Annotated in this window: 51 protein-coding genes and 1 pseudogene (2 of these 52 only partly in view); 16 read left to right on the top strand and 36 right to left on the bottom strand. The window is 66.3% G+C overall.

Annotated features, from left to right (window positions below; genetic code table 11):
- Positions 1-211: the 5' portion of a phosphogluconate dehydrogenase (NAD(+)-dependent, decarboxylating) gene (gene gnd / locus RTI28_RS15955; RefSeq protein ID WP_316921340.1), read on the bottom strand. The gene continues 770 nt to the left of window position 1, outside the view; only the first 211 of its 981 coding nucleotides appear in the window; its start codon is at positions 209-211; the stop codon falls past the left edge of the window.
- 196 nt (positions 212-407) lie between these two features.
- On the opposite strand from gnd, the gene RTI28_RS15950 reads away from it, so the two are divergent.
- A complete protein-coding gene (locus tag RTI28_RS15950; protein WP_167335892.1) occupies positions 408-575 on the top strand; it encodes a DUF6026 family protein in 168 nt (55 codons plus the stop codon).
- A 19-nt stretch (positions 576-594) separates the two neighbouring features.
- On the opposite strand, the gene RTI28_RS15945 is transcribed toward RTI28_RS15950, so the two are convergent.
- A complete protein-coding gene (locus tag RTI28_RS15945) occupies positions 595-1,203 on the bottom strand; it encodes a LysE family translocator (RefSeq protein WP_316921339.1) in 609 nt (202 codons plus the stop codon).
- Between the two features lie 113 nt (positions 1,204-1,316).
- Between RTI28_RS15945 and RTI28_RS15940 the strand changes: the two genes are divergently transcribed.
- Together RTI28_RS15940 and alkB are read left to right on the top strand one after the other, a co-directional pair.
- Positions 1,317-2,216, top strand: a complete 900-nt coding sequence (locus tag RTI28_RS15940; protein WP_316921338.1) for a LysR substrate-binding domain-containing protein — start codon at positions 1,317-1,319, stop codon at positions 2,214-2,216.
- Positions 2,217-2,749: 533 nt separating this feature from the next.
- Positions 2,750-3,388: a DNA oxidative demethylase AlkB gene (gene alkB / locus RTI28_RS15935; RefSeq protein ID WP_316921337.1), complete on the top strand. Its 639-nt coding sequence runs from the start codon at positions 2,750-2,752 to the stop codon at positions 3,386-3,388.
- Positions 3,389-3,391: 3 nt separating this feature from the next.
- On the opposite strand, the gene RTI28_RS15930 is transcribed toward alkB, so the two are convergent.
- The 3 genes from RTI28_RS15930 to RTI28_RS15920 are packed head-to-tail and all read right to left on the bottom strand — an operon-like array spanning position 3,392 to position 8,147.
- Positions 3,392-4,924 carry an amidase gene (locus RTI28_RS15930; RefSeq protein WP_316921336.1) on the bottom strand — a complete coding sequence of 511 codons (1,533 nt, stop codon included), beginning with the start codon at positions 4,922-4,924 and terminating at the stop codon, positions 3,392-3,394.
- A gap of 19 nt (positions 4,925-4,943) precedes the next feature.
- Positions 4,944-6,656, bottom strand: a complete 1,713-nt coding sequence (locus RTI28_RS15925) for a methyl-accepting chemotaxis protein (protein WP_316921335.1) — start codon at positions 6,654-6,656, stop codon at positions 4,944-4,946.
- 18 nt (positions 6,657-6,674) lie between these two features.
- Positions 6,675-8,147, bottom strand: a complete 1,473-nt coding sequence (locus tag RTI28_RS15920) for a coniferyl aldehyde dehydrogenase (RefSeq protein ID WP_316921352.1) — start codon at positions 8,145-8,147, stop codon at positions 6,675-6,677.
- A gap of 149 nt (positions 8,148-8,296) precedes the next feature.
- Between RTI28_RS15920 and RTI28_RS15915 the strand changes: the two genes are divergently transcribed.
- Positions 8,297-9,277: a flavin reductase family protein gene (locus tag RTI28_RS15915; RefSeq protein WP_316921334.1), complete on the top strand. Its 981-nt coding sequence runs from the start codon at positions 8,297-8,299 to the stop codon at positions 9,275-9,277.
- On the top strand, positions 9,274-10,581 hold the full coding sequence (locus RTI28_RS15910; RefSeq protein WP_316921333.1) for an MFS transporter: 1,308 nt from the start codon (positions 9,274-9,276) through the stop codon (positions 10,579-10,581). The genes RTI28_RS15915 and RTI28_RS15910 overlap by 4 nt, the downstream gene beginning before the upstream one ends.
- A gap of 77 nt (positions 10,582-10,658) precedes the next feature.
- Here RTI28_RS15910 and RTI28_RS15905 read toward each other — a convergent pair.
- The 3 genes and pseudogenes from RTI28_RS15905 to RTI28_RS15895 all read right to left on the bottom strand — a co-directional run.
- Positions 10,659-10,811, bottom strand: a pseudogene (locus RTI28_RS15905) (type II toxin-antitoxin system RelE/ParE family toxin); the annotation flags it as partial.
- On the bottom strand, positions 10,805-11,080 hold the full coding sequence (locus RTI28_RS15900; protein WP_316921332.1) for a ribbon-helix-helix domain-containing protein: 276 nt from the start codon (positions 11,078-11,080) through the stop codon (positions 10,805-10,807). The pseudogene RTI28_RS15905 and the gene RTI28_RS15900, both read right to left, overlap by 7 nt.
- 255 nt (positions 11,081-11,335) lie before the next feature.
- Positions 11,336-12,067, bottom strand: coding sequence for an enoyl-CoA hydratase (locus RTI28_RS15895; protein WP_316921331.1), 732 nt, complete (start codon positions 12,065-12,067; stop codon positions 11,336-11,338).
- 425 nt (positions 12,068-12,492) lie between these two features.
- On the opposite strand from RTI28_RS15895, the gene RTI28_RS15890 reads away from it, so the two are divergent.
- Both RTI28_RS15890 and RTI28_RS15885 read left to right on the top strand, forming a co-directional pair.
- Positions 12,493-12,744, top strand: coding sequence for a hypothetical protein (locus tag RTI28_RS15890; protein ID WP_316921330.1), 252 nt, complete (start codon positions 12,493-12,495; stop codon positions 12,742-12,744).
- Positions 12,726-13,949 (top strand): MFS transporter, encoded by a 1,224-nt coding sequence (locus RTI28_RS15885; protein WP_316921329.1) that lies wholly within the window; start codon positions 12,726-12,728, stop codon positions 13,947-13,949. The genes RTI28_RS15890 and RTI28_RS15885 overlap by 19 nt, the downstream gene beginning before the upstream one ends.
- A 28-nt stretch (positions 13,950-13,977) precedes the next feature.
- Here RTI28_RS15885 and RTI28_RS15880 read toward each other — a convergent pair whose 3' ends face one another.
- On the bottom strand, positions 13,978-14,727 hold the full coding sequence (locus RTI28_RS15880; protein WP_316921328.1) for a phytanoyl-CoA dioxygenase family protein: 750 nt from the start codon (positions 14,725-14,727) through the stop codon (positions 13,978-13,980).
- Positions 14,728-14,946 carry a hypothetical protein gene (locus tag RTI28_RS15875; RefSeq protein ID WP_316921327.1) on the bottom strand — a complete coding sequence of 73 codons (219 nt, stop codon included), beginning with the start codon at positions 14,944-14,946 and terminating at the stop codon, positions 14,728-14,730. It lies immediately after the preceding gene.
- Between the two features lie 118 nt (positions 14,947-15,064).
- Here RTI28_RS15875 and RTI28_RS15870 point away from each other — a divergent pair, with 118 nt between their 5' ends.
- On the top strand, positions 15,065-15,568 hold the full coding sequence (locus tag RTI28_RS15870) for a GNAT family N-acetyltransferase (protein ID WP_316921326.1): 504 nt from the start codon (positions 15,065-15,067) through the stop codon (positions 15,566-15,568).
- A 3-nt stretch (positions 15,569-15,571) separates the two neighbouring features.
- Here the strand turns inward: RTI28_RS15870 and RTI28_RS15865 are convergent, their stop codons facing one another.
- Entirely contained in the window at positions 15,572-16,549 is a 978-nt protein-coding gene (locus RTI28_RS15865; protein ID WP_316921325.1) for a DNA-binding protein, read from the bottom strand.
- A 288-nt stretch (positions 16,550-16,837) separates the two neighbouring features.
- Between RTI28_RS15865 and RTI28_RS15860 the strand changes: the two genes are divergently transcribed.
- Positions 16,838-17,200: a hypothetical protein gene (locus RTI28_RS15860; protein WP_316921324.1), complete on the top strand. Its 363-nt coding sequence runs from the start codon at positions 16,838-16,840 to the stop codon at positions 17,198-17,200.
- A gap of 7 nt (positions 17,201-17,207) precedes the next feature.
- Here RTI28_RS15860 and RTI28_RS15855 read toward each other — a convergent pair whose 3' ends face one another.
- The 5 genes from RTI28_RS15855 to RTI28_RS15835 all read right to left on the bottom strand — a co-directional run bounded on the left by RTI28_RS15855 (position 17,208) and on the right by RTI28_RS15835 (position 25,589).
- Positions 17,208-18,635 (bottom strand): sigma-54 dependent transcriptional regulator, encoded by a 1,428-nt coding sequence (locus tag RTI28_RS15855; protein WP_316921323.1) that lies wholly within the window; start codon positions 18,633-18,635, stop codon positions 17,208-17,210.
- The gene (locus RTI28_RS15850; RefSeq protein WP_316921322.1) at positions 18,604-20,088 is read right to left on the bottom strand and encodes a sensor histidine kinase; all 1,485 of its coding nucleotides are present in this window, start codon (positions 20,086-20,088) and stop codon (positions 18,604-18,606) included. Before RTI28_RS15850 ends, RTI28_RS15855 begins: the two co-directional genes overlap by 32 nt.
- Before the next feature lie 69 nt (positions 20,089-20,157).
- Positions 20,158-21,153, bottom strand: a complete 996-nt coding sequence (locus RTI28_RS15845; protein WP_316921321.1) for an SCO family protein — start codon at positions 21,151-21,153, stop codon at positions 20,158-20,160.
- Positions 21,150-23,957: a multicopper oxidase domain-containing protein gene (locus tag RTI28_RS15840; protein WP_316921320.1), complete on the bottom strand. Its 2,808-nt coding sequence runs from the start codon at positions 23,955-23,957 to the stop codon at positions 21,150-21,152. The genes RTI28_RS15845 and RTI28_RS15840 overlap by 4 nt, the downstream gene beginning before the upstream one ends.
- Positions 23,958-24,128: 171 nt before the next feature.
- Positions 24,129-25,589, bottom strand: coding sequence for a HAMP domain-containing sensor histidine kinase (locus RTI28_RS15835; RefSeq protein WP_316921319.1), 1,461 nt, complete (start codon positions 25,587-25,589; stop codon positions 24,129-24,131).
- Positions 25,590-25,870: 281 nt separating this feature from the next.
- Between RTI28_RS15835 and RTI28_RS15830 the strand changes: the two genes are divergently transcribed.
- Genes RTI28_RS15830 through RTI28_RS15815 form a run of 4 tightly spaced genes read left to right on the top strand, consistent with a single transcriptional unit; the run spans position 25,871 to position 31,494 of the window.
- Positions 25,871-27,217, top strand: coding sequence for a hypothetical protein (locus tag RTI28_RS15830; RefSeq protein ID WP_316921318.1), 1,347 nt, complete (start codon positions 25,871-25,873; stop codon positions 27,215-27,217).
- Between the two features lie 35 nt (positions 27,218-27,252).
- Positions 27,253-29,502 (top strand): Ig-like domain-containing protein, encoded by a 2,250-nt coding sequence (locus RTI28_RS15825; protein WP_316921317.1) that lies wholly within the window; start codon positions 27,253-27,255, stop codon positions 29,500-29,502.
- 54 nt (positions 29,503-29,556) lie between these two features.
- The gene (locus RTI28_RS15820; protein WP_316921316.1) at positions 29,557-30,018 is read left to right on the top strand and encodes a curlin; all 462 of its coding nucleotides are present in this window, start codon (positions 29,557-29,559) and stop codon (positions 30,016-30,018) included.
- 27 nt (positions 30,019-30,045) lie between these two features.
- Positions 30,046-31,494, top strand: coding sequence for a curlin (locus tag RTI28_RS15815; protein ID WP_316921315.1), 1,449 nt, complete (start codon positions 30,046-30,048; stop codon positions 31,492-31,494).
- Between the two features lie 540 nt (positions 31,495-32,034).
- On the opposite strand, the gene RTI28_RS15810 is transcribed toward RTI28_RS15815, so the two are convergent.
- From RTI28_RS15810 to RTI28_RS15715, 20 genes are all read right to left on the bottom strand, one after another.
- Complete coding sequence (locus tag RTI28_RS15810; RefSeq protein WP_316921314.1) at positions 32,035-32,895, bottom strand: CsgG/HfaB family protein; 861 nt, start codon at positions 32,893-32,895, stop codon at positions 32,035-32,037.
- Positions 32,896-32,925: 30 nt separating this feature from the next.
- A complete protein-coding gene (locus tag RTI28_RS15805) occupies positions 32,926-33,345 on the bottom strand; it encodes a curli assembly protein CsgF (RefSeq protein ID WP_316921313.1) in 420 nt (139 codons plus the stop codon).
- Positions 33,342-33,734 (bottom strand): curli production assembly/transport protein CsgE, encoded by a 393-nt coding sequence (gene csgE / locus RTI28_RS15800; RefSeq protein WP_316921312.1) that lies wholly within the window; start codon positions 33,732-33,734, stop codon positions 33,342-33,344. The genes RTI28_RS15805 and csgE overlap by 4 nt, the downstream gene beginning before the upstream one ends.
- Positions 33,731-34,273 (bottom strand): type II secretion system protein, encoded by a 543-nt coding sequence (locus RTI28_RS15795; RefSeq protein WP_316921311.1) that lies wholly within the window; start codon positions 34,271-34,273, stop codon positions 33,731-33,733. Before RTI28_RS15795 ends, csgE begins: the two co-directional genes overlap by 4 nt.
- Entirely contained in the window at positions 34,248-34,622 is a 375-nt protein-coding gene (locus tag RTI28_RS15790; RefSeq protein ID WP_316921310.1) for a type II secretion system protein, read from the bottom strand. The genes RTI28_RS15795 and RTI28_RS15790 overlap by 26 nt, the downstream gene beginning before the upstream one ends.
- A 4-nt stretch (positions 34,623-34,626) precedes the next feature.
- Complete coding sequence (locus tag RTI28_RS15785) at positions 34,627-35,100, bottom strand: type II secretion system protein (protein ID WP_316921309.1); 474 nt, start codon at positions 35,098-35,100, stop codon at positions 34,627-34,629.
- A gap of 2 nt (positions 35,101-35,102) precedes the next feature.
- Positions 35,103-36,926: a type II secretion system protein GspD gene (locus RTI28_RS15780; protein ID WP_316921308.1), complete on the bottom strand. Its 1,824-nt coding sequence runs from the start codon at positions 36,924-36,926 to the stop codon at positions 35,103-35,105.
- Entirely contained in the window at positions 36,923-37,441 is a 519-nt protein-coding gene (locus tag RTI28_RS15775; RefSeq protein WP_316921307.1) for a hypothetical protein, read from the bottom strand. The genes RTI28_RS15780 and RTI28_RS15775 overlap by 4 nt, the downstream gene beginning before the upstream one ends.
- On the bottom strand, positions 37,441-37,989 hold the full coding sequence (locus tag RTI28_RS15770) for a GspMb/PilO family protein (protein ID WP_316921306.1): 549 nt from the start codon (positions 37,987-37,989) through the stop codon (positions 37,441-37,443). Before RTI28_RS15770 ends, RTI28_RS15775 begins: the two co-directional genes overlap by 1 nt.
- Positions 37,976-38,521: a pilus assembly protein gene (locus RTI28_RS15765; protein WP_316921305.1), complete on the bottom strand. Its 546-nt coding sequence runs from the start codon at positions 38,519-38,521 to the stop codon at positions 37,976-37,978. The genes RTI28_RS15770 and RTI28_RS15765 overlap by 14 nt, the downstream gene beginning before the upstream one ends.
- Before the next feature lies 1 nt (position 38,522).
- The gene (locus tag RTI28_RS15760; RefSeq protein ID WP_316921304.1) at positions 38,523-39,326 is read right to left on the bottom strand and encodes a hypothetical protein; all 804 of its coding nucleotides are present in this window, start codon (positions 39,324-39,326) and stop codon (positions 38,523-38,525) included.
- A complete protein-coding gene (locus RTI28_RS15755; RefSeq protein ID WP_316921303.1) occupies positions 39,307-41,013 on the bottom strand; it encodes a GspE/PulE family protein in 1,707 nt (568 codons plus the stop codon). The genes RTI28_RS15760 and RTI28_RS15755 overlap by 20 nt, the downstream gene beginning before the upstream one ends.
- Before the next feature lie 84 nt (positions 41,014-41,097).
- A complete protein-coding gene (locus RTI28_RS15750) occupies positions 41,098-41,628 on the bottom strand; it encodes a response regulator (RefSeq protein WP_316921302.1) in 531 nt (176 codons plus the stop codon).
- Between the two features lie 206 nt (positions 41,629-41,834).
- Positions 41,835-42,806 (bottom strand): peptidylprolyl isomerase, encoded by a 972-nt coding sequence (locus RTI28_RS15745; protein ID WP_316921301.1) that lies wholly within the window; start codon positions 42,804-42,806, stop codon positions 41,835-41,837.
- Positions 42,807-42,819: 13 nt separating this feature from the next.
- Positions 42,820-44,370 carry an ABC transporter substrate-binding protein gene (locus RTI28_RS15740; RefSeq protein ID WP_316921300.1) on the bottom strand — a complete coding sequence of 517 codons (1,551 nt, stop codon included), beginning with the start codon at positions 44,368-44,370 and terminating at the stop codon, positions 42,820-42,822.
- 9 nt (positions 44,371-44,379) lie between these two features.
- Positions 44,380-45,012, bottom strand: a complete 633-nt coding sequence (locus RTI28_RS15735; protein WP_316921299.1) for an SCO family protein — start codon at positions 45,010-45,012, stop codon at positions 44,380-44,382.
- The gene (locus tag RTI28_RS15730) at positions 45,009-45,653 is read right to left on the bottom strand and encodes an SCO family protein (protein WP_316921298.1); all 645 of its coding nucleotides are present in this window, start codon (positions 45,651-45,653) and stop codon (positions 45,009-45,011) included. The genes RTI28_RS15735 and RTI28_RS15730 overlap by 4 nt, the downstream gene beginning before the upstream one ends.
- A 13-nt stretch (positions 45,654-45,666) precedes the next feature.
- On the bottom strand, positions 45,667-47,571 hold the full coding sequence (locus tag RTI28_RS15725; RefSeq protein WP_316921297.1) for a YncE family protein: 1,905 nt from the start codon (positions 47,569-47,571) through the stop codon (positions 45,667-45,669).
- Positions 47,572-47,602: 31 nt separating this feature from the next.
- The gene (mnxG, locus tag RTI28_RS15720) at positions 47,603-53,419 is read right to left on the bottom strand and encodes a manganese-oxidizing multicopper oxidase MnxG (protein WP_316921296.1); all 5,817 of its coding nucleotides are present in this window, start codon (positions 53,417-53,419) and stop codon (positions 47,603-47,605) included.
- A 659-nt stretch (positions 53,420-54,078) separates the two neighbouring features.
- Entirely contained in the window at positions 54,079-54,690 is a 612-nt protein-coding gene (locus RTI28_RS15715) for a lytic transglycosylase domain-containing protein (RefSeq protein WP_316921295.1), read from the bottom strand.
- A 194-nt stretch (positions 54,691-54,884) separates the two neighbouring features.
- Here RTI28_RS15715 and gspG point away from each other — a divergent pair, with 194 nt between their 5' ends.
- The 3 genes from gspG to RTI28_RS15700 all read left to right on the top strand — a co-directional run.
- Entirely contained in the window at positions 54,885-55,319 is a 435-nt protein-coding gene (gene gspG, locus RTI28_RS15710) for a type II secretion system major pseudopilin GspG (RefSeq protein ID WP_316921294.1), read from the top strand.
- 14 nt (positions 55,320-55,333) lie between these two features.
- Positions 55,334-56,521: a type II secretion system F family protein gene (locus RTI28_RS15705; RefSeq protein ID WP_316921293.1), complete on the top strand. Its 1,188-nt coding sequence runs from the start codon at positions 55,334-55,336 to the stop codon at positions 56,519-56,521.
- A gap of 113 nt (positions 56,522-56,634) precedes the next feature.
- Positions 56,635-56,772 carry the 5' end (the start) of a sterol desaturase family protein gene (locus RTI28_RS15700; RefSeq protein ID WP_316921292.1) on the top strand. 762 nt of this gene lie beyond the right edge of the window, so 138 of the gene's 900 nt are visible here — the first part of the coding sequence; the start codon lies at positions 56,635-56,637; its stop codon lies off the right edge, out of view.

Here is a 56,772-nt window from a genome sequence, read left to right as displayed (position 1 = left end):
CGCCGGCCGGGAGCATCACCCATACCGCCCGCGGTTTGCTCAATTGCCGCACCAGCGCCGGCAGGTCCGCCGCCCCCTGCGCGCCCTCCGCCACCAGCCCGTCGATGGCCGCCTGATTGCGGTCGTTCACCACCATCTGGTGACCGTTGCGCATCAGGCGCCGCGCTATGTTGCCGCCCATGCGGCCCAGCCCCACGATTCCCAGTTGCATGCCGATGCTCCGTTCGAAGGATGAAATGTCGCGTCAGGTCCACAAGGTTAGTCCAGCGGTGATGACGATGGTTTCACGACGAACGGCGAGACAACGGCGAATAAAAAAGTTCCACCGGACGGAAAAAGAATTCAGAATCGCGCCCCGTCAAGCGTCTACGCTTCAGTTGTGTGACAAGTCCTTAGTGAGGTGCACGATGCAAACCCTGATCTCGGCAAGCCCGCCCCAGACGCTCTACGTCTCGATTCGCCGTGACGAACTGCAACGCCTGAAGCAGGAACGCGACGAGCTCCAGGAGCAGGTCGCGCGTCTCAATCTGCTGCTGCAACAGGCCCAGCCCCAGCGTCACCCCGCCACGCGCTGAATCCCCTCGCGCTGCTGGTTCAGGCCAGCAGCAGGCGACACCAGTACACCACCCCCACCGCCGCCAGCAGCAACAGCAGCCACGCCGATGCCCGCGCGATGCCTGCCTTGTAGCGTTGCGCCAGGGCGTGACGCATCAGGCCGATGTACAGCGCCAGGATCCCCAGGTCGACCAGCAGCCAGAGCAGCGCCAGCAGGCCGATGCTGGTGCTGAACGACGCCGTCACCGGGATGAACTGCGGAAACAGGGCGACGAAGAACAGGATGTCCTTGGGATTGGCGATGCCGATCAGAAAGCCCTGCCACCAGCCGTTGGCCCTGGCGGTCGCGACCTGTTCCCCGCCACCGGCGTCACGCAGCCCGCTGAAACCCAGCCAGCCGATGAACAGGCAGCCCAGCAGCGCGCCCCATTGCAGGACCTGCGGGCTCAGCGCCAGGGTGCCGGCGAGGATCGCTGCGGCCGCGGCCACCAGGAGCAGCGAAGCGGCATTGGCCCCCAGCGCGGTGCGGATGGCGCTGCCGGTGCCCGAGCGGCTGGCGGCGTCGAGCACCAGCAGGACCACCGGTCCGGGGGTGGCGATCAGCAGGATGACAGTGCCCAGGTAGGCGATCAGCAGCGGTGTATTCATGTTCGGTTCTCGACACGTTGACTGCGCGCATTCTGTGGCGCAGCGGGTGCCTTGAAAAACGCAAAATGCGCTGGCCTACTATGACTCCGACTCATGATGAGATTGCCCATCCCATGGCCGACCGCCTGCCCCCGCTCTACGCCCTGCGCGCCTTCGAGGTCGCCGCCCGCTCCTGCTCCTTCACCCGCGCAGGCGAGGAGCTGGCGCTGACCCAGAGCGCCATCAGCCGGCATATCCGCAGCCTGGAAGACCAGCTCGGCTGCCGCCTGTTCGAACGCAATGGCCCGCGCCTGCGCCTGACCGATGCCGGACAGCGTCTGGCCAGGCAACTGAGCGCCGGCTTCAGCCTGATCGAGCAGGCCTGCCAGCCGTTTCGCGGGGCGGCGCGGCACCTGCGCCTGAAGGCCCCCTCGACCCTGACCATGCACTGGCTGCTGGGCTGCCTGGAGCGTTTTCGCGAGGAACAGGACAGGACCCTGGTGCAGTTGTCCAGCGTGTGGATGGACCAGGACAGCGTGGACTTCGCCAGCGAGCCCTACGACTGCGCGGTGTTGCTCGGCAACGGCCAGTTCGGCGAACGGGTGAAGTGCTGCAAGCTGTTCGAGGAGTGGCTGATTCCGATCTGCGCGCCGTCGCTGCTGGGTGACGGGCCATGGGATGCGGCCTGGCTGGCGCGCATGGCGTTGGTGCATCCGTCCGCCGACCGTCGCGACTGGACGCGCTGGCTGCAAGGCAGCGGGCTCGCCGGGCCGGTCGAGCTGAATCGCGGCGCCTGTTTCGACACCCTGGACCAGGGCATGGCCGCGGCGATGGCCGGGCATGGGGTGTCGGTGGGCGACCTGGCCCTGGTCGGCGCGCATCTGCGCGATGGGCGGCTGGCCTTGCCGTTTCGCCAGGCGGTGGCCACCGGGGATGGCTATTACCTGGTGTGGCCGCAGGGCAGTGCCTGGGAGCAGGCGATTCTGGGGTTGGGGGAGTTTCTGCTGGGGCAGAAGCCGGAGCCGGTGCTTTAGGTTTTCGCTGGTTTCGAGGGTTGGGCAGGGAACCGCGTCAGGGCTGACTGGTGCTCGCCTCAACATATTCAGAGCCCTCGAGATCGAGCGCCGCCCGCGCGGCGCATCGCTGTGCTTGTCGATGCTTTTCTGGCGCCCTCAAGATCCAGCGCCGCCCGCGTGGCGCATCGCGGATGAATCCGCTCCCACATTGGTTGCAACGTGCCATGGCCTGTTGGATCTGGGTTGTCAGCCTTTGTTTTTCCGGCGATGCAGGGTGGGGAAGCAGTTGGGGTCGACTCGATATCGTGTCGAACACACAAGGCGGTCAACTATGGCCTGTCAGACATAGGTACGTTGCAACAAATGTGGGAGCGGATTCATCCGCGATGCGCCGCGTGGGCGGTGCTCGATCTCCAGAGCGCTGCAAGACTCAAGACAGGCACCTGGCAGCCTCAATACGGTTTCCCGCCAGACCATCAAATAGCTGCCGCAATGCCCCCCGAACGCACAACACCTTTTTCAGCCAGGGACACCCGCTGTAACATCCCCCCATGCAAACCGAACTCTTCACCTCCAGCGATCCCCACTGGCTCGGCAAGCAGGTCGTGGTCCTGCCCGGCTTTGCCCTGGAGCGCTTCGAGCGTCTGCTGCCGGCGCTGCGCCAGATCGTCCTGGCCGCGCCCTTTCGCAACATGACCACCCCCGGCGGGCGGACCATTGCCGTGCGGGTGACCAACTGCGGCGAGCTAGGCTGGATCAGCGACCTGCACGGCTACCGCTACAGCCCCGTCGACCCGCTCAGCGGCCAGCCCTGGCCGGCGCTGCCCGAAGTGTTCCTGGAACTGGCCCGCAGCGCGGCGCACAGCGCCGGCTTCGCCGACTTCACCCCGGACGCCTGCCTGATCAACAGCTACCTGCCCGGCAACCGCCTGACCCTGCACCAGGACCGCAATGAGCGCGACTTCAGCCAACCCATCGTCTCGGTCTCCCTCGGCCTGCCCGCCACCTTCCTGCTCGGCGGGCACGCGCGGGCCGAGCGCACGCAACGGGTGGCACTGCAGCACGGCGACGTGATGGTCTGGGGCGGCGAGGATCGCCTGCGCTTCCACGGCGTCCTCCCACTCCAGGACGGTCGCCATCCCGTGCTGGGCGCGCGGCGCATCAATTTCACCCTGCGCAAGGCTGGCTGAGTCTCAGACCCGCGCCCGGCGCCCGGCCCATGGCGTGTCCTGTTCCAGCTGGTTGGCCAGGCTGATCAGGCTGCCCTCGCCGCCCAGCCGCGCAGTGAACATCATCCCCACCGGCAGACCGTTTTCGCTCATCCCCAGCGGCAGGGAAATCGCCGGCTGGCCGCTGACATTGGCCAGCACGGTGAAACTGGCGCTGCCCATGGCGTGGCGGGCATAGGTCTCCCAGTCCTGGTCGAGGCTGAGCAGGCCCAGTTGCGGGGTCAGGTTGGCGGTCACCGGAGAGAGGATCAGGTCGAAGCGTTCGAAATGCTTTTCCATGCTCGCGCCGATGCTTTCGAAGGACTGCCGCGCGCGATACAGGTCTTCGCCCTTTGCACCCTGGGCGCGCTCCAGCACCACGCGGGTGATGCGTTCCAGGTCTTCGCCGCCGGCAGCATGGCCGAGCGCCTGTTCGCGGTCGTGGACCAGGCTGAGCAAGGCGGTGCCGATGACCATGCCGTGGGCACCGAACAGCTGGCGTGGATCGACGCCCAGGGTCAGTTCCTCCAGTTCGTGGCCCAGGCCGGACAGTTGCTTGATGGTGGTTTCCAGGGTCGCGGCAATCGCCGGCTCCAGCGGCGCCCCGGTCAGGGACTGGCGGACCACGGCGATGCGCAGCTTGCCCGGATCGCGCTTGAGTTCCTCGACGTAGGCGCGCTCCGGCGCCGCGGTCCAGTAGGCGCTGCCCGGCTCATGGCCGTGGCCGGCGTCGAGGAACAGCGCGGTGTCGCGCAGGCTGCGCGAGACCACGTTGCCCACGCTGGCACCGAACCAGCCCTCGAAATGCGCCGGGCCGCTGGGGGTGCGATAGCGGCTGGGCTTGAGCCCGACCAGGCCGCAATAGGACGCCGGGATGCGGATCGAGCCGCCGCCATCGGTGGCATGCGCCACCGGCACGATCCCGGCCGCCACCGCAGCGGCCGCGCCGCCGGAAGAACCGCCGGCACTGTGGCCGATATTCCACGGGTTGCGGGTCTGGCCCCAGGCCAGGGATTCGGTGGTGGTGGTCAGGCCGAATTCCGGGCAGGTGGTCTTGCCGAACGGCACCGCGCCGGCCCGCTCGTAGCGGGCGATCAGGGTGCTGGTGTGGCTGGCGGGCGGGGCGTTCCTGAACAGGCGACTGCCGTTGCTGGTGGACGTGCCCTGCAGGTAGGTATTGAGGTCCTTGAGCAGCAGCGGTACTCCGGCCAGGGCGCCCTGGGCCTGATGGCCGGCGGCGCGGCGCTGGGCCAGCAGGTTGCGCGCGTAGTCCTCGTGGAGCATGTTCACCGCGCGCACCTGCGGATCGACCAGGGCGTTGCGCGCCAGAGCCGCGTTCAGCAGGGCCTCGGCCGTCAGGTCGCCACGGCGCACGGCGTCGGCCATGGCCCAGGCATCGAGGGACTGGTAGTCGGCGGCGGACAGCTCGCCAGCCTGGGCGAAACGGCCGAACAGGCTGACGCCGGCGGCGATGGCAGTGGCCTTGAGCACGGTGCGGCGGGGGATTTCGGTGGTCATCTGAGGTTGAGCCTTCTCGTTATGGGTAATTGGAAACGACGCGAATCCCTATCGCGTGGTCCGCCATCGCGGATAAATCCGCTCCTACATTGAACCGTGCCGACAAGCGATCCAGCGCCTGCGCCAGTTGTTCCAGGTCCGCCGCCGCCAGCGCACTGCGCCCGGCGCTGGCCGACAGCGCACCGGTGCCCGCCGAGACGTTCTCGACCCGCAGCACCATCTCGCGGGTCACCCGCACCTGCTCGTCGATCACCGTGGCGATGGTATCGACACTGCGGATCACGTCATCGGTGCCGCTGCGGATCTGCGCCACGGAATCGCCGGCCTCGTGGGCCAGGTTGACCCCTTCGCGCACCCGCAGCACCACCCGGCCCATGCCGTCGACGACGGCGCGAGTCCCTTCCTGGATGCGCTGCACGGTCAGGTCGATCTCGCCGATGGAGCGCCCGGTGCGCTGGGCCAGCAGACGCACCTCATCGGCCACCACGGCGAAACCGCGGCCCTGCTCCCCTGCCCTGGCCGCCTCGATGGCGGCGTTCAGGGCCAGCAGGTTGGTCTGCTCGGCGATATTGCGAATCACGTTGAGCACGTCGCTGATCTCGTCGGAAAACCCTTCCAGCTGGTGAATATGCACGGCGGTGTCGCTGATCACATCGCTGATACGGTTCATCTCCTGGGCCATGTCGCGGATGAAGCCCTCGCTCTTGCCCGAGCGCCCTGCCGAATGCTGGGTGATGTCGCGGGACACGCCGACATGGGTTTCCACTTCGCCGATCGAACCGGACAGATGCTCGACCGCGCTGGAGATCCCGCGTACCGCCTCCGCCTGTTGCTGGGTGGCCTGGGCGGCCAGTTCCGCCGACTCCGCCAGGTGCGCAGCCTCGCGGCTGACCCGCTGGACCAGTTCGCGCATCTGCGAGATCAGCCCGTGCAGGCTGTCGCGCATGGCGACGATATCGCCGAGCATGCGGCCGAACTCGTCGTTGCCCTGGACCACGATCTGCCGCGACAGGTCGCCGGCGGCGATCGCCTGCATGCTGCTGGCGGCCTGGCGGAAGGCGCGGCGCAGGCGCGTGAGGGTGGTGAGCGCGGTGGCGCTGCCAGCCACCACGCCGAGCACGCCCAGCAGCAGGTAGGCCAGCACGGTGCGGCGATAGCGCTGCTGCGCCGCTTCATAGGCTTGCTCCGCCGCGCTCTGCTGCAGGGCCTGCAATTTGCCCAGCTCGGTCCCGGCGGCGCTGCCGGCGGGCTCGGCCACACGCAGGAAGGAAATGATCCCCGGCAGGCGGAAGTCGCCGGCGCGCAGCGATTCCATGAGAATGCCCAGTTCTTCGCGCCAGGTGCCGTAGTGCTCGTCGAACGCGCTGGCCACAGCCTGTTCCTCGGCACTCAGCGGGCGCTGCCGGTAAGCGTCCCAGAGCCGCGACAGCTCGCGGTTGTTGGCGTCGATGCTGCCCAGGGTGAACTCCACCGAGCGATCGAAGGCCGCCATCAGCGGACCTTCCGGGTCGTGCAGCACGGCGAGCAGGGCCAGGCGCCGGCTTTCGTCGAGACGGTGCTGGATCTCGCCGAAGTTCAGCAGGGTCGCCAGGTTGTCTTCGTTGATGGTGCGCAGGCTGTCGCGGGCCTGTTGCAGGCCGTAGACGCCAAAGCCCACCGCGGCAACGAACAGCGCGGTGGCCAGCAGCGCCCACAGCCACAGGCGCTGGGCAATGGTGATGGACTTGAACACAGTGATTCCTCGCCGGGCTCAGTCGGACGTCAGCATGGCCAGCATGGCCGCCTGGAAATGCTCGCCATAGGGCGGCAGCAGCCCCCATTCGCGCCGCGGGTCATGGCTCGGCGCCTTGAACACGGTGCGCATGTGGCTGAATTCGAGGAAGCCTTCACGACCGTGGTAATGCCCCATCCCGGAGGCTCCGACACCGCCGAACGGCGCATCGTGCATGGCCGCGTGCAGCATCACGTCGTTGAGGGTGACGCCGCCGGACAGGGTGTGGTCGAGCACGCGCCGCTGTTCGTCGGGATCCTGGCCGAAGTAGTAGAGGGCAAGCGGCCTGGGTCGGGCATTGATCTCGTCGATCACCGCGCCGAGATCGTCGTAGCCCAGCACGACCATGGCCGGTCCGAAGATTTCCTCGTGCAGGATGCGGCTGTGCGCCGGCGGATCGATCACCAGGCGCAGCGGCCGTCGGCGTTGCTCCGCGCTGGCCGGCAACTCATGCGGCAGCGACTCGATGCGCGCGCCCAGCGCCCGGGCATCCTCGATATAGCCCTCGACCCGCTCCAGATGCCGCGGGTTGACCACCGCCACCACATCCGGGTTGTCGGCAATGCTCGGGTGCAGGCTGGCATAGGCCGTGCTCAGCGCCGCGACGAAAGGCTCGAGCAAGCTGCGCGGCACATACAGCAGGTCCGGATTGATGCAGATCTGCCCGCCATTGGTGGCCTTGGCCACGGCGATGCTGAAGGCGGCCTGGTCGAGGTCGGCGCTGGTCGAGACGATCACCGGCGACTTGCCGCCCAGTTCCAGGGTCACCGGCACCAGGTTGCGCGCGGCATTGCCCATCACCGCGCGGCCGATGGCGGTGCTGCCGGTGAACACCAGGTGATCGAAGGGCTGCGCGGTGAAGGCTTCGGCCAGCGCGGTGTCGCCGGTCACCACCGCCACTTCCAGCGGATCGAGGTGTTCGCCACACAGGCGGGCGAGGACCTCGGCGGTGCGCGGGGTCACCTCCGAAGGCTTGAGAATCGCCCGGTTGCCCGCCGCCAGCACCGAGGCCAGCGGACTGAACAGGGTGAACAACGGCGCGTTCCAGGTGCCGAGAATGCCCACCGTGCCCTTGGGCTGGTACTTGATCCAGGCCGCGGCGCCGAGCTGGTCATAGGGCGGGAATGGCGTGCGCGGCTCGTCCTGCATCCATTGCTCCAGGTGCGCGCGTGCATGCTTGAGCGAGGCCAGGGCGCCGAGGATGTCGTTCATCAGCGAGAACCCGGCCGGACGGCCGCCGAAATCGGCGTCCATGGCCTCGGTCAGCGCGGTGTGGTGGTTCACCAGCAGGTCGATCACCTGCTGGATGCGCCGCCGGCGGGTGGCGGCATCCACGAGTCCCGCGGTATTGAACGCGGCTTTCTGACGCTCCAGCAGTGAAGAGAGAATCGATGAACTCATGCTTGCCCCCTTGGCAATTGGCCGATTGTCGTGGCTCTTGCAGCGCCCGATGCGCAGGGCCCACGTTGCCGGCAGAAGCCCCGGCGCGCCTCGTCCGATCGGACGAGAATCGAGCAAAAGCGTTAGTCCGTTGAGACGATGTTCGGCGCCTCGCCGCGGCGAATACTGGCCACAGGTAAAACCACTGCATGAGGCCAGTCATGGCAACACAACACCTCAGTTTCGACCCCCAGGCCTTCCGCGCGGCGCTCGGTACTTTCACCACCGGCGTGACCATCATCACCACCCAGGGCGAGGACGGCGCACCGGTGGGCATCACCGCCAACAGCTTCAACTCGGTCTCGCTGAACCCGCCGCTGGTGCTCTGGAGCCTGTCCAAGCAGGCCCGCAGCCTGCCGGTGTTCAGCAGCGGCAAGCACTGGAACGTGCATGTGCTGTCCACTGAGCAGGAGCGACTCTCCGGGCGCTTCGCCACCCAGGGCGAAGACAAGTTCGCCGAGGTCGAGCTGGACCGCGGCATCAGCGAAGCGCCGCTGCTGCAGGACTGCACTGCGCGCTTCCAGTGCCGCACGGCGTTCCAGTACGAGGGCGGCGACCATGTGATCTTCGTCGGCGAAGTGCTCGCCTTCGACCACAGCGACCGCGCGCCGCTGGCCTTCCAGAGCGGCCAGTACGCCCTGACCACGCGCAAGCCGCGCAACGAACTGCGCCTGGCGACCACCCCGCCGCCGGAATGCAGCTACACCGAGGACCTGCTCGGCTACCTGCTGGGACGCGGTCACTACCAGGCGCTCAACCTGCTGCGCCAGCTGCTGTGCAACCAGCAACTGGACGAGCAGGCGTTCTTCATCCTCGCGGTGCTGTGCATCCGCGACAACCTCGACCTCGCCGAGATCAACACCTTCGTCAGCTACACCGGGCACGTGGTGACCCTGGCCGGCATGCGCTTCCTCGAACGCCAGCAACTGGTGGCGATCGAGGGCGAGGACGACGACCTGCGCTTCGTGCTCACCGCCAAGGGGCGCGAGACCTCGCTGCAGCAGGTGGCGCTGGCCAAGGTGGTGGAGCAGGAACTCACCGCCAAGCTCGGCCAGGCCGATGCGCAGGCCCTGAAAGTCCTGCTCAAGCGCCTGATCGTGGTCAGCGACCCCGGCCTGCCCGACCTCTGGGCGCCGCGATGAGCGCCGCCGCACCGGCATTGCCCGCAGCGGCGGCGGGCTGGCGTGCCCATGGCCTGCTGTTGCTGCTGGCCATGGTCTTCGCCGACAACTTCGTCGGCCGGCAGATCCTCGCGGTAATGATCGAGCCGGTGAAGGCCGAGTTCGGCGTTGGCGACACAGCCATGGGCCTGATTTCCGGCCTGGCCTTCGCCGCGGTGTATGCGCTGACGGGGCTGCCGGCCGGGCGCCTGGTGGATCGGCTGTCGCGCACTCGGCTGCTGGCGGCGTCGTGCCTGCTCTGGGCTTTGGCCACCATGGCCTGCGGCGTGGCCGGCAGTTTCGTGCTGCTGGCCATCGCACGGATGCTGGTGGCGGTGAGCGAATCGCCGACCACTTCGGCTTCGCTGTCGCTGATCGCCGACCTGTATCCACCGCAGCGGCGCTCCTTCGCCATCAGTTGCTTCACGGCCGCGCCGACCTTTTCCTCGATCATCGGCCTGAGCATCGGCGCCTGGGTGGTCGAGCACCATGGCTGGCGCTTCGCGTTCATCGCCCTGGGTTTGCCGGCCCTGGCCTTCGCCGCCGCACTGGCGTTCATCGTGCGTGATCCGCCGCGCGGGCGCTGGGACCTGACGCCGCACCTGCCCTCGCCCTCCCCTGGCCTGCTGCGCGAGGCCGGCGGCCTGTGGCGGTTGCCGGCCTATCGGCAACTGATCCTCGCCGGTGGGCTGACCACCCTCAGCTCCTATGCCATCGCCATGTGGAACACCAGTTTCCTGGTGCGCTCCCATGGCTTGTCGCTGCAGCACGCGGGCCTGCTGGCCGGGGTGATCTGCGGCACCGCCGCAGGCGTTGGCGGACTGTTCAGTGGCTGGCTCAGCGACCGCCTGAGCCGACGCGCCGGGCATTGGCAGTTTTCCATCCCGATCATCGGCCATCTCACCGCAATGTCGGCCCTGGCCACCTACCTGCTGTGGCCGGACACCCTGCTGCTGCAGCTCGGCAGCCTGCCGGTGCCGGTGGCGATACTCTGGTGCGCGCTGTACAGCTTTTTCGCGGTGTGGTGGGTGGCGCCGTCGTACAACCTGGTGACCCAACTGGTGCCGGCCAATCGCCGGGGAACGGCGATGGCCCTGCAGACCATCGTCAGTACCTTGCTCGGCATCGGCATCGGGCCGCTGCTGGCCGGGCTGCTCAGTGACCTGCTGCTGCCCGTGGCCGGGCAGGACTCGCTGCGCTATGCGCTGTTGTTGGTGAGTTTGCCGGTGCTGGGGGCGGTGTTTTTGCTGGTGCGGACGTCGCGGCGGGTGGTCGAAGGGGGCTAGCGGTGTCTATTCGGGGAGCCTGCAGAATTCGGAAAAATCCTGCGCCAAGGTTTTCCGAGCCTTTGCGGGCCGTCCATTCACCTGTCCTCGCGGGAGTGCCACAGGCGCAGCAGGTAGATAGTCGAATCCACTATCTCGTAGCGCATCTCGTAATGGCCGACCTGAATTCGGCGTACATCACGGGGTTCGAATTCTTCCAGCCGTTCACCAATGCGTGGGTTGGTCAGCAGCGTGGTACCGGCAACGGGGTGTCGGTACCGAGGCTATCCGCCCAGACCTGAACCGCCCGGTGATCAATCACTCGGCCCGCGTCAACATCGGCCAGAGCCTCGCGGGTCAGGCGGCTGCGCTCTTCCTCCTGATCAATCCAGGCCAATAGCGCTCGTTTGACGATCCAGCTCCTGGAGCGCTCCAACCGCTCAGCCATCAAATCGACTTTTTCAGCCAGCTGAACAGGAATGTGAGCCGTGATTGATCGTTTTTTTGCGGTGGTTGCCATGACGAAGTGACTCCTCTGAGCTGATTCTTCTTTAACTTGACGTCGCCGGAGTCCACAACGAAATGGTCGCGGAAATCGTTCACCGGTCTATCCTCGGTAATCTGCTCTGAATGAGCGTTCGTTAATTTGATTAAAATTTAATCATTTCGCAATGATCGAGGGCCAGGCAGGCAATCGATCGTGAGAGCGCCGCAAGCCTCAAGACAGCACCACACTGATGCAATCTCCCGCCCCATGCCAATACCCCATCCTCTTCTACTTACCCCTGAAACCCGCAATCGCCTTACGCGCCACATCGCTCTCCAGCATGCGCGCAAAGACCCGCGCCTCCTCATCGATACGCACCACGACCTCGTCGCTCTTCAGCAAGCGCTTGGTCTCGACCAGCGCCTGCAGCGGTTTGCTCGCCAGCTTGCGCGCCTGGGCCAGAGCGCTTTGCAGCACCTCGGCAGGTTCCAGCACCTGGCTCACCAACCCGGCCCTTGCCGCCGTCTCGGCATCGAAGGGCTCGCCCAGCAGAAGCGCCTCGGCGGCCCGCTGGTAACCGAACAGGCGCGGCAGCAGCAGGCTGGAACCCGCCTCCGGGCACAGCCCCAGGTTCACGAACGGCAGGCTGAAACGGGCGTTGCTGCCGGCATGAACCAGGTCGCAGTGCAGCAGCAGGGTCGTACCGATACCTACGGCGACGCCGCAAACCGCGGCCACCAGTGGCTTCGGAAAGGTCGCAACGGTGCGCAGGAACTGCCACACCGGAGCGTCCAGGCCGTCGGGCGGCTGGCTGAGGAAATCCGCCAGGTCGTTGCCGGCGCAAAATGCCTGCTCGCTGCCGTGGAACAGCACCACGGCAATCTCCGGGTCGCTCGCGGCCCGTTGCAGGGTTTCGCTCAGGGTCTGGTACATCGCCACCGTGATGGCGTTTTTCTTGGCTTCGCGGTTGAAGGTGATGATGAGGACGCCGGAGTCTTCGCAGGTCTGGATATCGGTCATGGTGGGCTCGCTGGTTATGGGGTGGTAGCTATAACCGGCAGGAGGGATTGGGGAAACGTCCGAATTGAGTAGAGATCTGCTTACCGCATTAGCTTGGTAGCCAAGCCGTTATGAAAGCATTTCAGAAACCATGACATTCAAAACGGTAATTTTTAAGCGGCAAGAAAGAAGTCTGCTGTTTCTTCGACTTTTCTGCGAAACAAGCTTCGAACCCTCTGAATATGCATATTTCCCGGTCCATCCAGGGAAACCTGCTCACTAATTACAAAGTAGGAAATATCTTTATTGCTAACGGGATGTTTCCTGCTGCTCGACAGGAATAGCCCTGCTGACTCAGTCCACTTATGTCGCAAGGATGATCGGCGCGCTCCTACCATCAAGGTCGCGACACTTTTTCTTCAAGGGCATGTGGAGTTTCACTTCCAATGATCATCAATAAAAATACGTCAGGGATAGATAAACAATGGACTGACTGGCGCTGGCAGCAGCGCAATGCTTGTTGGGACGAACTTTCATTAAGTCATGCACTCAGTGGGATCACCTTGAATTTATTAATTGATGATCGCCAGTGCTGTCCCCAAGCATCGGCAGTCAGGCAAAAAGCATTAGGGACTCAGGCCTGGAGAGACATGCTTATCGTGAGTTGCCGAAAGTCTGCATGGAAGGCGCCGTTATGACCCTGGGAGGACTTTCTGTTTACAGCACAAATATCCGCTTGATCATAACCGCCCGCTTCTTCTCCGACTTCGGCGCATTCCTCAACATGGTCGCGCTGTCCACCTACGTTTATATGCTGAGCCAGAGCGTGCTGCAGGTCAGTCTGTTCCTCGCTTGCCGGGTTACGGGAGGTGTGCTGGCGAGCCTCGTTGGCGTGCCATTCTTCCGGCGCTTTCGGGGGCGATTCTCGTTGCTGGCCTTCGATATTCTGCGTGCCTCATTGCTGAGCTTGCTGCTGATCCTGCCGCCTGGCCTGCAACTGTACGTATTGCCCGCGATCGCACTGGGAATCGGTCTGGGCAATTCGATGTTCGCGATAGGCCTGAACAGCCAGTTACCCTGGTGGGTGGAGGAATCCCGGCGGATATCCACCAACGCCTGGTTGACTTCCCTGTCCGCGATGGGCGCGGTAGCCGGCAGTCTGGTGGCGGGGATCCTTCTGGCCAGCATCGGTTATGAGGCAGTGTTCCTGCTCAACATCGTGGTTTGCCTGCTCGCAGGGCTTTGCGTGCTGCCATTGCGTTTCCTCATTACGCCAACGCCGAGCCCTGCGCAGAGTCAACGGCAGGAATGGCGCCACCTTCGTTCAGGACTGCGCTCGGCGCCGATCCTGGGCGGGATGCTGCTGGTCACTATCGCCGATACCCTAGGCAGCGCCGCGCACAACGTGGGCTTTCCAATTCTTTCCGAACTGATCACGCCGGCGTCCGCGGGCAAGACCATGGGGCTGCTGCTGGCCGTCTGGGCTGCGGGGAAATTCACCGGCGCACGGGTTGCCGATGGCCTGCTGCGCCGCGGCGCGGTTCTGCGGCTGGAACGGTTGTTTCTTGTCGGCGTCGCACTGATGTCCCTGGGATTCATTGGCACCTTCCAACAGGGCGCAATCCCGTGGGCACTGGCTTTCGTTGCGGTGGCGGGGATTGGTGATGGTATTTCCGACGTGAGTCTGATCTCGCGGATCCAGAGTGAGCCGGAACAGCTGCGATTGCCGGTATTCAGCCTGATGACGCTGTTGCAGCAGACCGGATTCGGGATTGGCATGCTGATCGTTGCGCCGTTCTATGTGTGGTTTTCGCCAGCGGTGGTGATCGTGATCTTTCATGGCTTGCCATTGCTGACGTTGGTTGGGGTGGCATTCCTGAATCACCGTGCAACCCGCGCCTGATGTGGCTCAACAACGTCTGGTGGTTCCTTCAGTCGTACTCCGCCTCCCGATGATCCCCCAGCAAGCGCAACTGCCGCGGGGTCGCCGCACCCAGCACATCCGGATTGAAGCGCCAGTGCAGATAAGGCGAAAACTTCTGCGCCACCATGCGCCGCCCATAGTGGATCTGCAGCAGCCGCCGCATCCGGTCGGGGGTGCGGTTGTCGCTGCCGGCGTGCCAGAGCTCGCTGCGAAACACCAGGACATCGCCGGCCTTGCACAGCACAGGCTGAGCCGCCTGCCCCCGCCAGTTCTCCTCGCCCGCCAGCGGCGCCCTGCCGGCACGGTGACTGCCCGGCACTACCCGGGTCGGGGCCAGGTCGAGGTCGATATCGTCCAGGTACAACTGCGCCGTACAGATGAACATCGGCAAGTCGAAGGCAGGATCGCTCAGCCATTTCTCCGGCAGTGCCAGCGCCAGGTAATCCAGGTGCAGCGGCAGGCCGCGATAGCCGGGATGACAACGCCAGGCGGTCTGGCCGATCACGTGACAATCCTCGCCCAGCGCCGCCTCGGCCAGCTCGATCACCCCGGGCAGGTCGAGAAACGCCAGCCACAGCGGGTCGCGGTTGAACACGCACTTGAAATGATCGAGCAGGCCGCTGTAGTCCCAGTGTTCAGGTTCGAGCCGGGCGATGGCCGCCCGCAGCCGTTCGACCTGCCCGGCATCCACCACGCCGGGCAGGACGACGAAGCCCTGGCGATGCAGGGCCTGCAACTGCCTGGCGAGCGCGGTCACCTAGCGCCGCTCGTCCGACAACGGCGTTGGCTGGTCCGGCTCCGGGACTATCCTGCCCTGCTCCGGCTCGTAGGGTTCGTGCTTGACATCGCCGGGGCCGGTCGGCCGTTTCCGGTCGCCATTGACATTCGGATCGGTGACCGGATCATGTTCGCGCTGCGGATTGGCCAGGGGGTCCTTCCACAGCGGGTCGTCATGGGGTTCGGGGGTGTTGTTCATGGCTCGGATCTCCATCGGGATGTCCTCATTCGAGCAGACCCTGGCAACGGAGTGCCGGGCAGCCGATCAACGGGCCGATGCTGGTAAGGTGTGCCCCCGCAACCCATTCGAGGTATCGATGAGCATCCGCCCTGCCCGCCCCGAAGACGCCTTCCTGCTCCCGGCCATCGAGCGCTCGGCGGCGCAGTCGTTCCTTGCCCTGGACAACCTGGCCTGGCTGGCCGGGCACGACGTGCTGAGCGTGGAACAGCACCTTGCCTTCATCGCCCAGGGCCTGCACTGGCTGGCGGTGGACGAGCGCGACCAGGCGCTGGGCTTCGTCTGCGCCAGCGCGCAGGACGACGCGCTGCACATCGAAGAACTGTCGGTTGCCCAGGCCAGCCAGGGGCACGGTCTGGGGCGCAAGCTGCTGGCGTCCGTGGAAGCCTGGGGCCGTGGCGAAGGCTTCAGGGCGCTGACCCTGACCACCTTCGCCACAGTGCCCTGGAATGCCCCCTTCTATGCCCGACTGGGTTTCCAGCGTCTGGACGATGCGCAGGCCAGCGAGTTTCTCCGCTGGCAACTGCAGCACGAACGGGCACTCGGCCTGTCGGACCGCTGCGCCATGCGCAAGGCACTGTGATCCTTACTCCGCGGGATCGGCGGGCGGTGTCTGCTGCGCCTGGCGCAGTGCTTCGAGACCAGCCTCCAGTTGCTGGACCTGCTTGGCCAACTGGCGCCGTTCGCCACTGACCTGCTCCAGCTGCGCCGCCAGCGTCTGGCTCTGCCGCTGCAGCTCTTCGCGGGCCCCCTGGGACTGCGCCAGGTTGGCGCTGAGGGTGCGTCCTTCGCCGATGTAGTGCTCGCACTGGTCCTTGAGCTGCTGCGATTCACGCTGGATATGCCGCGCTTCCACCAGCAGACGTTCGTTGTCGCGGTTCAGGCGCGTGGTTTCGTCCTGCTTGACGATCAGCGTCTGCTGCAACTGGCGCAACTCGCCCTGCAACTGCTGCACCTGCGCCTCGTGGCGGCGCTGGTCCTGCTCGCGCTGTTCGCGGCTGGCGGTGCGGTAGTGCTCCAGGGCATCACGGGCGTGCTGGTGCTTGTCTTCCAGCGAGGCGATCTGCTCGTCCTTGTCGGCCAGGCGCAGGTTCAGCTCGCCCACCGCCTGGCTCAGGGTCGCATTGCGCGTGTGCTCGCTCTGCAGCGTGCTGCGGGTGGTGGCCAACTCGGCCGATTCCGCCGCCAGCGCCGCGCCCTGGATCTGCAACTGCTGCTGCGCCGCGGCCAGGGCCTGCTGACTGTCGTGCAGTTGGGTCTTCAGCCCGGCCAGTTCCACGTCGAACGACTTCTGCGCCTCGGCGACCTTGCTGTCGCTTTCTTCCTTCAACTGCTCGGCCAGTTGCCGCACCAGGGCGCTGATGGACTCGCTGAGGTCCGGCACGCTGGTGGTGGCCGGCGGCTTCTGGATCTCCAGCTCTTTCAGATAACGATGAATGGTGGTCTTCGACCCGGTGTTCCCGAGTTCAATACGCACCGCGTCGATGCTGGGGTGATCGCCCCGGGCCAGGATCGCCTGACGGGCCTTGTGCACGACTGCCTTGTTGATACCACCGCGGGCCATGTTGCCTTTTCCTGCAATTTCATAATGTGGTACGTATCATGTATTTACATACCAATTTAGTCAATGGTGGAACATGAAATCGTTGAAATATAAGATTAAATAATCACGACTTATCGCATCTGATGGTCGGTCAAGGGGGTAAAACGTCGTCGCACGGGTGTACAACCGCCCTTTCCAGCCACGGCCGTGGTCGCAAGCAAAGACATGGGAAAGGGGGAGAAGGCGCCGGGACGCTATAGTTATTGGCCTTGGGGATCACGTATCAGCCGCTTGCCGGCAGGTGCTGCCATGAAACCGATCGATCTCGCGCCGTTGCTGGCGCTCTGTCTTGTCGCTGCCACCCAGGCGGACGACAGCCCGCTGCAAGGCCATGACGCCAGCAGCACGTTCATCTACTACGGGGCGGACCAGCCGTTCGCCCATCCGTTCCCGCCGTCGTTGAGTTCGGTAGCGCCGAAGAGCTACATCCCGAGAGCCCCGCAGACCTTCGTCCCGGTCGCCAGCCGGCACAGCTTTGCCGATTCGCGCCTGCCGACGGTCACCGATACCACGGCCCGTGTCTTCATCCGCGTCTACGACGCGGAGCACGGCGTCCATGTCAACGAGGAAGTCAGCGATCCGGCGTGCCAGCTCGCCTGCCTGCGCCACTGACAGGTCCTTACCAGTGGCGTTTGTCCGGGCGTTCGAGGCCGAGCTTCTCGATGCGATAGCGCAGCATGTCGCGACTCAGTCCCAGCAGGCGGGCGGACTTGGTGACGTTCCAGTCGGTCTTGTCGAGCATCCTGCGCACCATGTCGCGCTCGACCTCCGGCAGGTTCATCGATTCAGTGCCGTTGTGCGGCGGCCGGGGCTCCGGATGCGGGGCCTCCTGGGGTACGGGCAGGTCGTCCACCAGGCCGTGGCAGACGTTCAACTGGTGCGCGGCGATGGTGTCGCTGGGTGCCAGCAACACGGTCTGCTCGAGCATGTTGCGCAGCTCGCGCACGTTGCCTGGCCAGGCGTAGTTGAGCAGCAGCTCTTGCGCCTGCTCGCTGAAATGCAGATTCGGCTTGCCGTAGCGCTTGCCATGGCTGGCGAGGAAGTGCCGGGCCAGCAACAGGATGTCCTGGCCCCGGGCACTCAGGCGCGGCACCTTGATCGAGATGATGCGCAGGCGGAAAAACAGGTCCCGGCGGAATTTTCCCTGCTGGACCATCTGTTCCAGGTTGCAGTTGGTGGCGCTGATGACCCGCAGGTCGACCTTGCGCTCCTTGACCGAACCGACCCGACGGATGGTCCGGTCCTCCAGCAGCTTGAGCAGCTTTGCCTGCAGTTGCAGGTCCATCTCGCCGACTTCGTCGAGAAACAGCGTGCCGCCGTCCGCCGCCTCGACCAGGCCGGTACGGCGCTCCCTGGCGTCGGTGAAGGCGCCTTTCTCATGGCCGAACAGCTCGGACTCCAGCAAGTTCGAGGGAATCGCCGCGCAGTTGAACTCGATGAACGGGCCCTTGCTGCGTGGCCCATCGAAATGCAGCGCTCGCGCCACCAGCTCCTTGCCGGTGCCGGTTTCCCCTTCCACCAATACCGGTGGCAGGTCGGTGTTGGCCATGCGCCGCTCGGCATCGAGCAACTGGGCGATGGTGGCCTTGAGCTGCTGCATCGGTGCCGACTCGCCGATCAGCGCCTGCACCCCGGACTTCTGCGCCTCCCGCTCCTGATAGAACGACAGCGTGCGCTCCAGCCGTTCGGTGGCCAGGGCCTTGTCCAGCAGCAGCTTGAGCTCGGTCAGCGCCACGGGCTTGGTGACGTAGTGGAAGGCGCCCTCCTTCATCGCGATCACCGCATCGGCGACGTTGCCGTAGCCGGTCATCATGATCACCTTCAGGTCCGGCGCGCTGATGCGCAGCTTCTGGATCAGGTCGTGACCACTCATGCCGGGCAGCGAGTTGTCGGTCAGCACCACGTCCGGCACGAAGCTGCCCAACTGCTCCAGCGCTTCTTCCGCGGAATGGCAGACCGTGACCTCGAAGTTCTTGCGTTCGAGGTAGGTCTGGATGTTTTCAGCCAGCAGTTCATCATCCTCGACCAGCAGAATGCTGTGTTCCATAGTCGCCTCCCGTTGCCACCTTGAAGTTGAGTCGCACGCGGGTTCCTTCCTGCTCGCGGCTGGTCAGTTCGACCGAGCCTGCAAAACGTTCCATTATTCTTTTCACCAGCGCCAGACCGACGCCCAGCCCGCCCTGCTTGGTCGTGAAGAACGGCTTGAAGACCATCTGTTGCTGCTGGGGGCTCATGCCCTTGCCGGTATCGCTCAAGGTCATGCCCAGTTGTCCGGGATGCGACGGGTCGATGTCGATCGTCAGCACGCCGCCCTTGGGCATGGCTTCCAGGGCATTGGCGAACAGGCTATTGAGAATTTGCGTGAGCAGCACCGGCTGGCTGACGACCGGTTCGACCAGAGGCGCCTCGAAGTGCACCTCGACAGCGTTGCGCCGGATCAGCGCGTCATAGGCACTCAGGGTGTCCTCGAGGGCTGCGACCAGGTCCACCGCCTCGCCGTCGTCGTTGCTCGGACGCATGGACGCCAGCAGCTCGCGGACCCAGCGGGACATGCGATCGACCTGGCTGATGATGTCGCCGATGTTCTTCTGCGCGCCCTGGCTGGCGATATCCATCGCCAGCTCGGCGCTGGAGCGGATGGTCGCCAGCGGATTGCGCAGGCTGTGGGCGATGGCCGAGGACATTTCGCCGAGGGCGGCGAAGGTCTCGTTGGCGATCAGTTGCCGTTGCTGGCTTTCCAGCAGATGGGCGGCGCGCCGGACGATCCAGAACAACGCCAGGTAGATCGCCAGGCCGCCCAGCAGCGTGGCCAGCCAGATGTTCTTGAAGCCGCGCTGGATACGCGCCACCAGGTCCGCAGGCTCCTTGTAGATCTCCACCATGGCGATCACATGGCTTTTGTCGGCATTGAACATCGGAATGTAGTTTTCCACGAACAGGTACTGCGGCTCGCGCAGCAGCCGCTGTTCGGGACGTTCGTCGTTGATCTCGTGATAGCTGGTGGACACCGTTTCCTTCATTTCGAAGGAGTGATCCAGCTCGTCGTCATCCTCGATCTGCAAGCCGATCAGGTCGGGATTGGTCGACCAGACCACCGTACGGTCGAGCGCATAGACATTGGCCAGCAGCAGGTCCGGCAGGTGCTGCACATGTTCGAGGAACTCGGTCCGCGCCGTTGCCCGGGATGCCGGCGTCACGTCCGGGTAGGCGTTGTCCTGGCGCGGGTCGAGCATTTCCCCCATGGTGCGCTCGGGATGGATCGCGGCATGGCGGATCTCGGCGGCGCCGATGGCCTGGATGAACTGCGCGGTGAGGATCGAGTCGCGTTCGATGCTCTCGTTCACGACAAACCGCGTGGACACGTAGCCCAACCCCAGCGCGACGGCACTGATGATCAGGAAACTGCCCACTGAAAACCAGCGCAACAGGTTGAACTGCCCCTGCAACCCCGGACGCGGCTCTGCATCGGGCACAGGGACTGGCTGGTCGGGTAAAGGCATGAGTATCCCCCGTTCTACGGCATCCGCCTTTTCCTGCGTGATGCGCATCAGTGTAGGCGCCATTTGCCACTATTGAACCTGCGCCATCGGTGTTCGCTGGCGCGCCGTCTCGTCGCGCAGGAAGCTGATGATCGCCTGCACCGCCTGCTCGTCGAGGTGCAGGTTGGGCATCGGGACCCTGTCGTAGCGCTCGAACAGCGCCAGGGCGAGCGGGTCCCGCTCCGCCAGCAGACGGTCCGGCTCGCCAATCCAGCGGCTCAGCCAGGCCGGATCGCGCTGTTCGGTCACGCCGATCAGGTCGGGGCCGATGCTGCGCATACCGGTGTTCTGCCCATCCTCCGGGCCAAGGCTGTGGCACGAGGCGCAACGGGTGCGAAACAGCTCCTCGCCACTGCTCGGCGGACGAATCTCGGGCGCGCTGGCATAGCTCTGCGCGTCGCTGGGCTGCTTCCAGTTCTGCAGGCTGTTGCCCAGCTGGTCGGCGAGGATCCAGGGATTTTCGAAGGGCGAGGCCTTCATCCAGCGCCCGGTCTGCTGGTTGCCGACGATCAGGCTGAGGTTGTGATCACGGCTGCGCCCGTTGTCGACGCCCTCGATGAACAGCCCGAGCTTGCGCCGCAGTTCGCTGATCTCGGCGAAGTCGCCGGTGAGAAAGCGCCAGCCCGGCCCGACCTTGAAGCGCCGGGCATAGGCAGCGAGTACCTCGGGGGTGTCGCTCAGCGGGTCGATGCTGATGGAGTAGAAGAACACGTCCCGCCCGACCCGGTCCCCCAGCAGCTTCTGCACCTGGCGCAGGCGCGCGGTTTCCAGCGGGCAGGCCTCGCTGCACGCGGTGAAGATGAAGTTGATCACCACCACCTTGCCCTTGATCAGGTCATCGAAGAAGCGCACCTGCTGCCCGTCCTGGTCGGTCAGCAGGGTGTTGGGAAAGTAGTCGGCGCCCCAGGGCGTGGCCGACTCGTCGACCGGCACCGCCGCGCTGCCTGGGGCCAGCAGCACCTGCGCCGCGAGCAGGCCGCTGACCAGCAGCAACACCAGGTGCATGCCCAGGGCCTGGCGGTTCATTTGTTCACCTGGATCTGCGGGCCAAGGCCATCGCCGTTGCGGAAGGTCGGCAAGGCGGCGGAGTTGACATAGTGCACGCCATCCCAGCTCGGCAAGGGCGTCGGCATCAACTGGAACTGCCCCGGTTTCTCCACGTCCCAGCGCAACAGCATGGAGTTGTCCTCGTGCTGCGTGTTGTGACAGTGCTCCATGTAGGTACCGGCGAACTCGCGGAAGTTGATCGCCAGCTCGACGCTGTCCAGGCCGTCGTTTTCCGAGCCGATGCGGTAGACGTCCTTGCGTGCCCATTTTTCCCATTCCGGCGGTGCCTTGCCGCCGCGACTGAGAATGATCCCTTCCTCGAAGTGCACATGCACCGGGTGGCTCCAGCCCTTGCCGCCGGCCTTGATGCTCCACACCTCCAGGGTACCGAAGCCGCTGCTGCCGGCATCGGTGGGGCCGCTGGCGAGCTGGGGCGAGGCGTTCAGCCGCCGCGGGTCCATATGGAAGCCGAAGCCGCCGTCGGTCTTGACCGTCCAGGGGGCTGCATCGGTACCGTCGGAGCGGCCGAAGGTGAAGGTGCGGTGGCGCGTCCTGGCCAGCAGCGCCTTGTCGGCGGCATTCTCGCGATGGAGTTTCAGCGGGATCATCACCCGCCCCTGCGCTTTGCCTGGCCGACCGGGTTCATAGTCGGCCGGGTCCATGGCCAGGTCCTGGCCGGTGTAGGCCTTGACGTTGAACTGCAGGACCTTGCCCACGGCCGGGTCGCCCTTGTCCCACTGCGGGCCCTTGCTCGACTGCTTGATCACCGCCAGGTATTTCTCCGAGAGCACGTCGCCCAGGGCAATCGGCTCCTTCGGACCCTTGCCGTCGTCATGGGCCTGGAGGTTGACCAGGAACAGCCTGTCCCCCGGCTTGATGCCGTTTTTCGCGAAGTTGACGATGATGTCGAAGCGCTCGGCGATGCCCTGGGTGGGCAGGATCGCATTGTGGTTCTGCTTGTCGCCGTCGCCGTCGAGGTCCATGGAGCCGTCGAACGGCACGCTGTGCTCCATGATGTTGCCGTCGTTGGCGATCAGGTGGAACGGCACCCGGGCATAGGACACCCCGGAGCCCTTGGGCCCCTGGAATTCGCCGCCGCTGCCCTTGACCTCGCGCACCAGGGCCAGCTTGAAGTAGCGCGATACCGAGCCGTTGAGCAGGCGCAGGCGGTAGCTGCGGGCGCGTACGTCGAGGGTCGGTTTCCACTGCCAGTTGACCAGCACCTGGTCACCGATGAAGCCATCGGTATTGAACGGGTTGAACCACAGCTGGCCGTCCTGATCCCAGGCCTTGTCGCCCAGCACCAGGTTGACGTCGTAGTCGCGATTGCCCCAGGCCAGCGCGCTGCCGCTGGGCAAGCGCAGGTTGACGCCATCGTTGACCGACTCGTTGCCGCGGTCGAGGGCGCTGTAGTAGTTCATCATCGCCGCGTTGCCCTTGTAGACGTTCTGCGCGGTGAAATCGAGCATGTGGTCGTGGAACCAGTGGGTGCTCATGGTTTCCCGCCAGTCGCCACGGATCCTGATCGTGCCGTTCTCGCAGGTCTTGCGTCCCGGACTCAGGTCGTTGGTCCACAGGGTTTCGCCGGGCGCGCAGGGAAACGCCGCGCGCGGGTCGCGGGCGTCGGTGTTGATGCTGTCGTAGCCGGCCAGTTGCACCGGCCAGCGATAGTCGTAGTACTGCCCGGGGAAGAAGAACGCATTGGCGTAACCGTCGCTTTCCGCCGGCGCGTGGCCGTTGTGCTCGTGGGTACTGATGGTGTGCAGGCCGAAGCCCATGTTCGCCGCCGGGTCGATCGGCAAGCCGTTGTAATGGCGCATCAGCAGTGGCTGGCCGTAGCGCACCATCAGCAGCTTCGGTGGCAAGGTACCGTCGAAGGTCCACACCGAATTGTGCTTCTGCACCGGCATTTTCGGGTGGAAGCGCGGCTCGATGCCCCTGGCCGTGCCGTCGGTGGCTGGCACCCCGGCGACGTTGTGATACAGCCCGCCGACAGCGAACTCGCCCACGGCGTAGCCGTGCATCTGCCGGCTGTCACGCAGGCCGCCATTGACCCGCACGCCGGTCTGCACGGTCTTGTAGGCCTGCTGCGGGTAGAACTCGTTCCAGCGCTGGTGCGACCAGCCCTTTCCCGGCGGGCGACCTTCGGCCGAGGAACCGATGCGGCGGTTGAGGAACATTTCGATCTGCGCCTGCCAGGGGTTGCGGTCCACCACGTTGGCGTACTGGCTGGGGAACGGCGTCAGCCCCGGTTGGCGCAGGAAGGCATCGAGGGCCGCGCCCGGCGGAGCACTGCGCGCCACGCTGAGCGGGTCCTGCTGCGGTAGCGGGCCGGTGGCCGGCGCTGGAAAACCCAGGGGTGCCGCCGGGGTGGTCGGGTCGAGTGGTTCCGGGCCGAACTCTTCGAACAGCAGCAGTTGCTGGGTGAAGGGCTGGGCGCCGAACAGCGGGCTCGGCTTGCCGTTGGTGGGGTAGTTGAACGAGGTCTGCACGGTCGGTGGCAGGCTGTTCTCCTGGCGCGGAGTGTCCCGGCTGCCCTTGACATCATCGGGCAGGTCGAAGGCGTCGAGGTTGGCTTCCGGCATCGTCAGGATGGCATTCAGGGCTGCCGGCTTGTCTGCCGCTTCGTCGCTGTAGGCTGACGGGTCGCCGGGTTCGGGCTGTCGTTCATCGTCGATCGGGCTGGCCCGCAGCAGGGTCGTACCGAGCAGCATCGACAGCAGGACGCTCAACGGCGTCACCACGGCCAGGCGTTTCAGGGAAGAACGCGCTTTCATGTCCATCACCAACCACCTCGGACTCATGAAGGGGGTGATGGGGGTCAGTGCAAGAACGCCGCCATATTTGTAACTATTGATTTCATTGATTATTGACCAATGAAATCAATGGGTTATCGCAGCGATGGTGAGCTTGAGAGAGAGGACTGGGGAATGCCACCCGCAAACGGGGAAGGTTCACACCCGTTTTGCGGGGCTGCGACGAAACGACAACTGCACGCAGGTACCCTCGCCTTCGCGGCTTTGCAGGCTCACCGAGCCGCCGAAGCGCTCCATGATCCGCTTGACCAGCACCAGGCCGACGCCGAGGCCGCCCTGCTTGGTGGTGAAAAACGGTCGAAACGCCATGCTGCGCTGATCTTCGTTCATGCCCCGGCCGTTGTCGCTCAAGACCAGCTCGACCCGCCGCGCGTCACTTGAGTCCAGGCGAATGTGCAGGGTGCCGCCCTTGTCCATCGCCTCCAATGCATTGGACAGCACGCTGCCGAGGATCTGGCTCAGCGGCGCCTGGCGGCTGAGCACCCACGGCGCGCCAGCCGCCTCGAACTCGACCTGGATCGCGGCCCTGGCGATCTGCGCCTCGAATGTCGCCAGGCTGTCGCGCAGGGTCGCCAGCAGGTCCACCGGCTCGGCCTCGTCGCCGATCGGGCGCAGGGACTGCAGCAGTTGGCGAACCCAGGTCGACATGCGGTCCACCTGGCCGACGATGTCGTTGATGTTCCTGTGCGCCGCGCCGCTGTCGAACTCCAGCGCCAGTTCGGCACTGGAACGAATGGTCGCCAGGGGATTGCGCAGGCTGTGGGCAACCGCCGAGGACATTTCCCCGAGGGCGACGAAGGTCTCGGCGGTGATCAGTTGCTTCTGCTGCACCGCCAGCAGCTTCGCGGCCCGCTGCACGATCCAGTAGAGCCCCAGGTAGATCAGCCCCGCCCCCACCACGGTGGCCAGCCAGATCAGCAGCAGCCCGCGCTGCATCCGGTCGATCAGGTCGCTGGGCTCCTTGTAGATCTCCACCATGGCCGTGACGTTGGCGCCGTCGGCATCGAACAGGGGGATGTAGTTCTCGAGGAAGATGAAGGTCGGCGGCACCACGAACTTCTGCTCCATGCGCGCTTCATCGACGCTGTGATAGCTGGCCGAAACCGGGGCTTTCGAGATGAAGGCCTGCTCCAGGTCGGCGTCGGAATGGATCTTCGTCCCCACCAGTTCCGGGTTGGTGGACCAGATCACCGTGCGGTCGGGCGCATAGATGTTGGCCAGGATCACGTCCGGCAGGTGCTCGATATGGTCGAGGAATTCGGCACGGGCGGTAGCCCGGGCCGCCGGATCGACATCGGTGAAGCGGTGGTCCTGGCGTGGATCGAGCAGTTCACCCATGCTCCGCACGTCGGGCAGCGAGACATGCCGCACCTCGACCGAGGCAATGGCCTGGAGAAACTGCGAGGTCAGCAGGGCATCGCGATGCACGCTCTCGCTGATCACGAACTGCGACGACACGCTGCCCAGGGCCACTGCGACCGTGCCGATCACCGCCAGGCTGATCAGGGAAAACCAGCGCAGCAGGTTGAACGGCGGCTTGCCCGCGGCCAGGTGGTCGTCAGCCTCGGCGAGCGAAGGCGTTCTGCTCAACAGATTCATGGAAGTTGTTCCCGAGGCTGTCCCCTATAGGGTTATAGCCCAGCCAGCGGCGCTCACCCGACTTCGGGTGGGGCTGATTCCCCAGTCCCCGCCACCCCCATCCGCCCCCAAACCTGGGGGCAGGACGCCGCTCACCCGAGCGTCCCGACCCTCGCCCACAAGCCGCCAGGCCTTTGCCTGCGGGCCTGCGCGGCCATCTCTCGATGATTGGTATGAATGTTGCGCCGGCCCCGGCAACCGACCCATCCCCACGGGACAGGTCTCCAATAGAGGGAATACTCATGCACCCTTTACTGTCGAAAACGGCGACCGTCCTGGTCGTCACCGCATTGGCCCAAGGCGTTGCCCAGGCACAGCTGTTCGCGGTCGATTCCGGGCCCTACACCCCGGCCAACGGCGGTTTCGCCGCCTGGTATCAAGACAGTCATGGCCGAACCCTCGACCTGTGCCTGTCCAAGGCCGTCAGTTCGCGGGTGGCCGGCGCGCCTGGCGCCCCCAGCTACATGTGCAACCTGCTGCCCACCCCCGGCGTGTTCGATGACGCGCAGCCGCTGGTGTTTCCCGGCAACTTCCCCGACGAGGCCTTCTGGTTCACCGCCGACGGCACCATCGTCGACGCTGCGCGCGGCATCGACCTGTCCTACGGTGCCGCCATCGAAGCCGCGTTCGCCGCCGAAGAGCCGGTGGAAGGCGACCAGATCAGCTTCGCCCGTATCCGCATTCGCGTCGACGTGCCCAGTGCCGGCACCTACGTCATCACCCACCCCTACGGCGTGGACGTGTTCAATGTCGAGGTCCCCGGGCGCCGGGCGATCAACATGACCCGCGACATCGGCATCGGCGCACCGCAAACCTACGACGGCGCGCTCAAGGGCGACATCGGCCCGTTCCTGCGCAGCGTCAACGGCCCCTATACCGAGACCAACCCGCTGACCGGCGCGGCCGAACGCTTCATCGGCGACCCGAATCTCGAGGAAGCGGTGACCGGCAGCCCGTTCAACACCAACTTCATCCGCATCGAAGGACCCGGTGGCCTGGACCTGCGCAGCACGCTGTTCGCGGTGTCCGGCAAGTTGTCGACGGTGGTCCGGCCGACCCCGCTGATCCCCCAGCGCAGCACCTACTCGCGCAAACCCGGGAGCAACGGCCCGGTCGCCCAGCAGGATGTATTCGTCATGGCCCCGCCGCCCCCGGGCAGCGTCGCCCTGACCAGCAGCACCCCGCCGCTGAACCTGACCGAGGCCGACACCACCGGGCGCTGGTATGTGCAGAACGCGCTCGACCCGATCCTGCCGAGCACCCTGCAGGTCACCGCCGACAACCACCTGGCCATTGCCGACAGCACGCCGACCACCCTGCCCCTGGCCCTCACCGACCTGGTGGTGATCCAGCGTGCCGAATACAGCCTGAGCTCCGGACAACTGACCCTCGAGGCCTCGACCAGCGACGAAACCTCGCCGCCGGTCCTCACCGCGACTTCGGGCAGCGGCGCGGCCATCGGCGCCTTGAGCGGCGACGGCGCAGTCAAGAGCCTCGCCACTGGCATCTCGCCCATCCCACCGGCCACGGTCCGCGTGACGTCATCCAATGGCGGCAGCGACACCGAAGAAGTGGTCATCGTGCAATGAACGCTCATCTGCCCGGATCCTCATCAGGAGGCATCATGAACAATTGGCCACGTCTCGCGCTCAACGCCCTGGGACTGACGCTGTCGCTGTCCGGCAGCGCCTTCGCGCAACTCGCCGCGGTCGATCCCGGCCCCTACACCTTCGCCACCGGGAAATTCCCCATGTGGTACCAGGACAACAACCTGCTGTCGCTGGAACTGTGCCAGTCCCGGGCCGCGAGCTCGCGGGTGGCGGCCAGCGTGCCGCCGGCCTACATGTGCACCCTGCTGGCGGAACCGGGCATCTTCGATGACGCCCAGCCGATGGTGTTTCCCGACAACTGGCCACCGGAAGCCTTCTGGTTCCTGGCCGAGGCGAGCATTCCCGCAGTCGGCAACAACGGTTTCGAACTGGACGCCTACGTGGCCGGGATCGAGGCCGCCTTCGCCGCGGAAAACCCGGTGGATGGCGACCAGCAGAGTTTCGCGCGCATCCGCATCCGGGTGTCCGTGCCCACGGCAGGGGTCTACACCATCACCCACCCCTATGGCGTGGAGACCGTCAACGTCAGCGCGCCCGGACGCCGGGCGATCAATATCACCCGTGACATCGGTATCGGCGCCCCGGGCAACTTCAGCGGCGCGGTCAATGGCGCGATCGGCCCGTTCCTGCGCAGCGTCAACGGCCCCTACACCGAGGTGAACCCGGACACCGGCGCCGTGGAAACCTTCGTCGGCGACCCCAACCTCACCGAGGCGGTCACCGGCAGCCCCAACAACACCAACTTCGTGCGCATCAGCGGGCCGAGCGGAACCATCCAGACCAACCTCTTCACCCTCTCCGGCAAGGTTCTCGACAGCCGCGCGCAGACCCCGGTGGAGATCGCCCGCGCGACGTACCGGCGGACCCCGTCCGGCAGCGGCGGCAGCACCCGCGTGGAAGTGTTCGCCAAGGCCGCCGCCGGTACCACGCTGTGCTTCCGCGAGTCCATCGCCCTGGTCGCCGGGCCGCCGCAGTCGCCCTGCCTGAGCAACCTGCTGGGCGACAACAACGGTCTGTTCTTCGGCCAGCGCGCCTTCACCGGTGCCGTACCGCCGCTGGTGGTGGTCACCGCGAGCAATCCGGCCGGCACCACCCGCCCCACCGCCGTGTCGAGCAAGCTCAGCGACCTGGTGAAAATCCAGACTGCCCGCTACGACTGGGAAACCGGCACGCTGCTGATCGAGGCCAGGTCCACCGATGAAGTGGTAGTGCCGGACATGGTCGCCCAGGGCTACGGACGCCTGTCGAAGAACGGCACCTTGCAACGGCTCAGCGTCACCGGCCTGACCCAGCCGCCCGCGAGCGTGACGGTCAAGTCCGCCGCCGGTGGCAGCGACACCGAACCGGTGGTGGTCCTCGGCAGCGCGCCGAACACCGGCGAGAACCAGCCGCCCGTGGCGCTGGCCGACAGCGGCAGCACCAGCTTCGGCGTACCGATCACCCTCAGCCTGCTGGCCAACGACAGTGATCCGGATGGCAACACGCCGTTGAGCATCACCGCCCTGACCCAGCCAGCGAGCGGACAAGGCACGGTGGCCCTGAGCGGCAGTACCGCGGTGATCTACACGCCACCGGCGGTGGTCAATGCGCCGCTAACCACCTCGTTCACCTACAAGGCCCAGGACGTCAAGGGCCTGGCTTCGACCAGCGCGGCCACGGTGACCATCACCGTTGCGCCGAACCAGCCACCGCAGGCGGTCAACGATGCTGTCTCGACCCTCGGCGTGGCGATCCCCATCAGCGTCCTGGCCAACGACACCGATCCGGAGGGCAACCTGCCGCTGGCCGTGGCCAGCTTCACCCAGCCGGCCACCGGGCGCGGTACCGTCACCAGCAATGGCACGGTGCTCACCTACACCCCGCCGGCCACGCTGACCACGGCCTTCACCACGACCTTCACCTACATCGCCCGGGACAGCTTCGGCGCACTCGCGACGACGCCGGCGACGGTCACCGTGCAGGTCTCGCCAAGGCCCGCCGCGGAAACCTTCACGGTGACCACAGCAACCGTCTCGGCCCGCTCCAACAACCGCTTCACCTGGGACTTCGCCGGCACTTCGTCGGTGACCACCGGCAACACCATCACGGTGCAGGTGAGCACGCCGAGCGGCCCCGTGACCCTGGGCAGCACCACGGTGCCGGTCACCGGTCGCTGGCGGCTGACGGTGAGCAACACCACCACGGTGGTGCCGTCGGCGAACCCGACGGCCACCATCACCTCGTCCCAGGGCACCGTGCGCACCGTCGCGGTCACCGCCAACTGAGCCCGCGCCCCGCCAGCCCGGTGCTGGTGGGGCGCCTCGCCAGAGGACCTGTCCATGAACCTCTCGACCGCCGCCCTGCTCGGCCTGCTTCTGCTGTGCGGCAGCGCGGGCGCGCGGGCCGACGACCTGATGGAAAACGACGATCTCGGCGCCGGCGGCGACCTCGGCGAGCTGCCCGCGCCGGTCGGCCAGCAGGCCTTGATCGAGCAGACCGGCCAGGCCAACAACGCCCGGGTGCAACAGGGCGGCCAGTCGCTGCTCGGCAGCATCACCCAGTCGGGCAGCGACCAGGAAGCCTGGATCCTGCAACAAGGCAACGACCTGATGGCCCTGATCAGCCAGCAAGGCAGCGGCAACCGCGCGGGCATCAGCCAGACCGGCAGCCACAACCGCGCCCAGATCACCCAGACCGGCAACGCCAACGACGCCAGCATCGACCAGGCAGGCACGGGGCTGCAAAGCGCCGTCAACCAGTCCGGCAATGGCATGAGCGTCTCGGTCAGACAATATCGCTAACGCACTGCACTACCCGGAGGTTTCATCATGTTCAAACTGACGCCCCTCGCCGCCGCCATCCTGGTCATTGCCAGTGCCCAGGCCATCGCCGACGACAGCCTCTCCAGCCAGAGCCAGTTCGGTACCGCCAACATCGCCGCTGTGAAACAGAGCCAGGCCCCACTCAGCAGCGCCACCCAGCAGCAATATGGCCAGGGCAATGACGCCGCCGCGGTGCAGGACACCGCGAGCAGCACCCTCGCGCAGTACCAGAGCGGCGACTACAACGCCGGCTACGCCGAGCAGTTGTTCGAGAACAACAGCAGCATCACCCAGCAACAGCAAGGCGCCTACAACATCGCCCATGCCAGCCAGTCGATCGGCGAAGGCGGCAACGTCGTGCTGCAGCAGCAACAGGGTAACGGCAACTTTTCCTTCGTCTACCAGGAGAGCCAGGACAGCGGCAGCGGCAAGACCTTGCAGTTCGGCGACGGCAACGAGGCGAACATCGAGCAGATCTGGGCGGGGGTCGGCAACAACGCCTTGATCATTCAATACGGCACCGGCAACTACGGCACCGCCGAGCAACTGGCGCAGACCGCCGGCCAGATCGATATCACCCAGGCGGGCGAAGGCAACTATGCCTACGGCGACCAGCGCAACGGCGTCGGGGGTAGCGTCACGATCAACCAGTCCGGCGACTTCAATGGCAACGAGGTCTGGCAGGACAGCCAGCTCGCCAGCCATGCCCGCATCGACCAGTACGGGCAAGGCAACGAAACCGTGGTCGATCAGAGCTTCGGCGAAAGCAACCAGGCCCAGGTGCTGCAAATGGGCGATCTCAACGCGATCTACGCGGATCAGTACGAATCCCTGGGCTCGACCCTGGGCCTGTACCAGCAAGGCAGCGGCAACGTTCACTTCACCTACCAGAGTGGCGACGGCCACGTGCTCAGTGCCGCTTCGGTGGGCAATGCCAACAAGGTCTACGCCAGCAACTGGAAGGGCCCGCAAGCGGGTGGGCAGTTCGGCAGCGGCCAGCGCGCGACGGTCAGCCAGGTCGGCGGCGGCAACGTCGCCAACTTCACCCAGGATGGCATCGGCCAGATCATGACCACCGTGCAGACCGGCGTAGGCAACCAGACGGCGGTCAACCAGGCCGACAGCTTCAACGAGCTGTACTTCGAGCAGAACGGCAGCGACAACCTCCTGGTCGCCGATCAGCGTGGTACCACCAACCTGGCCCAGGGCTTTTCGAACGGGGCTGGCAACAGCACAGAGTTCGAACAGTCCGGCACTGGCAACCAGGCGTTCACCGCGCAGCTGTATGGCAGCGACAACCAGATCACCATCAAGCAGGCCGACAGTCTCAACGTGGCCTATGTCACCCAGGGCGGGACGGGCAACATTGCCACGGTCGATCAGAGTGGCACGACGCAGATGGCGACGGTGCAGCAGTTCGGCACGGCGAACCAGGCGAGTGTTCTGCAGCAGTAGGGGTTGGCAAGAAAGACCGCGGCCCGTTTGGGTCGCGGTCTTTTTTTGGGAGGTGGGAAGTTCGCTTGACAGATGTTGCGCCCAATCGAGCGCCGCGTCGCTGTGCATGGCGATGCTCTTGTGGCGCCCTCAAGATCGAGCGCCGCCCGCGCGGCGCATCGCGGGCTACGCCCGCTCCCACATTTGTTGCAACGCGCCATGGCCTGTTGGATTTGAGTTGTCAGCCTTTGTTTTTTCGACGATGCATCGCGGGGAGGCTGTTGGGCTCGACTCGGTATCGCGTCGAACCAACAAGGCGGTCAACCATGGCCTGACAGACATAGGTATGTTGCAACAAATGTGGGAGCGGGCGTAGCCCGCGATGCGCCGCGCGGGCGGCGCTCGATCTGGAGAGCGCTGGAAAAGCATCGCCATGCACTGCGAAGCGCCGTGCGGACGGCGCTCGATCTCAAGGACACTGCACCTGTCATGGCAAGCACTTGGCAGCCTTGATGCGGCTTCCCTTCGGACCCTCAAATTTGTGTAGATACCACCCCACCCTCACTCCCCCTCCGGCACGATCATGCTCTGCGACAGATACCGCTCCAGCGTTTCATTCTGCGCCGGCGCGGAGCCATCTCCCGCCACCTGCCACAACCTGCGTTCAATCCCCTGGGCCAGCAGGTGCCCGACCGCCGCTTCGATGGCCGACAACACACACAGCTGCGCCGGCTCGTTGGTGGTGTAGCCGACCTCGGCCTCGAGCAGCTTCTTGAATTCGATGAACTTGAACACCCCGGCACTACGTCCCACCGAGTAGATGGTCTTGCTGGTCATGACGTTCGCCAGGACCTGGCCACTGCGGACATCCACCGCGCGCAGGTTGACCGACACCTGATCGACCCGATACTCGCGGGAAAGGTCGATCCCCAGGTAGCGCGCGCCCTCGCCGCCGCTGCGCACATTGGTGTCGTAGGCGACGATGCCGCCTTCGAGCAGCAGGTTGGCCGCCTGCAGCGGTGGCAGCTCGCCCTGGATATTGACCGGGGTGTTGGCCTTCTTCTGCGAGGCGCGAATGATCTTGCGTTCGGTCAGCAGGTTCTGCAGCCCCTCGCGTTCCAGCACCACGAACCAGCCGCTGGTCTGCAGGGCATCCATCAACATGCTGGCCGCCCCCTGGGTCACGCTGGTGGAGAAGGAACTGGCCGGGGTCGGCTTGTACTGCCCGGTCTGGTCACGAAAGCCATAGACCACGGCCATCAGCCGGCCCTTGGGCCGGGGCATCTTGAGCAAGTCGTAATAGGTCGAGGCCCGCGGTGTCAGGGTCGGTATCTCCGTGTCCTGCTCGGCCGGCATGGTGTCGCGCAGGCTGCAACCCTGCAGCGCGGCGACCAACAGCCCCAGCATCAGTACTTTTTTCATGACCGTTACTCCCCATCGCCCAACGCTCCCTCAGGGAGCGAGGCCATTGACCTGGATTTCCGATATCTCACCGCTCGCCCGGTCGGTCACGACAATCGTCAGTGCCCCGGAGTCGTCGGTGACATCGACGATAAAGGCGTCGGTAGACAGGGTCCCCGTGCCGCCGTTGGAGATGTTGTCCAGCAACTGCCCGAGAAACCGCGACTGCAATTGCGCGGTGAAGCGTTCCAGCGCACTGGTGCCGGCCGGTGTGCTGCGTGACTTGAGGTCGGGATCGTCGTGGTCGTTCTGCGCCTGGGCATTGTTCAGCAGCCAGGTGCCATTCAGCGGGTTGCCGCCGAACGCCGGGTTCACCGGGGTGTAGACCAGCTCGGTGGCCTGGACCAGGGCGCAACTGCCCAGGCCGGCCAGCAGCAGGCAGGCGCGCTGGGCAGGTGTGGTGGTTTTCATAGTTCGTCCCTCTCGAGGTCCGTGGTGTCTTGCAACAGGTTTTCCAGCTTGCGCTGGACGATCTGCCCGCGAACCCAATCGGCGGCCTGATAGGCCTCGTCCTTGAGTTCCACCGTGTTCGGGGCGAGGAAACGCCGGTACACCAGGCGTTGTTGGTATTCGACGGTGACCAGGCTGCCCCAGCGTGCCGATGGGCGCTCGCGTACCACCAGGTTGAAATCCATCGGGCTGGTGGCGCGCAGCCGCTCGCTGAAGGCGTAATAGAAGTCGTGGCCGATATGGGAAATGGTGTCGTCGACGATGAAACCGAGCATTTCCTCGTCCGCCCTGGCCACGGCGAAGGGCAGCAGGACGGCCAGGGCCAGGCTCACCAGGGCGCGCCGGTTCATGGCCGCGGCCCTGGTCCGCTGGCGGCCTGCGGCCCTTTGCCACGTGCGGACGCGCCTTCGAGAAAGGCCTTTTCGGCGACGAACTGCCAGTCGCTGTAGCGGCCCAGGCCGTTGAAGTCGGACCACTGCACGGGAAAGTCCGCCTGCTTCAGCGGGGTCTCGGTGGAGGCACTGGCAATGCCGGTGATGCGCCCGTCGAAACCGCGCTGCAGGGTCCACTCGCCAGCGCCGAGCGGGTCCGGGTAGAGCTGGCGGATATGGTGTCTGGCCGACGGGAAACGGTCGTCCTGCAGCAGGTCCTCGAGGGCTTTCGGGTACTGCGCCAGGCCCGGCGAGGCCCGGTAGTAGCTGCGCAGCGCCTGGGCGTACTGGGTACCGACCCAGAGCAACTGGCGTTCCCGCTCGCGCTGCGCAACGATCGACCAGACTTCGCCGGCAGAGCCCAGGGCAACCCCCATGAGCATGACCAGCAACAGCACGCCCAGGTAGGTGAAGCCCCCTTCCCGCGCGGCGCTACCACTCGGCATACAGGCTGCCATCGCGCGCCCTCCCGCTAGCCCCGCTCTTGATATCGGCCACGCCACCGGCGACGCCCTCGGGGGGCGCGACCAGCACCCAGGAATCCTTGCGCTCGGTGATCGGGTCGATCGGCGGGTTGCGCAGGTAACGCTGTTCCACCAGCTGTTCGAGGGACTCGGGGTAATGCCCGGTATCGCCGTAGTAGTGGTCCAGCGCCTCGCGCATGGCCGACAGGCTCTGGCGCAGGGTGGTCTCCCTGGAGGCATCGAGGCTGTTGAAGTAGCGCGGCATGGCGATGGTCATCAGGGTGGCGATGATCGCCATGACCACCATCAGTTCCAGCAGGGTGAAGCCTTTTTCCCGGTGCATAAGCTCACCACTCCCGGTAGGCGATGCCGTTGAGACCCTTGCCCCGGGCCCTGGAGTAGACGTCGAACACGTCCGCCCCCTCGCGCGGACTGTGGGCCGGGCTGTCGTAGGCGCGCAGCCCCCAGCCACCGCCATCGTCGGCCTTGGCCGCGGTCAGCGGGTCATGAGGCAGACGGCGCAGGAAATAGAACCTGGCGCCCTTGGCACTGCGCACATCGCGCACGCCCTCGACCAGCACCTGGAGGTTCGGCGGGTAGCCGCTGCTGTTCAGCGACTTCTCGATGTAGCCGGCATCGAAGGCGCGCTTGTAGGCATCGATGGCATCGCGGATCTGGTAGAGCGCGGTGCGCAGTTCCTGCTCCTTGCCGCGGCGCACCACGGTTTCGGTCAGCGGCGCCGCGAGGCCGGCCAGCAGACCGACCAGGGCCAGGGTGACGACCACTTCGATCAGGCTGAAACCACGTTGCGAGGCGTTCATGATCAGGGTTTCTCGACGACGACAGCGGTGCTGGCCGCCACCGGGGTTTCGCCGACGCTCGCCTCGTTCAGCCGACGGTCCGGCGCCTGGATGTGCAGGCTGGTTTCCGTGCCGGTGGGGAATTCCATGTCCGAAGGGCTCTGGTACGGCAGGTTGCGCACGATGCGCGGGGTGATCGAGAGCACCAGTTCGGACTTGCCGAAGGTGTCCTTGTTGCTGCCGAACAGGCGCCCCAGCCCCGGGATGTCGCCCAACCCGGGAATCTTGTTGCCGGTGGCGCCGTGGTCGTTGCGCACCAGGCCGGCGAGGATCTGCGTTTCGCCGTCGTGCAGGCGCAGGGTGGTCTGGGCATTGCGGGTATCGACCTGGACCGGGATGGTGCCCTGGCGGGTCGGTTCCAGCGGCGTGGCGTTGCTGACTTCCAGGGCGATCTTGATCGCCACCTCGTTGTTCAGGTGCACCACCGGCTGCACTTCGAGCTTCAGGCCGACATCGAGGTAGGTGACGCTTTCGGTGATCACCGGGCCCTGGGTCGAGGGCACCGAGGTGGCGCTGATGATCGGCACCCGCTGGCCGATGTGGATGCGCGCCTGCTCGCGGTTGCTGACGCGGATCACCGGGCTGGCCAGGGTGTTGATGTCGTTGTCCTGGGCGTTGATCTTGGCCTGGGGCGATGGCGAGATGCTGATCCGGCTGGAATTGATGCCTTTCAGCTGATCGAGCACGGTCACCGCCCCGCCCTCGCTGTTCAGCACCCCGAAGGTGTTCGGCCATTGCAGGCCGAGGTCGAGAATGCGTTGCCGGGCCACTTCCATCACTTCCACTTCCAGGACCACCTCCGGGTTGGACTGGTCCTGGGACTGCAGCAGCTTCTCGGCCATGCGGATCGCGTCCTCGCTGTCACGCATGGTCAGGGTGTTGAGGCGCTCGTCGACGAACACGTCACGGGTCTTGAGCATGGTCTTGATCATGTTCAGCGCGGTGTTGGCGTCGATGCTGGTCAGGTAGAAGGTGCGCATCACCAACTCCTGGTAATCCTTGAGCTTCTGTGGCGAGTCCGGGTAGATCAGCAGGGTGTTCTCGTTGACCACTTTCTGGTGCAGCTGATTCTGTTGCAGCAGCAGGGCCACGGCGTCCTCGATGCGCACGTCGCGCACGAAGATGGTGGCTTTCATGTCCGGCCGCAGGTCCTTGTCGAAGATGAAGTTGAGGCCGGCGACCTGGGACAGCACCTCGAAGATGGTCTTCAGGTTGGCATCGCGGAACTCCAGGGTCACCGGCCGTTCGAGGCGCGTGCGCAGTTGCGGGTACTGCACGACGTTGCGGCTCTGCACCAGGCGGATATTGCTTTGCAGTTCCAGGGCATCCTCGTTCTTCGGGTCCAGTTCGAGGATCTGCCGGACCTGGCGCTCGGCGCCGAGGATATCGCCCCGGCGCAGGTCGCCACGGGCCCGTTCGAGCTGCTCGTCCTGGCTGCGCAGGTAGTCGAACTGGCGCAGGGCATCCTGGGCGCGGCGGTTGTTCGGTTCGATGATCAGGACCCGGCCGTAGGCCATGCGGGCCGCGGCCACGTTGCGCTGCGCGCGTTCGCGGTCGCCCTCGCCGAGCAAGGCGGTGATCGCCCGCGCCCGCCCGCTGTTCAGCGCCAGGTGCAGCTCGGTGTCGCGCGGGTTCTCGCGCAGGCCTTCCTCGATCCGCGCCAGGCCGGCCTCGTACTGGCCCGACTCGATCAGGTCGCTGGCCTCTTCGTTGGCGACCCGGGCGGAGCTGCAGGCGGCGAGCGCGGCGTACAGGCCAAGGCTCATCATCAGATGGATTCGGTTCATTGCGAGCTCCCCACGGACAGTGTCCGGGACACGTGCAGCGGCAGGTAGACGAAGCTCAGTTCCAGCTCGGAAATGCCCTCGACCCGCCAGGTTTCGTCGATCACGTCGCCCTTGCGCACGACGTATATTTTTTCGCCATCCTGCAGAAACACCTGCAGGTCACGTCGGTCATCGAGCCTGCCGACAAACTGGAACGGCATGGGCGGTACGCTCGGCGCCGGCACCACCGGGGCGGGGCTGAGCGGCTGCTCGGTGACCGTGGCCAGGGTCGGCGCGGCCTTCCAGCTGTGGCTGGCGAACAGATCGCCGACCGGGCTGAGGTCGCGGATCGGCGCGCTGTCGCCCCTGGCCGGGGCTGCCGGCAGCACGCTGCGCGGCGCGGGTTTCGCCGGGGTGGCCAGGGCCACGCCCGCCTCGTCGGCTTGCGGCTCGTCGAGGAAGTAGCCAGGCGCCCAGGCCAGCACGGCCGCCACACCGAGGAAGGTCAACCAGCCCGCCGCACGTTTGCCGTTCATCACGACCTCGACAGATAAAGGGTCATACGGATCCGCCCGGTCAGGTCGGTGTCGGCGATTTTCTTGCGCTGGAACTCCACGTCCTCCACCACCACCGCCGGCAACTGGCCCAGCAAGGCATGCAGGAAGCGCCGCAGTTGCGGGTAACTGCCGCGCACCGGCAGGAGGATCTGGTAGCGCGCCAGGTGGGTTTTCGGGTCGATGCCCAGGGCGTACTCGCCCCGCGCCAGGGTGATGTGCTCCTGGGCGGCCAGGGCGTAGATGCGGTCGATGGCCACCGTCGCCAGGGGCTGGGACGGCAGCTTGCGGTGGAAGTCGTCGAGCTGGCGTTGCGGGACGGCGGGCGCCGCCAGGCTGCCGTCTTCGACCCTGGCCAGGTATTCACTGGCCTCGCGGGTTTCCTGCCGCAACTGCTGCAGGGCCTGCCAGTCCGGCACCAGGCCCGCCAGGGCGTGGATCAGCGCCGCCAGCAGCAACGCGGCGCCGAGCAGACCGGGAACACCGAGGCCTTGCAGGTATTCGTGGACGATCAATCTAGGGATTCGCATCGCCGATCTCCCAGGTGGCCGACAGGTTGAACAGCACCGGATGCTCCGCCACGCCGACCACGATCTCGTGGTTCAGCAGCGACACGTCGGACAGCTCGTCGCTGGCCTCCAGGCGCCGGTGAAAGTCGAGCATGGCCTCGAGATCGCGGGCCTCGGCGGTCAGGCGCAACTGGCCCTTGCGTGCGTCCGGGGTCAGGCTGAGCAAGGCGATATCGCTGCGCGGCAGGCTCTCCAGGGTGGCGAACAGACGCTCCCAGGGCCGGCGCAGCTGCTGCGACACCTTGCGCATCTCGGCGAGGTTCTGTGCCTGTTCGCGGGTTTGCGCCGGGCTCGCGTCGAGCCTGGCGTCGCTGTCGCCGGTGAGCGCGCGGCGGGTGCTGTGCAGATCGCCCTGCTGCTGACCGGTCAGGCTGTCGAGGTACCCCTGCCCGGCCAGGCAGGCCAGGGCCAGCAGCCCGCCGGCGATCAGCAGGCCCCAGCCCAGAGGCCCCGGGCGGCGCCCCTGCTGGAAGTCGAGCATGAGCGGGCGCATCTCAGGCCACCGCCCGGCACATGACGTACAGGCTGTCGCGCACGCCCTCGGCGGCGCCATCCAGCTCGCACACGTTCACCCCCGGCACCTGGGGTGGCGACTCGGTACGCCCGGGCGCATGCAGGTAGAGCGACAACGGGCGGTCGCTGGCGCACGCCTGCAACTGGCTTTCACGACCGATCAACGCCGCCAGGGCCGCATCGCTGTCGTTGCCCCCCAGCGAGCGCACCGCCGCCCAGCGCCCTTCCCGGGCCAGCAGGAGCACGCTGCGCAGCGGCTCGGCGACGACGAAGAGAAAGTCGCCGCCGTCCAGGTGCCGGTCGAAGCGATTGAACGCCGCCATCAGGTACGGCTGCACCGAACGCAGGCGCAGGCCGCGGCTGCGGGCCAGGCCACGCAGGCGCTCCAGCAGGGCCTGCGGCAATGCGCTGGCGATACGCGCGTGGCCGGCCGCCTCGGCCGACAGCACCAGGTCCCAGGCCTGCTCCGGCGCGCCGTACAGGTCCTCGAAGCACAGCCTGGCGAAACCTTGCAGTTCATCCGGGCGATTGATCTGCTCGCTCCACGGCACCAGGCAGAAGCGGCTGAAGTGCGCGGAGATGACCACGTCCAGGCGGGCCCCGGCGTGCGTGTGTTCGGCCAGCAGCAGGTCGAGGGTTTCCAGGGCCACGGTCCAGGCGTGGAAGCCTTCGTCGATGAAACCGACACTGCCCAGCCAGCGCCGTGCACCGGCCTGGCACTGGCCCAGGCCGACAGCGTTGGCACCGAGCACGGCGATGTAGCGATCACGCGATAAAAGTGACACGGTTGATCTCCTCGAGCGTGGTACGCCCTTCCTGCACCAGTTCCAGGGCCGATTCGCGCAGCAGGCGCAAGCCGCGACTACAGGCCAGTGCCTTGATTTTCGCCACCGGCTGGCGCTCGACGATCATCTGCCGCAGCTCGTCATCCAGGTGCAGCAGCTCGGCGATCGCGGTTCTGCCGCGATAGCCGCTGCCGCGGCAATGGCCGCAGCCCTTGCCATGAACGAAGCGGTAGTGGCCGACCTGCAGTGGATCGAGCCCGGAGCGCTGCAGCTCCTCGGCGCCGGGCTGGCAAGGCACGGCGCAGCTGGTGCAGACCAGGCGCACCAGGCGCTGGGCCAGCACCGCGTTGAGCGCCGAGACCAGGCTGTAGGGGTCGATCTCCATCTGGGTGAAGCGGCCGATCACGTCGAACACGTTGTTGGCGTGGATGGTGGTGAACACCAAGTGCCCGGTCAGGGCCGACTGCACGGCGATCTGCGCGGTGTCGGGGTCGCGGATCTCGCCAACCATGATCTTGTCCGGGTCGTGCCGCAGGATCGACCGCAGGCCGCGGGCGAAGGTCAGGCCCTTCTTCTCGTTGACCGGAATCTGCAGGACACCCGGCAACTGGTACTCCACCGGGTCCTCGATGGTGATGATCTTGTCCACGCCGTGGTTGATCTCGGTGATCATCGCGTAGAGGGTGGTGGTCTTGCCGCTGCCGGTAGGCCCGGTGACCAGCACCATGCCATAGGGCTCGGCGGCCAGCCGGCGCAGTTGGCCAAGGGTCGCCTCGGCGAAGCCCAGGGCCTGCAGTTGCACGCCGCAGACCTTGTCGGCCAGGTCCTGTTTGTCCAGCACCCGCAGGACCGCGTCCTCGCCGAAGATGCTCGGCATGATCGAAACGCGGAAGTCGATCTGCCGGCCGCTGATGCCGATCTTGAAGCGGCCGTCCTGGGGTACGCGCTTTTCGCCGATATCCAGCTCGGCCATGACCTTGACCCGGGAAATCACCTGCTCGGCGAATTCGCTGCCCTGGATCTTGCTGATGTTGTTCAGCACCCCGTCGATCCGGTACTTGATCACCAGGCCGCTGCCGGTGGTACCCAGGTGGATATCGCTGGCGTGCATCTTCAGCGCGTCGTACAGGGTCGAGTTGACCAGCTTGACCACCACGCTGGCGTCTTCGCTGATGCTGGTCAGGGACAGGCTCTGCAGGGTGTCGCCTTCGGCCTGGGTATCGGCCTGGGCGTTGAGCGATTCCACCGCATGAAAGCTTTCTTCGTGGCGGGCCAGGTAGGCCTTGAGGTCGTCGGCATGCACCAGGTACAGCGCCGCCCCGTGCAGGCAATCGTCAATCCAGGCCAGGCGGGCGTTGTCGAAGGGATCGGCGAACACGCCGATGACGCTGTCGCCGTGACGCAGCAGGATGAATTCGCGCTTGAGGCATTGCGCCAGGGTGACCCGGTCGAAGATCGGGGTGGCGCTGAACAGGGCGTCGGTGTCCAGCACCGGGTAGTGCAGCGTGGCGCCGAGGCACTGGATGAACGGCATCGGTGCCAGCTCGCTGAGCGCCCCGAGGGCGTCGAGCAGGCGTTCGCCGGAGCTGGTGGCACGGGCGCGGGCCTGGGCCAGTTGATCACTGCTGAAACATGACGGTACAGGGGCTGGCTGCACCGTTTCCAAGGCAAGGGACAGACGGTCCATGGCTTGCTCTCCAACGCCGGGGGCTTTGCGCCCTGTCGACGCGGCGAGCTGTTTCGGACCAGGCCGGAACCTCTTGTCGCGTCACTACTCCCCGGTGAGCAAGTGTTCGTCGTCTGGGGCCACGGAGGTCGAGTTTCGTCGGCGGTCCGCCAGCACCCAGCTGCCGTCGTACATCTGCAGCGGGAAGCTCTCAGTCTTGTTCTGGCGGCGTTCGACGAAGCCTTCGGCGCGGGTCACGGCTGTTCCGGGTTCGCGCTCCACCCCCAGCAGGTCGAAGATCGCTCGGGCCAGTTCCGCCAGGGGGAACGGCTTGAACAGGATATGACTGACTCCCAGCGCCCGGGCCCGATCACAGACTTCCGTGGTGGGGTGCCCGGTAATCAGCACGAAGTGGCATTTCCTGTCCTGGCGGACGGCATCGAGAACGTCAAAACCTTCCATATCGGGCAAGCGGTAATCGAACACCATCACATCGGGCGCGAAACCTTCGGCAACGCCAATGGCCTCGGCGCCTTCGTGCGCTATCAGGACTTCCAGCCCTTGCGCCTGCAGGTAATCCTGGAGGTTCTGTGCAAGCAGCTGTTCGTCTTCCACAACCAGTACTTTGTTCAACAAGGCTGACTCCTTGTAACCGCAGATCCGAGAGCCGGGCCTGGTGGAGTGTGTGCCTTGCTCAAGGCTTGAGCACACTTCATGCCAGGCACCACAACGCTCCAGCTGGCGCTGCATATGATTGATATCCATAAGTATTTTTTCACACTCGAAAGGTTCCCCCCCAAACCCGGGGGTGTCTGCGGACAGGTCCTCGCGCGTTTCCCCCACTAGTGGGGAAAACGGCTTCGGTCATCGTCGATCCGTTCGATCCGATTGCTCGAGCGCAACTGCGCCAAGGCGTGCTGCCGGGCCTGCACCCGCTGCTCGCGGACGAGGTAAGTGCGAACCATTTCCAATCCCTGTTGTTCTGAGACATCGGCTGCCTCCAAGTGGTTCTGCAAAAGAATCAGGTGCCATCCCACATCCGTCCGCACTGCCTGGCTGATGTCACCGGGCGCCATGGCAAAGGCCGCGGCCTCGAACTCCGGGAACATGCGTCCGCGGGGAAAGTAACCCAGGTCGCCCCCCGCGCTGGCGGAGGCATCCTCGGAGCGGCGTCCGGCGACACTGGCGAAGTCCTCGCCCGCGGCGATTTCCCGCCTGGCGTCTTCCAAGCGTAGCCGCGCCGCCTCGACCGCGGCGGCATCGGCATCGCGGGCTACCTTGATGAGGATATGCCGGGCCTGGACCTGCTCCGGCCGACTCATCTCGGCGCGGTGTTGAGCATAGAAGGCCTGCACCTGCCCTTCATCCGGCGCGGCGACCGTGGCCAGCGCGTCGAACACCTGGCGGGCCGCCAGTTCGCGGCGGGTATAGTCGCGGTAACCGGCCTCGTCGAAACCCGCGTCGGCCAGCCGGCGGGCAAACACCTCGGCGCCGCCCATGGCCTGGCGCGTCTGCTCGATCTGGGCCGCGACCACCTCGTCGCTGATCTGCACATCGCGCCGCAACGCCTCCTGCCAGAGCAGTTCCCGGTCGATCAGGGCGTCCAGCGCCTGTCGCCGCAACTGCTGGTACGCCTTGGGACTGCGGATGCTGCCCAGCGCCCGCCCCTGGTCCTCCAGGTACTCGGCGAAATAGCGTTCCAGGCGCAACGCCGAGATCTCCTCGCCATTGACCCGCGCGACCACGGGCTCGTTGCCGCTCAGTGCCCAGGGCGTCCACAGGAGCAGCAGGATCAGGCAATCGTTGAGTTTCATCGGCGCACTCCGGTCACGGCATCAGGGCAACGGGTTTATAGGGCGCCACCAGGTAGAAGCGCTGCTCGGGCAGTTCCAGGGTCACCACATGGGCGCCGTTCAGGCCCAGGCGGCGACCGGGGCCGAAGCTGATCGGCGGCGTCAGGCCGGTGGCGAAATCATGCAGGCCCTCCAGGGCAGCGACCAGCCGTTCACGGCTGATGTCGCGGCCGGCCTGCTTCATGCCCTCGCCCAGCAGCAGCATCGAGCTGAAGGCCGCCACCTGCAGCACCGCGTGCTGCCCGCCGAGGCCCGCCGCTTCACGGACCTGGGCCAGTGCCTGGCGTCCGGCCGGGGTCCAGTCGCCGGGTACGAAGGGATAGGCGAGGAACACCCGCCGGGAGAAGCCCTCGGGCACCTGCAGCAGGTCGCCGGCCACCTGGTTGGCGACAGCGAACAGGTAAGGTGCCTGCCCGGCCGCCTGCAAGCGGCTGGCGAAAGCGCTGAAACCGCTGCCATTACCCAGGTAGAAGACCGAGCGCAACCGCGGCAGCGGCGCCGCCTGCTCAAGCTCCCCGGCCTGCAGGCGCACATCCTGCCAGCCATGGCTGCGCAGGTACTGGCCAAGGTCCTGCGCCGCCTGTTGCAGGTCGGCCTCGTCCGGATAGGCGATCAGGGTCGGTCCCTGCCGTGCGTCCAGGGGTTGTGCGGCGTAGTCGGCCAGGGCGACCAGTTGCTCGCGCAGCCCCGGCAAGGGCTCGAAGATCTGCCGGCTCGACCGCGCGCCGCCGAGCAACGACAGGGCGCCGATCAAGGGCACCCCGGCCTGCTCCAGGCGCGCGGCCAGCTGCGGCCCGAGCGCCGGTGCCAGTGGCGCGATCAGGGCGAACACCTGGTCCTCGTCGAGCAGCCGGTCGAGGGCCTGTCCGGCACTGTGCCGGTCCGGGCCGGGATCGACGATGGTCAGGCGCAAGCGACGACCATGGATACCGCCCGCCTGGTTGATCCGCGCGATACAGCCCTGGAGCAGCGCCGCCACGGTGGCGCCCTCCTCGGCCAGCGGCCCTGCATCGGGCAGCAGGGTACCCAGGTGCAGGGTGTCGGCCTCCACGCCAGGGTCGCGATCCTCGGCCAGGCGCTTGAGGTAGGCGATCAGGTTGCGCTGGTCGTGCAGCGACAGCACGAAGCGCGGCATGCTCGGGTCGAGCCGGTTGCCCGCCGGATCGAGACCTTCCTGGATCGCCCGGACCAGAGTGCCTTCGGCATAGGCCGGGTAGCTGCGGCCATTGACCTGCTGCTGGCCATGCACGCTGCTCAGCCGCGCCCAGCCAAGGTCCACCGGGCGTACCCCGCCTTCCGGCCGGCCACGGCCGTCGGCGCCATGGCAACCGGCGCATGGCAGGTGGCTGGCCGGCAGCAGGGTTCCCGCCGCGCCGACCCGCGCCATGACCGGCTCGCCGCTCGCCGCCAGGCCTTCACGGTACAGGCGCTTGCCGGCGCTCTCGCTGGGGTCCAGCGCCAGTGCCCAGGCACCGCTGGCCAGGGCGCAGAGCCAGCACAGGGCGAGGACGAGGAAGGTCTTCATGGCCCGTGCTCACCGGCCGACCACGGGCATGGTCAGCAGTTGCAGGCGCTGGGCGATGGCCGCGGGCGGCGCATCCGGACGGATCTTGCTCCAGCGTTTGTTCGCGACATCGCCGACGATCAACTGGGTGGAGTGCTGCTCGGGCGACGGCACGATCTGCCCGATGCGGCGCAGCACCAGGTCGATCTTCGCCTTGTCGCCGGTGAGGAAAAGCCAGTGGGGGTCATCGACCCCTTGCTTCAGGGTAAAGGCCTTGAGCACCGCCGGCGTGTCGCGCAGCGGATCACTGGTAAGGGAAATGAAGGTAATGTCCCCGGCCTGCTCACCCAGCATCTCGCGCACCTCCTTGAGCTTGCGGGTGATCAGGGGGCAAGCATCGGTGCAGCTGGTGAAGATCACGTTGAGCAGCACCACGCGGTTTTCCAGGGCATCGCTGTAGAACCGCAGGGTCTCGCCGTTCTGGTCCTGCAGCGGGGTATCGGTGAACCAGGTCCTGGCATCGTGGGTACCGCGGGCCGGTTCCGCGACCAGGGTCTTCTCGGGCTGCGCCGTCGCCTCGGGGGCGTGCTGTTCATGGGCGAACACCACGGCGGTGAAGACGCAGAAACACACCCACAGCACGATCCAGTCGCTGATCTTCATGGTTGCTGCTCCAGGGCGACCGCGTGGTGCCTGGCTTGTGCATGACGCTGCGCGCTCAGCCGCTGCACTTCGCGGATCAACACCTCGGGGTCGGTGAAGCCGTAGTAGCGGGTCCAGTTGCGACTGTTGCCATCGCCCACCAGGATCAGCGGCGCGTGGTTCCTGACGTCGCCGCTGAAGCTGCCCAGGCCCTTGAGGGTTTCTGTCACCGCGCTCGGCGACCCGGTCAGCCAGCTCCAGCCGGGACCGTTCTGGAACGCCCGGGCGTAGTCGGCGAGGCGCCGGGTATCGTCGCGCTGCGGATCGATGCTGATCGAGACCAGTTGCACCTCGCCGCCAACCCGCTCGCCCAGTTGCTTCTGGACCTTTCCCAGGATCGACGACACCACCGGGCAAACCGTGGTGCAGCTGGTGTAGATGAAACTCATGACCACGATCCGGTCCTTGACCAGGTCGTTTTCCAGCTGTACCGCATGGCCGTCCTGGTCGAGCAGCGCGACGTCGGCGAACCTCACCTGGGTCGCCTGGGCGCTGGACGGGGCGGCCGTCACGCCGTGGCCGGCGTGTTCGCCCGCCGAGTGCGCCTGGACCTGGGTGATCGCGGCGAACAGCAGGCCGAGCGTCAGCAAGAATCGGTTCATGTCGGTTTCCTCTTCAGTGGGCCACGCCGGGAACGACCCGGACACTGGCGAAAGTCTTGTCGCCAAAGTCCGCGCCAAGGGAGGCGGCGCGTACATGCAGGTACCAGGCACCGGGCTGGTCCAGGGTCAGCGGTACTTCGTAGATGCCCTCTTCCACCTCCCGCGCGGCCACGCTCCGGGCGCGCGACGAGGGCGCGCGGAAGTAGCGCACCTGTACGTCGCCGAGCCCGCCCCGGCGCACCGACTGCGTGCCCTGGACGATGCGAAAGCGCACCCGGTACGGGCTGCCGAGGGGCGTACTGGCGCTGTCGAGCATGAACTCGACCCTGGGGACCCCGGGCAGCCGGGCGCTGTCGCCGGCGGGCTCGACCAGGGTGCTGAAGCAATGGACGATGTTCGGCTGGTTGAGCAGGAACGCGACATCGAAGCGGCCGGCGGGCGGCAGCTTGACCCGCGCGCTGTACAGCCCCGGCGCCACCTCGCGCAGGCTGCGGTCGATCACCAGCGCGGCCCGCGCCACCTGGCCGCGATTGGGGTAGCCGGACATCGGCGCGTTCATGCCCTCGGCGTAGAAATAGGTGGTGTTGTCCACCGGGTTGACCACGAACACCGCGTTGTCGTCCCGCGTCACCGCCAGGCTCGAGGCCAGCGGCAGGTCACCGGCCAGGCGCGGCGCCTGGGGGCCAGCGTCGAAGCCCTGGCTGATCGGGGTGCGCCCGGCACCCAGCGAGGCGAGGTTGATCATCGTCACCCTGGCCGACGACAGCCCGCGGATATAGGCGTAGGCCTGGCTGAACACCACCTGGTACGGCTCGCTGGACACCGCCAGCTCATGGATCAGCGCGTCGTTGCCGGCGTCGATGATCGAGGCCTGGTTCTCCAGGGTGTTGAGCACCACGCCAAAGCGTCCGTCGGCGCTGAAGCCCATCGGGCCAAGCCCCTGTTTGAGCTGGACCACGCGGCGCAGCGCAAGGCTGGCGGCGTCGATCACCGTCACCGTGCCGTCCCGGCCATCGGCGACATAGACCGCCTGGGACAGCGGCGACCAGGCCAGCGACAGCGGATGCGAGCCGGTCTTGAGCTGCTTGCTCAGGGTCAGGCTGGCGATGTCGATGATGCTCACCGTGCCGTCGTCGCGGTTGCTGACGAAGGCGTGGCGGCTGTCCTGGCTGAACGCGATCTCGTGATGGCCGGCACCGGTGGCCAGGTGCTTCAGCGGCTTGAGGCTCTGCGCATCGATCACCGTGACCCCGGAGCGGCCGGGCGTGCGGGCATTGTTGCCGACCCACAGCAGGCGCTCGTCGGGTTGCAGGGCGACCCGCACAGGCTCTTCGCCGGCGGCGATGCTGTCGATGACCTTGAAGCGCTCGCTGTCGATGACCGCCACTTCGCCGGCCGTGGGCATGGAGACGAACACCCGCTTGTTGTCCTTCGGCGTCACCCAGTCCATCGGCGCCTGTTTCAGCTCGATCCGCGCCCGGGTGCTGGTGATCCCGCCGACCGACACTTGCGGATCGACCACCGACACGCTGGCATCGCGGTTCATGACCAGCAGGAAGTAGCTGTTCAGGTCGAGCAGCGGCCGGGCACCGATATTCGACTTGAGGAAGGTCCCGACCCGCGACTTGCAGCTGTGCTCGCGCCCCTGGGCGAGGTCCGCGGCGACGGCCTGCGGGTCGAGCCAGGCCCCTGGGGCCAGGCCCGCCAGGGGCTGGCCGGAGGCACTGTCGCTGATGCGGAAACCGACATCGGCGAATTCACCTTCGCGCATCACCCCGTCCTCGGCCAGGGGCGTGATCCGCAGCGCCACGGCAACCCCGTCGCGCACCAGCGTAGCCTCGTCCCCGCTCGCCCAGCCCGCGTTGCCCAGGGCCAGCAACAGCGCCCCGATCCACCACCCGCGTGTGCCCTTGTCCATGTCCTTTCTCCCCCTCGGATTGCACCGGCGCTCAAGGCGTCGGCGCCGGTTCCACGTCGTTGGTCACCCGCAGCAGGCCCCACAGGCCGGCGGTGTTGCCGTAGGCCGCGTAGTCGCGGAACAGGTAGTCGCCCGGTATCGCGTTGATGCCCCCCGCACTCGGGTGCATGAAGCTGAAGTGCGCGGCCGGGAGCACGCTTTCGTGGGCACCGATGTACATCGACATCGGGTTCAGGCCGAAGCGCACCGAGCCCACGCCCGGGGTACTCATCGGGTAACCGCCGGTGTCGCTCTTCTCCGGCAGGAACGGGTTGGCCGACCAGACATGCCCGTCCAGCTGGAAGGTGGTGCCGCGACTGCCGCCCGTGGGCATCAGGATGTGGGTGCGGAACGGTTGCCCCGGCTTGACATACAGCACTGGCGTTTGCGGATCGCCCCCCACCAGGGCATTGCTGTAGGCCATATGGGCGTTGGGCACGTCGCCGTAGCCCGCACCATCGGCATGACCGAACGGCGCATCCGGGGCCAGGCCGAAGCGATACCACAGCGGCTCGCTCCGGTAGTTGATGGCCATGCTGGAGTTGTCCTGCGGATCGGTCGGCACCCCCAGCCCTTCGGCCGCGATGCCTTCCACCGGACGACCGTTGGCCCAGCGCAGGTTCAGGGCTTTCTGCCAGACCATGGCGAAGTCGCGGTAGCTGGTCTGCCCCGGTGCGCTGACCGTGGCGTTGACCTTGCGGGTGTCATCGACCCAGGTCGCGCCGAGCGGCAGGATGCTCATGGCGCCGCCCAGGCCTTTCTGCGGCTGCTTGATCACGTCCGCCGGGGTGAGGTTGAGCCCGCCGAACTCCACTGCCGTGGCATTGATGTTGTCCACGCTGCGGCCAAGCTGGGTGACCGGCTTGCCCTCGCGCTCCAGGTGCCCGGCGTAGAACTGGTAGGTACGGCTCGGCCAGGCGCCGCTGTTGCCGAGCCGTGGCGGGACGGTCTGCAGCGGGTTGGCACCGACGTTCACCCCGTCGGACTTGGTGATGTCGTACGCCAGCAGCTGCGCGTGCAGGCCAACATGGCTGGACGGCCGGATCAGGTTGTTGCTGAAGGTGGTCGAGCCGTCGCTGGCGTTGCGATCGCGCTTGACCACCCCTTGCATCACCGCGGTCTGGGTCAGGTCGGGCATGACGCTGGGCAGGCGGTTTTCCAGCGTGACGTTGATGCAGTCGCCGGCAGCGGCGCGCAGCACCAGGGGCTCCACCGGCACGCCAGGCTTGAGCTTGCCGCTGACCGGGTCGAGATCCGCCTTGCGCACGTAGAGGATCGCGGTCGGGTCATGCAGCGGGCCGCTCTGCCCGCCCAGGGTCATGGTCACGCCGTCCTCCGGATCGGTCACCGTGACCTGCGGGATGCTCACCGGCCGCGAGTTGAACACCAGGGTCCCGCCCGCCGGGTTCAGCGGCCCGCCCACATGCTGGCCGAGGCCCGCCGGGTCACCGAGGGTCAGCCCCAGGGGGTTGGCCAGGATGTCGTTGGCCAGGGCCGCGACCACCTCGTAGTTGCGCTGTACCGTCGGCCGGGTGCCAATGCCGTTGGGGTTGGCGCTGATCCGCGGGCAGGTGCCGTCGAAGGCCACGGTATTGCGCATGCCGGCCGGCTTGGGATTGTTCGGCAAGGCGAACAGGTCGGCGCGTTGCGCCGTGTAGTTGCGCATGACGCCCCAGATGCCGCTCCAGTAGCCTTCCAGCGAAGCGTCCATCGAGTACAGGTAGTCGCCGGTGGTCGCCGCCGAACTGGACAGCATCGACAGCGGCGCGATGAAGCCCATCTGCTCGGAAATCCCGATCATCTGCGAAGCGCGCCAGCCGGAGTTGGAGCTGTTGCCGAAGCCCGAGCCGCTCTGCAGCCACTTGACCCCGTGCAAGGTCACGTTGTGCTCCTCCTCATGGCCGCCGGCATGCACCCGCAGCCGCACGTTGTCGCCGGTGTAGGTGCGCAGCATGGGGGTGAAGGGATCGCCCGGCTCGGCGCCGCCCCGGTTGATATGCGGCGGGAACAGGGTGGTGCCGCCGGTGGGGCCGACTGCGGAGGTGACCAGGTTCGGTGCCAGGTTCATCGCCGGGATGGCCCGGTCGGTGCGGCTCTGCAGGGCATAGGCGAGGTCGCCGCCGAGGCCGTCCGCCTGCATGCCGCGCTTGCCGTCGGGGCCGACCCGGTTCGGGTCGAACACGCGCAGGGCCAGCGGCTCGTTGCGGTAATTGATGACGAACATGCCCGGGTCATCCACCGAGATGGCCTGCGGGCACGGCCGGCTCGGACAGCCCGGCACCTGGCCGCCCTGCACTTCGACGACACCTTCGAGCAGGTTGCTGGCGTTGTTGCGCACCGGCGGGTTGATGGCGTAGCGGAAGCTGTCCGCGGTGGCCGGGAAGGATTGCGGGTTGGGCCTGCCGTCGGGCCCGGCGCCGACATACACGCCGGCTTCATAGGCGTGCTGGAAGTCGCTGTATTCGAGGAAGAACTCGCGGAAGCTGTCGTTCTTGCCGTCGCCATCCAGGTCGCCGGTGGCCACCACGGCCTGCCACGAGGTCGGCCCGCCGTCCTGGCGAGCGCCGCTGTACAGCGGCTCGCCGGTTTCGGCGTGGAACCAGGTGGAACCGGCCGGCTCGGCCAGCACCGTGGCGTACAGGCCGATCTGCTGGTGGGTCGATGGGCCGAGGTGGTCGTGGGTGAAGATGGTGCCCAGGCCGCGGTCGATGCCCTTGACGTTCACCACCGGATCGACGAACCAGCGCTGCATGGCCGTCCGCGCACCGACCCAGTCGGCCCGGCCGAACTGGCCGAAGTACGGGTGGTTGCGGGCTTTCGGACAGGCTGGCGTGTCATCCCGCGGGTCTGCCTCGGCGCACTGGTTGAAGGCGCGGATGGCATGGATGCGCTCCTGCACCGCACCCGGCGAAAGCACGCCGTCTTCGTAGTTCCAGCCGTTGGCCGAGCCATCGGCGGCGGTCAGGTCCCACTTCGGCAGGTGGATATGCTGGCCGATCACATCGGTCGGCGTGCGCACCTGGTAGTCATCCATCTCGTAGGTGGCCGGCACCAGGTTGGTCTGCTGGTACTGCACGCAGTCGAAGGTGTTCATCCGCATCACCAGCGGCTCCGGCGGACGCTGCTTGGTGATCACCGGCCAGGCGTCCTCCCACAAGGCCAGGATGCGCGCCTGCGGGAAGTGATAGCCGACCTTGTTGTAGACCGCGTCGAACTGGATGTTCGCCGCCTTGTACAGGCGCGGACGGTCGGCGGTGAAGGTGGACGAGCCGACGAAGGACAGCCCGTCGAGGCGTTCGCCGCTGTTGAACTCGCCGCTGCCGGCGCTGCTGGTCAGGCGTTTCTGCCGGTCGTCCATGCACGGTTCGTAGTACGGCGCACCGGCGATCGGCAAGGCGCCATTGGTGCGGAAGTTGCGCGCTACGATCTGGCTGCCGGGCAGCAGGGCAAAGCTTGGGTGATCCTTTTTCGCGTGGAAGGCCATGGCGGCCTGTTCGACGTCGGTGCCCTCCTCCGGCAGGTACAGCGGTTTGGCCCGGGTCACTTCCTTGGAGAAGTCCAGGGACGTGGTAACGGTGTGCGCCTCGCCGCCGGCGGAGAAACCGTCCAGCGAATGCCGGCCCAGGCCGCCGTCCCAACCGCCGGACTGCGCCGGATCGAGGTTGGCCCAGAGGGCCTTGCCGCTGGCTTTCAGGGCCTGCGCCGTGCTGGCGTCGAGCATGTCCAGCGGAGGCGTTGGCGGACGTTGGCCGACCGAGGTTTCCATGCCGCCGATCCAGAACGGATAACCCGGGTTCTTCAGGCTGCCATCGGCGTTGCGGTTGGCCTCGCTGCGGTCCACCAGGGCCAGCGAGCCGATCGCCCGGGCGCCGCCGTCATGCCCGTCGTCGTGGTCGTCCGGCTCGTCGTCATCATCGTGGTCTTCGGCGAGCAGGGTTTCCCGCACCTTGGGCACCACCGCCACCTTGCCCGGCATCGGCGGCATGGCCTTGCCCGGCAGGGGCACGACGGCGGGTATCGGCGTGCCGGCGATGATTTCCCCATCGGGCAAGGCCCGCGCCCCCGCGGCCGGCTTGCCGCTGCGCAAGGCGAACGGCTCGCGGTGGTAGCCATCGTTGCCCTGCTGGGAAACCTCCAGGCGGGTGCCTTCCTCGAACACGTCGTGCACCCGCCACATGGACCACATACCCTGGGCGAAGTGCGGGTAGAAATGGCAGTGATAGATCGCGTCACCGGCCACCCGGTTGCGGTTGCCCGAGCCACCGTTGGCGATCTCGTAGGTGTAGCCGGCCCCCGGGCCTATGCCCTGGGCGTCGACATAGTCGGAGTTGTCATCGTTGGGGTTGAACAGCCACTGGTGACCATGCAGGTGGAAGATGTGCTGTTCATGGCCGTTGTGGGTATTGCGGAACTTGACGAAGTCGCCGATGTAGCTGTGGTTGACGTTCGACGGCTCCGAGGGGTACAGCGCCATGCTCGCCTTGACCCCGATCTGGTCGGCACGGGGTACCTCGCCAGGGCGGATGTTCTCCAGCCCGGCGTTGGCCGGTACGTCCACCAGCATCGCCACATCGCCGACGGTGTGGGAGCTGAGGAAGAATTCCTCGTAGGCGCAGGACAGGCAGTCGTGCATCGGGCCCACGCCAAGACGGTTGGCGATCACCTCGGCACCCATGCCGCCCGAGCCGTAGTTGATCATGAACGAGTCGCGGGTCGGCTCCAGCACATGGCTCATCACCGGGTCCGCCCAGTAGCCGGGGAAAGCCTGGGTGGCGGCGGTCTCGTCCTGGAACTGCGAGGCGAAGTCGCGGAACGGTTCGAGCCGGTTGGGCAGCGCCGGGTTGCGCTTGCCGGTGGACTCCAGCGGGTAGGTCGAGGCCGGGAAGCTGCCGTCGGCGTTGCTGCCCATCACGATGGCATCGCTTTCGCTGGAGATGATTTCATTGCCATCGACCATGTTGATGATCGGCGTGCCGGCCTTGCCCTCGCCCACCCACGGCTCGCGCTGCGGGTAGCGGGCCTGGTAGTCGATGATCGGCTGGCCGGTCGGGGTGCGACCACCGGACGCCAGGCGCATCTCTTCCTCGGTCACGGTATTGCGGTAGCTGCGCCCGCCCTTGGGCATGACCACCACGCTGGCGAACAGCCCGTTGGCGACGTTGCCGGCATCGCCTTCGCCGCCGAAGGTGGCGCCGCGGCTGCTGGCGGCGAAGGCGCCCTCGCGCTCGGCATACAGGGTGTAGCTGCGGCTGGCCCCGGGGGCGATCAGGGTATTGGCGTTGCGTCCGGTGTAGCTGGCGATGTCGTCGATGCTGTTGAGCGCCTGCATGCCGTTGACCTGGAAGCCGACATGGCGGTCGGTCACCTGCTCATCGACCTTGAAGTCGTCGTCGCCGAAGCCCTCCTCGTCCTCCTCGCCCTCGTCGTCATGCCCATGACTGCCCGGGTTGGCCTGGTAGGCCAGCAGGTTCTGCAGGTTGATGGTCAGGCAGTCGCCGGCGGCGACCCGCAGCACCAGGGGCCGCGGGCGCTTGTCGGGGCGCAGCGAGACCTTGCCCGGCACCGCTGCGCCACCCTGGGTGAGCGGGCGGTCATGCTCATCGACCACATCGCGTCGCAGGGCGAACAGCATGCCGTTGGCGTTCTGCGCGCCGAGGCGGTTGAACATCAGCGGCTGGTCCAGCGCCACGACGTTCGCCACCAGGTTGCGCTCGCAACGGGCGGCGGCCTGCGCCGTCTCGATGCCGAGCAAGGGGGCGATCAGGAACATCAGGGGGAACAACCGATGAGCGTGGGGAATGCCGGTCATGATCACGGGCCTCGCTGCTGGAGCTCATGGGGGAATGAAGTCGCGCTAAAGCCTGTCGAGCAATCTGTGTGCCATGAGTAATTTCGTTTGGTTTCAGTTGGTTGCGTAAGGTTCTGGAAAAATTGGGGGAGAATCCCCACCCGTTTCCCCAGTTTTCGTGGTTGCTGTGGGGGGCTGTCTTGAGGCTTTCTTTGGTCTTGAGATCGAGCGCGGCGCGGGCGGTGCATCGCTGTGCATGACGACACCCTTCTAGCGCCCTCAAGATCGAGCGCCGCCCGCGCGGCGCATCGCGGGCTGCGCCCGCTCCCACATTTGTTGCAACGTACCTATGTCTGTCAGGCCATGGTTGACCGCCTTGTTGGTTCGACTCGATACCGAGTCGAGCCCAACAGCCTCCCCGCGATGCATCGTCGAAAAAACAAAGGCTGACAACTCAAATCCAACAGGCCATGGCGCGTTGCAACAAATGTGGGAGCGGGCGTAGCCCGCGATGCGCCGCGCGGGCGGCGCTCGATCTCAAGGGCGCTAGAAAAGCATCGTCATGCACAGCGAAGCGCCGCGCGGACGGCGCTTGGTCTCAAGGGCACTGCAAGACTCAAGACATGCACCATGAAGCCAAAATGCGATCCCCCCAAAGTCGGGGAAAACCCACCCACCCCTCACAACGGCGCATCCACCGCCAGCCCCTGCAGGCGCCGGTACTGGCGCAGCACACTGGGCACATAGCGCTGGGTCTCGGCGAACGGCGGCACCACCCCGCCACGGCTGAGCACGGCCTGGGGACCGGCGTTGTAGGCCGCCACGGCGAGGGTGATGTCGTTGTCGAACAGGGTCATCAGGCGCTTGAGGTAGCGGGCGCCGCCCTGGATGTTGGCCCGGGGGTCGTAGACGTTGGCCACCCCCATTTCCAGTGCAGTGTCGGGCATCAGTTGCATCAGCCCGCCCGCGCCCTTGGCCGAGGTGGCGGCGGAGTCATAGTTCGACTCCTGGCGGATCACCGCATGGAGCAAGGCTTCCGGCAGGCGATTGGCCTCGGCCGCCGCCCGCACAAGCTCGGCATAGGGCTGGCCGGCGATCATCTGCGGCTGTCCCGCGGGCCCGGCCCGCACCACCTCGGCGTCGCGGATCACCCGCTCGTAGTGACGCCCGGGACGGTGGACGTTGGACAGCACATAGCTGCCATTGGCATCCACCGACACGAACACATCGGCGTGGCCAACGCCCGTCAGCAGCAGCCCGCCGAGCAGTGCGGCGGCAAGTTTGCGGTTCATCTTCACCTCCCCCGACCGGCCCCGGAAATTGGGGGTAATGCCCCACTGGGCGGTCGTGAACCTGCCCTACGCAAGCAGCGTGCCGCCGCGCCGAAGCCCCATTGCCACGGGCCATGGCGGCAGTCCCGGGGGCCTGAGCACGGTGCTTGCATGGGCCCTGCCGGCGACTCCGCTATCGACTGTGTGAGGTCCTCATGAATCGGCATCCCTGTCATACCCCGCGCGCCCAGCGCGGGTTCACCCTGCTCGAACTGCTGGTGGTGCTGGTGGTGCTCGGGCTGCTGGCCGGCCTGGTCGCGCCGAAGTATTTCGCCCAGCTGGGCCGCTCCGAAGCCAAGGTGGCCAGGGCGCAGATCGAGGGGCTGGCCAAGGCACTGGACCTGTATCGCCTGGAGGTCGGCCACTACCCCTCGACCGAACAGGGCCTGCAGGCGCTGGTGACGGCGCCCGCGGACGAAAACCGCTGGACGGGTCCCTACCTGCAGAAACAGCTGCCCCAGGATCCGTGGGGGCGCAACTATCTGTACCGCCAACCCGGCGAACACGGCGAGTACGACCTGCTGTCCATGGGCAAGGACGGTCAACCCGGCGGCGACGGCGAAAACGCCGAAGTCACCAGTTGGCAATGAGCGGAGTCCGGCCCATGCGCTTCCATCTCAAGGCCGTCGGCAAGGCCGGCGTGGTCTCGCTGACCATCGAGGCCCAGGGCGACGGCGAGGCCCGGCGTATCGTCGAAGACCAGGGCCTGCGCGTCCTCAGCCTGCGCGCCGAGCGGCACTGGCGGGCGTTGCGCCTGCGCCCGCGGGAAACCTTCAACCTGGTCCTGTTCAGCCAGGAACTGACCACTTTGCTCAACGCCGGCCTGCCACTGATCGACGCGCTGGAAAGCCTCGCGGAGAAAGAACAGGCGTCCCAGGCGCGCAAGACCCTCGACGGGCTGGTGCGCCTGCTGTACGAAGGCAAGTCCTTCTCCCAGGCCCTGGCCCAGCTTGCCCCGGTGTTTCCACCGCTCTACATCGCCCTGGTGCAATCCAGCGAAAAGACCGGCGCGGTGGGCGACGCGCTGGGGCGCTATGTCAGCTATCGGCAACGCATGGACGAGGTGCGGCAGAAGATCATCAGCGCCTCGATCTACCCGGTGCTGTTGCTGGTCGTCGGCAGTGGTGTGGTGCTGTTCCTGATGGGCTATGTCGTTCCTCGCTTCAGCCTGGTGTTCGAAGGGCTGGGCAACGACCTGCCGTGGCTGTCGCGGATGTTGATGAACGGCGGCATGTTCCTGCATGCCCGCCAGGGCGAGCTGTTCGCCCTGGTCGTGGCCGGCCTCGGCGGCCTCGCCGTGCTCCAGCGCCGCCCGGCGTTTCGCCGGGCAGCCGGGCGGCTGCTGGAAAAGCTGCCGGCGGTCCACCAGCGCCTGGTGATGTACGAACTGGCGCGGTTCTATCGCTCCCTGGGCATTCTGCTGCAGGGTGGAATCCCCCTGGTCAGCGCCATGGGCATGGTCCGCGGTCTGCTTGGCAGCGCCTCCCGCCTGCGTCTGGACCAGGCCTGCGAACGGGTGCGCGAGGGCCAATCGCTGTCGGCGGCGCTGGAGCGCAATCAGCTGGTGACACCGGTGTCCCTGCGCCTGCTCAGGGCGGGCGAACAGTCCGGCAACCTCGGGCAGATGATGGAACGCAGCGCGGACTTCTACGACGAAGAGATCAGCCGCTGGGTCGAATGGTTCGTGCGCCTGTTCGAGCCACTGCTGATGACCTTCATCGGGCTGCTGATCGGGGTGATCGTGATCCTGATGTACATCCCGATCTTCGAGCTGGCGTCGAGTATTCATTGAGGGCAAGCCAGCGCCTACAACGCCAGCGGCATCCACCTCATGCGCCGTTCGTTCAAGCGTGTATGCCAAGGAAAAACCGACACTCACTGCTCCAACTTTCATGGAGCAGCCAAATGCGCAGCCTGTACGGTCCTCTCTTCTTCTTCAGCTTCATCGGCACGGCGACAATCCTGGCCAGCCTGGGCGCACGCTTCGCCTGGCTGTTGCCGCTTTTGCTGGCGGCGATCGCAGTCAGCGCCACCTGCGAACGC

This window comes from Pseudomonas sp. zfem002 (assembly GCF_032621685.1).
GTDB classification, from domain to species: Bacteria; Pseudomonadota; Gammaproteobacteria; order Pseudomonadales; family Pseudomonadaceae; genus Aquipseudomonas; species Aquipseudomonas japonica.
Note: the sequence above shows the minus strand (reverse complement) of the source record. Positions and strands in the feature narration are given on the sequence as shown.

Coding starts and splice junctions, on each gene's coding strand:
- RTI28_RS15950 (WP_167335892.1), top strand. CDS start 408: ATGCAAACCCTGATCTCGGCAAGCCCGCCCCAGACGCTCTACGTCTCG.
- RTI28_RS15945 (WP_316921339.1), bottom strand. CDS start 1,203: ATGAATACACCGCTGCTGATCGCCTACCTGGGCACTGTCATCCTGCTG.
- RTI28_RS15940 (WP_316921338.1), top strand. CDS start 1,317: ATGGCCGACCGCCTGCCCCCGCTCTACGCCCTGCGCGCCTTCGAGGTC.
- alkB (WP_316921337.1), top strand. CDS start 2,750: ATGCAAACCGAACTCTTCACCTCCAGCGATCCCCACTGGCTCGGCAAG.
- RTI28_RS15930 (WP_316921336.1), bottom strand. CDS start 4,924: ATGACCACCGAAATCCCCCGCCGCACCGTGCTCAAGGCCACTGCCATC.
- RTI28_RS15915 (WP_316921334.1), top strand. CDS start 8,297: ATGGCAACACAACACCTCAGTTTCGACCCCCAGGCCTTCCGCGCGGCG.
- RTI28_RS15910 (WP_316921333.1), top strand. CDS start 9,274: ATGAGCGCCGCCGCACCGGCATTGCCCGCAGCGGCGGCGGGCTGGCGT.
- RTI28_RS15900 (WP_316921332.1), bottom strand. CDS start 11,080: ATGGCAACCACCGCAAAAAAACGATCAATCACGGCTCACATTCCTGTT.
- RTI28_RS15895 (WP_316921331.1), bottom strand. CDS start 12,067: ATGACCGATATCCAGACCTGCGAAGACTCCGGCGTCCTCATCATCACC.
- RTI28_RS15890 (WP_316921330.1), top strand. CDS start 12,493: ATGATCATCAATAAAAATACGTCAGGGATAGATAAACAATGGACTGAC.
- RTI28_RS15885 (WP_316921329.1), top strand. CDS start 12,726: ATGGAAGGCGCCGTTATGACCCTGGGAGGACTTTCTGTTTACAGCACA.
- RTI28_RS15875 (WP_316921327.1), bottom strand. CDS start 14,946: ATGAACAACACCCCCGAACCCCATGACGACCCGCTGTGGAAGGACCCC.
- RTI28_RS15870 (WP_316921326.1), top strand. CDS start 15,065: ATGAGCATCCGCCCTGCCCGCCCCGAAGACGCCTTCCTGCTCCCGGCC.
- RTI28_RS15865 (WP_316921325.1), bottom strand. CDS start 16,549: ATGGCCCGCGGTGGTATCAACAAGGCAGTCGTGCACAAGGCCCGTCAG.
- RTI28_RS15860 (WP_316921324.1), top strand. CDS start 16,838: ATGAAACCGATCGATCTCGCGCCGTTGCTGGCGCTCTGTCTTGTCGCT.
- RTI28_RS15855 (WP_316921323.1), bottom strand. CDS start 18,635: ATGGAACACAGCATTCTGCTGGTCGAGGATGATGAACTGCTGGCTGAA.
- RTI28_RS15850 (WP_316921322.1), bottom strand. CDS start 20,088: ATGCCTTTACCCGACCAGCCAGTCCCTGTGCCCGATGCAGAGCCGCGT.
- RTI28_RS15845 (WP_316921321.1), bottom strand. CDS start 21,153: ATGAACCGCCAGGCCCTGGGCATGCACCTGGTGTTGCTGCTGGTCAGC.
- RTI28_RS15840 (WP_316921320.1), bottom strand. CDS start 23,957: ATGGACATGAAAGCGCGTTCTTCCCTGAAACGCCTGGCCGTGGTGACG.
- RTI28_RS15835 (WP_316921319.1), bottom strand. CDS start 25,589: ATGAATCTGTTGAGCAGAACGCCTTCGCTCGCCGAGGCTGACGACCAC.
- RTI28_RS15830 (WP_316921318.1), top strand. CDS start 25,871: ATGCACCCTTTACTGTCGAAAACGGCGACCGTCCTGGTCGTCACCGCA.
- RTI28_RS15825 (WP_316921317.1), top strand. CDS start 27,253: ATGAACAATTGGCCACGTCTCGCGCTCAACGCCCTGGGACTGACGCTG.
- RTI28_RS15820 (WP_316921316.1), top strand. CDS start 29,557: ATGAACCTCTCGACCGCCGCCCTGCTCGGCCTGCTTCTGCTGTGCGGC.
- RTI28_RS15815 (WP_316921315.1), top strand. CDS start 30,046: ATGTTCAAACTGACGCCCCTCGCCGCCGCCATCCTGGTCATTGCCAGT.
- RTI28_RS15810 (WP_316921314.1), bottom strand. CDS start 32,895: ATGAAAAAAGTACTGATGCTGGGGCTGTTGGTCGCCGCGCTGCAGGGT.
- RTI28_RS15805 (WP_316921313.1), bottom strand. CDS start 33,345: ATGAAAACCACCACACCTGCCCAGCGCGCCTGCCTGCTGCTGGCCGGC.
- csgE (WP_316921312.1), bottom strand. CDS start 33,734: ATGAACCGGCGCGCCCTGGTGAGCCTGGCCCTGGCCGTCCTGCTGCCC.
- RTI28_RS15795 (WP_316921311.1), bottom strand. CDS start 34,273: ATGGCAGCCTGTATGCCGAGTGGTAGCGCCGCGCGGGAAGGGGGCTTC.
- RTI28_RS15790 (WP_316921310.1), bottom strand. CDS start 34,622: ATGCACCGGGAAAAAGGCTTCACCCTGCTGGAACTGATGGTGGTCATG.
- RTI28_RS15785 (WP_316921309.1), bottom strand. CDS start 35,100: ATGAACGCCTCGCAACGTGGTTTCAGCCTGATCGAAGTGGTCGTCACC.
- RTI28_RS15780 (WP_316921308.1), bottom strand. CDS start 36,926: ATGAACCGAATCCATCTGATGATGAGCCTTGGCCTGTACGCCGCGCTC.
- RTI28_RS15775 (WP_316921307.1), bottom strand. CDS start 37,441: ATGAACGGCAAACGTGCGGCGGGCTGGTTGACCTTCCTCGGTGTGGCG.
- RTI28_RS15770 (WP_316921306.1), bottom strand. CDS start 37,989: ATGCGAATCCCTAGATTGATCGTCCACGAATACCTGCAAGGCCTCGGT.
- RTI28_RS15765 (WP_316921305.1), bottom strand. CDS start 38,521: ATGCGCCCGCTCATGCTCGACTTCCAGCAGGGGCGCCGCCCGGGGCCT.
- RTI28_RS15755 (WP_316921303.1), bottom strand. CDS start 41,013: ATGGACCGTCTGTCCCTTGCCTTGGAAACGGTGCAGCCAGCCCCTGTA.
- RTI28_RS15745 (WP_316921301.1), bottom strand. CDS start 42,806: ATGAAACTCAACGATTGCCTGATCCTGCTGCTCCTGTGGACGCCCTGG.
- RTI28_RS15740 (WP_316921300.1), bottom strand. CDS start 44,370: ATGAAGACCTTCCTCGTCCTCGCCCTGTGCTGGCTCTGCGCCCTGGCC.
- RTI28_RS15735 (WP_316921299.1), bottom strand. CDS start 45,012: ATGAAGATCAGCGACTGGATCGTGCTGTGGGTGTGTTTCTGCGTCTTC.
- RTI28_RS15730 (WP_316921298.1), bottom strand. CDS start 45,653: ATGAACCGATTCTTGCTGACGCTCGGCCTGCTGTTCGCCGCGATCACC.
- RTI28_RS15725 (WP_316921297.1), bottom strand. CDS start 47,571: ATGGACAAGGGCACACGCGGGTGGTGGATCGGGGCGCTGTTGCTGGCC.
- mnxG (WP_316921296.1), bottom strand. CDS start 53,419: ATGACCGGCATTCCCCACGCTCATCGGTTGTTCCCCCTGATGTTCCTG.
- RTI28_RS15715 (WP_316921295.1), bottom strand. CDS start 54,690: ATGAACCGCAAACTTGCCGCCGCACTGCTCGGCGGGCTGCTGCTGACG.
- gspG (WP_316921294.1), top strand. CDS start 54,885: ATGAATCGGCATCCCTGTCATACCCCGCGCGCCCAGCGCGGGTTCACC.
- RTI28_RS15705 (WP_316921293.1), top strand. CDS start 55,334: ATGCGCTTCCATCTCAAGGCCGTCGGCAAGGCCGGCGTGGTCTCGCTG.